44 protein-coding genes, 1 tRNA gene and 1 pseudogene (1 of these 46 running past the window's edge) are annotated in these 57,671 nt (G+C 65.1%); 16 read left to right on the top strand and 30 right to left on the bottom strand.

Going from position 1 to position 57,671, the window contains the following annotated elements:
• The 9 genes from HL671_RS16705 to tcuA form a co-directional block, all read right to left on the bottom strand.
• A protein-coding gene (locus HL671_RS16705) for a sensor histidine kinase (RefSeq protein WP_172237050.1) crosses the window boundary here: on the bottom strand, positions 1-973 show its 5' portion. It extends 116 nt beyond the left edge of the window; only the first 973 of its 1,089 coding nucleotides appear in the window; it begins with the start codon at positions 971-973; its stop codon lies beyond the left edge, outside the window.
• On the bottom strand, positions 970-1,407 hold the full coding sequence (locus HL671_RS16700; protein WP_172237049.1) for a response regulator: 438 nt from the start codon (positions 1,405-1,407) through the stop codon (positions 970-972). Before HL671_RS16700 ends, HL671_RS16705 begins: the two co-directional genes overlap by 4 nt.
• On the bottom strand, positions 1,404-2,924 hold the full coding sequence (locus HL671_RS16695; RefSeq protein WP_172237048.1) for a sensor histidine kinase: 1,521 nt from the start codon (positions 2,922-2,924) through the stop codon (positions 1,404-1,406). The genes HL671_RS16700 and HL671_RS16695 overlap by 4 nt, the downstream gene beginning before the upstream one ends.
• Before the next feature lie 118 nt (positions 2,925-3,042).
• On the bottom strand, positions 3,043-4,392 hold the full coding sequence (gene accC, locus HL671_RS16690) for an acetyl-CoA carboxylase biotin carboxylase subunit (protein ID WP_012044271.1): 1,350 nt from the start codon (positions 4,390-4,392) through the stop codon (positions 3,043-3,045).
• A gap of 84 nt (positions 4,393-4,476) precedes the next feature.
• Positions 4,477-4,962, bottom strand: coding sequence for an acetyl-CoA carboxylase biotin carboxyl carrier protein (accB, locus tag HL671_RS16685; protein ID WP_172237047.1), 486 nt, complete (start codon positions 4,960-4,962; stop codon positions 4,477-4,479).
• Positions 4,963-5,004: 42 nt separating this feature from the next.
• The gene (gene aroQ, locus HL671_RS16680; protein ID WP_172237046.1) at positions 5,005-5,496 is read right to left on the bottom strand and encodes a type II 3-dehydroquinate dehydratase; all 492 of its coding nucleotides are present in this window, start codon (positions 5,494-5,496) and stop codon (positions 5,005-5,007) included.
• Between the two features lie 248 nt (positions 5,497-5,744).
• Complete coding sequence (locus HL671_RS16675) at positions 5,745-6,488, bottom strand: DUF1236 domain-containing protein (protein WP_172237045.1); 744 nt, start codon at positions 6,486-6,488, stop codon at positions 5,745-5,747.
• Between the two features lie 189 nt (positions 6,489-6,677).
• On the bottom strand, positions 6,678-7,796 hold the full coding sequence (gene tcuB / locus HL671_RS16670; protein ID WP_172237044.1) for a tricarballylate utilization 4Fe-4S protein TcuB: 1,119 nt from the start codon (positions 7,794-7,796) through the stop codon (positions 6,678-6,680).
• Positions 7,786-9,198, bottom strand: coding sequence for an FAD-dependent tricarballylate dehydrogenase TcuA (tcuA, locus tag HL671_RS16665; protein ID WP_172237043.1), 1,413 nt, complete (start codon positions 9,196-9,198; stop codon positions 7,786-7,788). The genes tcuB and tcuA overlap by 11 nt, the downstream gene beginning before the upstream one ends.
• Positions 9,199-9,370: 172 nt before the next feature.
• Here tcuA and HL671_RS16660 point away from each other — a divergent pair, with 172 nt between their 5' ends.
• Positions 9,371-10,060: a GntR family transcriptional regulator gene (locus tag HL671_RS16660; RefSeq protein WP_172237042.1), complete on the top strand. Its 690-nt coding sequence runs from the start codon at positions 9,371-9,373 to the stop codon at positions 10,058-10,060.
• Between the two features lie 86 nt (positions 10,061-10,146).
• On the opposite strand, the gene HL671_RS16655 is transcribed toward HL671_RS16660, so the two are convergent.
• On the bottom strand, positions 10,147-10,911 hold the full coding sequence (locus HL671_RS16655) for a DsbA family protein (RefSeq protein WP_012044264.1): 765 nt from the start codon (positions 10,909-10,911) through the stop codon (positions 10,147-10,149).
• Positions 10,912-11,007: 96 nt separating this feature from the next.
• On the bottom strand, positions 11,008-12,405 hold the full coding sequence (locus HL671_RS16650; RefSeq protein WP_172237041.1) for a M48 family metalloprotease: 1,398 nt from the start codon (positions 12,403-12,405) through the stop codon (positions 11,008-11,010).
• 152 nt (positions 12,406-12,557) lie between these two features.
• On the opposite strand from HL671_RS16650, the gene HL671_RS16645 reads away from it, so the two are divergent.
• Positions 12,558-13,757: a pyridoxal phosphate-dependent aminotransferase gene (locus HL671_RS16645; protein WP_172237040.1), complete on the top strand. Its 1,200-nt coding sequence runs from the start codon at positions 12,558-12,560 to the stop codon at positions 13,755-13,757.
• Positions 13,758-13,893: 136 nt separating this feature from the next.
• A complete protein-coding gene (gene dctA / locus HL671_RS16640) occupies positions 13,894-15,231 on the top strand; it encodes a C4-dicarboxylate transporter DctA (RefSeq protein ID WP_012044261.1) in 1,338 nt (445 codons plus the stop codon).
• A gap of 110 nt (positions 15,232-15,341) precedes the next feature.
• On the opposite strand, the gene HL671_RS16635 is transcribed toward dctA, so the two are convergent.
• Complete coding sequence (locus tag HL671_RS16635; RefSeq protein WP_172237039.1) at positions 15,342-18,551, bottom strand: Rne/Rng family ribonuclease; 3,210 nt, start codon at positions 18,549-18,551, stop codon at positions 15,342-15,344.
• Positions 18,552-18,715: 164 nt separating this feature from the next.
• Between HL671_RS16635 and HL671_RS16630 the strand changes: the two genes are divergently transcribed.
• From HL671_RS16630 to HL671_RS16605, 6 genes are all read left to right on the top strand, one after another.
• Complete coding sequence (locus HL671_RS16630; RefSeq protein ID WP_172237038.1) at positions 18,716-18,940, top strand: hypothetical protein; 225 nt, start codon at positions 18,716-18,718, stop codon at positions 18,938-18,940.
• Between the two features lie 387 nt (positions 18,941-19,327).
• Positions 19,328-20,668: an N-acetylmuramoyl-L-alanine amidase gene (locus tag HL671_RS16625; RefSeq protein ID WP_371260211.1), complete on the top strand. Its 1,341-nt coding sequence runs from the start codon at positions 19,328-19,330 to the stop codon at positions 20,666-20,668.
• Positions 20,669-20,898: 230 nt separating this feature from the next.
• On the top strand, positions 20,899-23,406 hold the full coding sequence (locus HL671_RS16620) for a penicillin-binding protein 1A (protein ID WP_012044257.1): 2,508 nt from the start codon (positions 20,899-20,901) through the stop codon (positions 23,404-23,406).
• A gap of 130 nt (positions 23,407-23,536) precedes the next feature.
• Positions 23,537-24,671, top strand: a protein-coding gene (gene prfB / locus HL671_RS16615) for a peptide chain release factor 2 (RefSeq protein ID WP_172237037.1) whose coding sequence is annotated in 2 segments (ribosomal slippage) — positions 23,537-23,605 and positions 23,607-24,671 — 1,134 coding nt in all. Because the reading frame shifts where the segments join, the coding sequence is not laid out codon by codon here.
• A 3-nt stretch (positions 24,672-24,674) separates the two neighbouring features.
• Entirely contained in the window at positions 24,675-25,556 is an 882-nt protein-coding gene (locus HL671_RS16610) for an NAD(P)-dependent oxidoreductase (RefSeq protein WP_172237036.1), read from the top strand.
• Between the two features lie 86 nt (positions 25,557-25,642).
• Positions 25,643-26,566, top strand: a complete 924-nt coding sequence (locus HL671_RS16605) for a DMT family transporter (RefSeq protein ID WP_172237035.1) — start codon at positions 25,643-25,645, stop codon at positions 26,564-26,566.
• Between the two features lie 15 nt (positions 26,567-26,581).
• Here HL671_RS16605 and upp read toward each other — a convergent pair whose 3' ends face one another.
• From upp to HL671_RS16575, 6 genes are all read right to left on the bottom strand, one after another.
• Positions 26,582-27,217: a uracil phosphoribosyltransferase gene (gene upp, locus HL671_RS16600; RefSeq protein WP_012044253.1), complete on the bottom strand. Its 636-nt coding sequence runs from the start codon at positions 27,215-27,217 to the stop codon at positions 26,582-26,584.
• 53 nt (positions 27,218-27,270) lie between these two features.
• A complete protein-coding gene (locus HL671_RS16595; protein WP_172237034.1) occupies positions 27,271-28,998 on the bottom strand; it encodes a cation:proton antiporter in 1,728 nt (575 codons plus the stop codon).
• 407 nt (positions 28,999-29,405) lie between these two features.
• Positions 29,406-29,786, bottom strand: coding sequence for a hypothetical protein (locus tag HL671_RS16590; RefSeq protein ID WP_172237127.1), 381 nt, complete (start codon positions 29,784-29,786; stop codon positions 29,406-29,408).
• 479 nt (positions 29,787-30,265) lie between these two features.
• Positions 30,266-30,388, bottom strand: coding sequence for a hypothetical protein (locus HL671_RS38785; protein WP_256374661.1), 123 nt, complete (start codon positions 30,386-30,388; stop codon positions 30,266-30,268).
• A gap of 208 nt (positions 30,389-30,596) precedes the next feature.
• Positions 30,597-31,208: a LysE family translocator gene (locus HL671_RS16580; protein ID WP_172237033.1), complete on the bottom strand. Its 612-nt coding sequence runs from the start codon at positions 31,206-31,208 to the stop codon at positions 30,597-30,599.
• Between the two features lie 43 nt (positions 31,209-31,251).
• The gene (locus HL671_RS16575; RefSeq protein ID WP_172237032.1) at positions 31,252-32,724 is read right to left on the bottom strand and encodes a helix-turn-helix domain-containing protein; all 1,473 of its coding nucleotides are present in this window, start codon (positions 32,722-32,724) and stop codon (positions 31,252-31,254) included.
• Between the two features lie 146 nt (positions 32,725-32,870).
• Here HL671_RS16575 and HL671_RS16570 point away from each other — a divergent pair, with 146 nt between their 5' ends.
• A complete protein-coding gene (locus HL671_RS16570; protein ID WP_012044246.1) occupies positions 32,871-34,508 on the top strand; it encodes an isocitrate lyase in 1,638 nt (545 codons plus the stop codon).
• An 89-nt stretch (positions 34,509-34,597) separates the two neighbouring features.
• On the opposite strand, the gene HL671_RS16565 is transcribed toward HL671_RS16570, so the two are convergent.
• From HL671_RS16565 to HL671_RS16535, 7 genes and pseudogenes are all read right to left on the bottom strand, one after another.
• On the bottom strand, positions 34,598-36,118 hold the full coding sequence (locus tag HL671_RS16565) for an FG-GAP repeat domain-containing protein (protein ID WP_172237031.1): 1,521 nt from the start codon (positions 36,116-36,118) through the stop codon (positions 34,598-34,600).
• Positions 36,119-36,297: 179 nt separating this feature from the next.
• A complete protein-coding gene (locus HL671_RS38780; protein ID WP_172237030.1) occupies positions 36,298-38,580 on the bottom strand; it encodes an FG-GAP-like repeat-containing protein in 2,283 nt (760 codons plus the stop codon).
• Between the two features lie 904 nt (positions 38,581-39,484).
• The gene (locus HL671_RS16555; protein WP_172237029.1) at positions 39,485-40,573 is read right to left on the bottom strand and encodes an acyltransferase family protein; all 1,089 of its coding nucleotides are present in this window, start codon (positions 40,571-40,573) and stop codon (positions 39,485-39,487) included.
• Positions 40,527-41,111, bottom strand: coding sequence for a hypothetical protein (locus HL671_RS16550; protein WP_172237028.1), 585 nt, complete (start codon positions 41,109-41,111; stop codon positions 40,527-40,529). Before HL671_RS16550 ends, HL671_RS16555 begins: the two co-directional genes overlap by 47 nt.
• A gap of 3 nt (positions 41,112-41,114) precedes the next feature.
• On the bottom strand, positions 41,115-41,687 hold the full coding sequence (locus HL671_RS16545) for a PEPxxWA-CTERM sorting domain-containing protein (RefSeq protein WP_172237027.1): 573 nt from the start codon (positions 41,685-41,687) through the stop codon (positions 41,115-41,117).
• Positions 41,688-42,627: 940 nt separating this feature from the next.
• Positions 42,628-43,049, bottom strand: a pseudogene (locus HL671_RS16540) (hypothetical protein).
• Between the two features lie 1,081 nt (positions 43,050-44,130).
• Positions 44,131-44,206, bottom strand: a tRNA-Lys gene (locus HL671_RS16535).
• A 659-nt stretch (positions 44,207-44,865) separates the two neighbouring features.
• Here HL671_RS16535 and HL671_RS16530 point away from each other — a divergent pair.
• On the top strand, positions 44,866-45,837 hold the full coding sequence (locus HL671_RS16530; protein WP_307769004.1) for an acyltransferase family protein: 972 nt from the start codon (positions 44,866-44,868) through the stop codon (positions 45,835-45,837).
• Positions 45,838-45,880: 43 nt separating this feature from the next.
• Here HL671_RS16530 and HL671_RS16525 read toward each other — a convergent pair whose 3' ends face one another.
• A complete protein-coding gene (locus HL671_RS16525) occupies positions 45,881-48,568 on the bottom strand; it encodes a glycosyltransferase (RefSeq protein WP_172237026.1) in 2,688 nt (895 codons plus the stop codon).
• A 352-nt stretch (positions 48,569-48,920) separates the two neighbouring features.
• Complete coding sequence (locus tag HL671_RS16520) at positions 48,921-49,493, bottom strand: hypothetical protein (protein ID WP_012044233.1); 573 nt, start codon at positions 49,491-49,493, stop codon at positions 48,921-48,923.
• Between the two features lie 153 nt (positions 49,494-49,646).
• Here HL671_RS16520 and HL671_RS16515 point away from each other — a divergent pair, with 153 nt between their 5' ends.
• Both HL671_RS16515 and HL671_RS16510 read left to right on the top strand, forming a co-directional pair.
• Entirely contained in the window at positions 49,647-49,829 is a 183-nt protein-coding gene (locus HL671_RS16515) for a hypothetical protein (RefSeq protein WP_148221476.1), read from the top strand.
• Positions 49,830-49,885: 56 nt separating this feature from the next.
• A complete protein-coding gene (locus tag HL671_RS16510) occupies positions 49,886-51,442 on the top strand; it encodes a glycoside hydrolase family 17 protein (protein ID WP_172237126.1) in 1,557 nt (518 codons plus the stop codon).
• On the opposite strand, the gene HL671_RS16505 is transcribed toward HL671_RS16510, so the two are convergent.
• Complete coding sequence (locus HL671_RS16505) at positions 51,402-51,782, bottom strand: hypothetical protein (RefSeq protein ID WP_008963041.1); 381 nt, start codon at positions 51,780-51,782, stop codon at positions 51,402-51,404. The genes HL671_RS16510 and HL671_RS16505 overlap by 41 nt on opposite strands.
• A 103-nt stretch (positions 51,783-51,885) precedes the next feature.
• Complete coding sequence (locus HL671_RS16500) at positions 51,886-53,142, bottom strand: hypothetical protein (protein ID WP_172237025.1); 1,257 nt, start codon at positions 53,140-53,142, stop codon at positions 51,886-51,888.
• A gap of 146 nt (positions 53,143-53,288) precedes the next feature.
• Here HL671_RS16500 and glmU point away from each other — a divergent pair, with 146 nt between their 5' ends.
• Entirely contained in the window at positions 53,289-54,635 is a 1,347-nt protein-coding gene (gene glmU / locus HL671_RS16495; RefSeq protein ID WP_041750769.1) for a bifunctional UDP-N-acetylglucosamine diphosphorylase/glucosamine-1-phosphate N-acetyltransferase GlmU, read from the top strand.
• A gap of 15 nt (positions 54,636-54,650) precedes the next feature.
• On the opposite strand, the gene HL671_RS16490 is transcribed toward glmU, so the two are convergent.
• Entirely contained in the window at positions 54,651-54,878 is a 228-nt protein-coding gene (locus tag HL671_RS16490; RefSeq protein WP_012044229.1) for a hypothetical protein, read from the bottom strand.
• A gap of 232 nt (positions 54,879-55,110) precedes the next feature.
• On the opposite strand from HL671_RS16490, the gene glmS reads away from it, so the two are divergent.
• The gene (glmS, locus tag HL671_RS16485) at positions 55,111-56,937 is read left to right on the top strand and encodes a glutamine--fructose-6-phosphate transaminase (isomerizing) (RefSeq protein ID WP_172237024.1); all 1,827 of its coding nucleotides are present in this window, start codon (positions 55,111-55,113) and stop codon (positions 56,935-56,937) included.
• An 87-nt stretch (positions 56,938-57,024) separates the two neighbouring features.
• Complete coding sequence (locus tag HL671_RS16480) at positions 57,025-57,636, top strand: LysE family translocator (RefSeq protein ID WP_172237023.1); 612 nt, start codon at positions 57,025-57,027, stop codon at positions 57,634-57,636.
• Positions 57,637-57,671 lie beyond the last annotated feature (35 nt).

Genomic DNA, 57,671 nt, shown 5'->3' with positions numbered 1-57,671 from the left:
CCATCGCGCTGACGATGCGCTGGCCCATGCCGGTCGAACGCGGATCGCTGGTGGCGTTGAGGCCGACGCCATTGTCGGCGATCGAGAGCAGAACGTCGTCGTTCGCGAGCTTCAACTCGACGTGGATCGGGCCGGGCCCGTCGGGATAGGCGTATTTGACCGCGTTCATCACCAGCTCGTTGACGACGATGCCGATGGCGACCGCCCGATCCGAGTCGATCTCGACCGGCTCCGCCTTCAACGTCAGGCGCGACATGCGATTGCCCTCGGCCGAGCGGCGGAGGTCGTCGAGCAAGGCGTCCAGATACTGGTTGAGCAGCACGCTCTTGAGATCGTGCGAGGTGTAGAGCCGGCGGTGGACCTGGGCGACCGCGGCGACACGGCCCATGGCATTGGTGAGCGCGGCCTTCACGTCCTCCTGCGAGCTCGAATTGGCCTGCAGGTGCAACAGCGAGGCGATGATCTGCAGGGAGTTGCCGACGCGGTGGTTGACCTCGGGCAGCAGCACCTCGCGCTCGGCGGCCAAGGCCGCGTAGCGGTCGCGCGAGGCGCGCACTTCGGCCTCGGCCTCGTCGCGGGCCTTCTGCAGCCGCGCCTGCCGCAGCGCGCCTTCGGCAGCGACCTGGAGCAGGGGAACGAATTCGCCCTGGAGATCCTTGACGAGGTAGTCGGCGGCCCCGGCCTTGAGCGCGGTCACGGCGATCTTGGAATCCTGGGAGGCCGTGACGAACACCACGGGAGGCGCTTCGGGCAGCGCCATGATCCGCTCCAGCGTCTCCAGGCCATCGAGGCCCGGCATGTACTGGTCCAGCGCGACGACGTCGATCCCACCGTGCTGGATCCGTTCGAGGCCCGCGGCGCCATCAGGCGCGTGCTCGACCGTGAACCCCAGCCGCTTGAGCCCGCGCTCCACCAGCCGCGCCAGGGTGGCGTCGTCGTCGATATAGAGCAGCGTGGGTGCGGCGGAGCTCATACGGCGGGCGGAACCTGGATGACGGAGAAGAACAGACCGAGCTGGCGGATGGCGTTGGCGAAACTCTCGTAATTGACCGGCTTGGTGATGTAGACGTTGCAACCGAGCTCGTAGCAGCGCTTGATCTCCTGCGAGTCGTCTGTGGTGGTGAGGATCACCACGGGAGCGCTCTTCAGGAAGCTATTCTGCTTGACCATCCTGAGGATGTCGATGCCGGTCATGTCCGGCAGGTTCAGATCCAGCAGAATTAACAGGGCCCGGCCCTTATGATCGAGCCCGGTGCCGTCAGCACCAAGCAGATATTTCACGGCGTCTGTACCGTTGGTGAACGGCATGATCTCGTTGTTGACGCCGGAGCGGCGAATGTTCCGCTCGATCAGGCGGGCGTGTCCTTCGTCGTCCTCGATCATGATGATCGTTACGGGCATGGTCATCGGTCTGAGTTCCGGTTTGAGGCATTCCATTTGATCGGAAGCGTGATGGTGAAGGTGCTGCCCTGGTCGAGTTCCGAGGCAACCGACATGGTTCCACCGAGCCGCCGCACCAGCGCGCGCACATGGGCGAGCCCGATTCCCTGGCCCGGACGATCCTGCGTCCCGGCGCGGCGGAACAGGTCAAAGATACGTTGGTGATCCCGGGGATCAATCCCCCGGCCATTGTCGGTGATTTCGAAGATCGCGAAGCCCAGCTTGGTGCGGGCGCGGATGGCGATATCCCCTGGCACTCCCGGCTTCAGATATTTGATCGCGTTGTCGATCAGGTTGGAGAAGATCTGTTCCAGCGCCAAGCGGTCGCTGATGATCGCGGGCAGCGGCTCGATGCGGATGGTCGCCTGCGCTTCTTCTGCCTGATGCGCGAGCGTGGAGACGATCGCCTCGATCAGCTCGCGCGTTTCGATCCGCACCGGAACGAACTCACGTCGTCCTTCGCGGGTCAAATTGAGGATGGCTGAGATCAGCCGGTCCATCTTCGCAATCGAGGATTTGATGAAGCCCAGCGCCTCCGAGAAATCCTCGGAGAGCTGCTTGTCGGCGCCTTCCAGCTCCGGCTCGGCGCCCTCGGCGGGAGGCGGCGAGTCGGATACCGCGCGCGCCAGCGCCGCGATGCGGCGGAAGATGTCGTTGCGCAGCTCGTCGAGCTCGCTGGTGAAGCCCATGATGTTGACCAGCGGCGAGCGCAGATCGTGGCTGACGATGTAGGCGAAACGCTGGATCTCCTCGTTGGCTTCGCGCAGATCCGCGGTGCGCTCGTCGACGGTCGCCTCCAGGTTCAGGTTGCTCTCGCGCAGCTGCGTCTCGGCATCATCGCGGGCGCGGGTGGAGCGGCGCACCAGCAGCACCGAGATGACCGCAAGCACCACAACGAGGGCTGACCCCGTGATGGTGACGATGGCCGCCAATTGCTGGCTGGCATCGGCATTGGCGGTCCGCAAAGCCAGCAGGCGTTCCTCCTCGAGGCGCATCGTCTCGGCGGTGTTGCGCATCATGTTGCTGCTGTCAGTCGATCCGGCATCGCGCACCAGCGCGACGGCGCCGGGGAGGTCGCCGGATGCAACCAGCGCCTTCTCGCGATCGAATTGGGCCAGCCGGCCTTCGATCACGCTGCGCAGTCGGGCGAGATTTTCAACCTGCTTCTGGTTGTCGGCGACGAGCGTGCCCAGCTTGTCGAGCAGCGGCCGGAGCGCCTTCACGGCGGCTTCGTGGTCTTTGAGAAATTCCGGGTTCTGCGTCAGCAGATAGGCGCGCACGCCACTCTCGGCGCGCCGGACCTCGAGCAACAAGGCGTTGATCTGGTTCTCGGCCTCGACGGTGTGCACCACCCAGGCGCTATCCCTGCGGGCCTTGTTGACCAGCAGAACCGACGCCGTGCTGACGGCAACCAGCACCACAAAGCCCGCCGACAACAGCAGGATCTGTCCCAGCGTGCGCCTTCGTCTCACCTCAGGCGCCAATGCCCACTCGCACGTCGTTGGTAATCACTGCCCCCTGGCGGAAAAGTTCCGACCAAGCAGAACGCAACTGCAACGGCTTGGTTCCGCCCTGGACGACAGTTTTTCTGAGCGAAGCCGCTCAGTCCGTCTGCTGGCCGGCCAGGTACTGCTCGAGCCAGTGGATGTGATAATCGCCGTCGATGATGGCGGGCTCCCGAACCAGGGCGCGGAACAGCGGCAGGGTCGTCTCGATACCGTCGACCACCATCTCGTCCAGCGCGCGGCGCAGCCGCATCAGGCACTCGACCCGGCTCTTGCCGTGCACGATCAGCTTGCCGACCAGCGAGTCGTAATAAGGCGGGATCACATAGCCCTGGTAGACGGCGGAATCGATCCGGACGCCGAGACCGCCGGGCGGATGGTATTGCAGGATCTTGCCGGGCGAGGGTCGGAAGGTGACGGGGTTTTCCGCATTGACGCGGCACTCGATGGAGTGGCCGTTGATGACGACCTGATCCTGGGTCATCGGCAGGTCGCCGCCGGCGGCGATGCGGATCTGCTCGAGCACGAGGTCGATCCCGGTGATCATCTCGGTCACGGGATGCTCGACCTGGATGCGGGTGTTCATTTCGATGAAGTAGAACTCGCCATCCTCGTAGAGGAATTCAATGGTGCCGACGCCGATATATTTCAGCTCTTGCATCGCCTTGGCGACGGTGTTGCCGATCTTGGCGCGGGCGGCGGCGTCGAGCACCGGCGAGGGGCCTTCCTCCCAGACCTTCTGGTGGCGGCGCTGCAGCGAGCAGTCGCGCTCGCCGAGATGGATGGCGCCGCCGCGGCCGTCGCCGAGCACCTGGATCTCGATGTGACGCGGCTTCTGCAGATATTTCTCGAGATAGACCGAGGCGTCGCCGAATGCCGATTTGGCCTCATTGGCCGCGGTGGTCAGCGCCAGCTGCAGGTCGGCCTCGGTATGTGCGACCTTCATGCCGCGACCGCCACCGCCGGCGGCGGCCTTGACCAGCACCGGGAAGCCGATCTCCTTGGCGATCGCCATCGCGTCCTGGTCGGGCGTCACGGCTCCGTCGGAGCCCGGCACGACGGGAATGCCGAGCCGCTTCGCGGTCTTCTTGGCCTCGATCTTGTCGCCCATCAGGCGGATGTGCTCCGCCTTCGGCCCGATGAAATGCAGGTTGTGATCGGCCAGAATCTCGGCGAAGCGCGCGTTCTCGGACAGGAAGCCGTAGCCGGGGTGGACGGCGTCGGCGCCCGTGATCTCGCAGGCGGCGAGCAAAGCAGGGATATTGAGATAGCTGTCCTTCGACGGCGGCGGACCGATGCAGACGCTCTCGTCGGCGAGACGGACATGCATGGCATCGGCATCCGCGGTGGAATGCACCGCGACGGTGGAGATGCCGAGCTCCTTGCAGGCCCTGAGGATGCGAAGGGCGATTTCGCCGCGATTGGCGATGAGGATCTTGTCGAACATGGTGTCCTACGAAGCGAATGGCGAATAGCGAGTGGCGAGCAGGGAAGCAGCGACCATTCGCTGCTCGCCATTCGCCACTCGCGCCTACTCGATGATCACCAGCGGCTCGCCGAACTCGACCGGCTGGCCGTCCTCAACCAGAATCTGCGTCACCGTGCCGGCGCGCGGCGACGGGATCTGGTTCATCGTCTTCATGGCTTCGATGATCATCAGCGTCTGACCGACCGAAACCTTGCTGCCGACCTCGACGAACGGCTTGGCGCCGGGTTCCGGCGCCCAATAGGCGGTGCCGACCATCGGCGAGGGCACGACGCCCGGATGCTTGGAGAGATCGGCGCCGGCCGAGGCTGCGCTCGCGGCGGCGGCCACGGGAATGCCGGCCGCGGCGGACGGGACGGCCGATGGAACGGCGGCGGCAATCGTGACGTTGCGGGCGACGCGGATGCGCAGGCCCGCCCGCTCCAGCTCGATCTCGGTCAGGCTGGTTTCATCCAGCAGCGCGGCAAGCTCGCGGATGAGCTGGCTGTCCTGGGATTGAGCGGAGGTCTTGTCGTCGGGCTGGGGCGCCATGATCGTGATCCAGAAACGTTGTGTGACGTGAGGGCGAGGACGTCAGGCTTGCGCCGTGATGTCGGTCTTCGTGTCGGTCGTGGCACCAATCTTTGTAGCCAGGCCAGTGATCGCGAGTCGGTAGCCGTCGATTCCAAAGCCACAAATTGACGCAAACGCGGCCTTGGCCGTGAAAGAATGGTGCCTGAAGCTCTCGCGGGCGTGGATGTTGCTGATATGCACCTCGACCGTCGGGATCTTCACGCCCATGAGCGCGTCATGCAGAGCAATCGAGGTATGGGAATACGCGCCGGCGTTGAGAATGATACCGGCCACGCCCTTGACGCGGGCCTCATGGATGCAATCCACCAGTACGCCTTCGTGGTTCGACTGACGGCACTCGGCCACCAGTCCGAACCGCGTCGCCGTTTCCACGCACAGACGCTCGACATCGGCCAGTGTCGCGTGGCCGTAGGTCTCCGGCTCGCGGGTGCCCAGCAGATTGAGGTTGGGTCCATTGAGGACGTAAATTGTCTTGTGCGGGTCGTCGGCCATTCCCATCCCGGCGGTGTGGCGGCGGTGGCCGGCGTTATAGGTAACAAAGCTGCCAAGGGGAAGCCTTTCGGCGGCCGGGGTGCCCCGGCTCCGGGACTTGCCCGCCCCGCGAAAAAACGGGGATGTCCTGGAAACGGCGCGTTAACCATCGCCGGGCGCCTGCCGCACGTGCCGATTGTGATTGCGCAGCACAAAGGGGCGGGCATTGCTGCCCGCCCCTTTTTTCTCGCCACCTGCCTGGTCGGGGATCAGGTGTCGAGGACTGCAACGATCTCGTGGGTCCGCGGATCGAGCACGATGATCTGCTCACGAACCAGGATGTAGTCATATCCGCGCCATTCCGGATAGATCGTGACCACTTCGGCCGGGAGCGGGTAGAAGTGGACATCCCGCGGCACCCGGGTGCCGACCGAGATGTTGAAGTTGACGTTGGTCACAGGCTCGACCCGCTGGCTGCGGATCACGCTGGTGATCTTGGTGCGCTGCTCGGTCGAGAGCTTGGCACTGGCGCCGGCCTGACCGGTGGTGGTCTGCGAGCGATCGCCGCCCGTCTTGGTCTCGGCATTGGTGCCGGTCTTGCTGTCGCGTCCTTCCGCCTTCATGTTGTTGTCGCGGCCTTCGCGCCCCTCGGCCTTCATGTTCTTGGCGCCGCCTTTATCGCTCTCGGAGCTCGCGCCCTTGGTGGCCGGGCCCTTCATGCCGTCCTCGGCGTGCTGACCCTTGGTCGCGCCGGACTTCTGGTCCGACTGGCTGGAGCGCATGTCAGAGGAGCCGCCGGCCGACGGAGACGCGCTGTCACGGTTCATGGCGCCGCCGCTCGCACCGCCACTGGTTGCGCCACCGGAAGCGCCACCCGTCGCGCCGCCCTGCATCGCCGCGCCGCCGGACTGACCGCCCGCGCCGCCCGCACCACCGGCGCCTTGAGCGTGAGCGAAACTTGCACCGGCCAGAAGCGCAATTGCAGCAACTGATACCATCAAGCGACTAGTCATCCTCAATCCTCCTCAATCATTGGCACTGCCCGCGCCGACAACTGCAGGACATTGGAGTCGTTCCGTGCGTCGCTGATGGTTCCTCAAATTTGTCGCCGCTCGCGACGATATGAATGAATGCTCATCGTCATGAACGTCGCATGACGATGCAAGCGACCTGTGCCGCGCTTGTCCGAGAGTCGTTTGCGATCAGGTCGCGTGTTCGCCGCGCTCAGCGCTATGGCGTTCCCGTGCGTAGCGCACCAGCGCCATGAAGCGATACAGCCCGTGCACGAACTTGCCATAGGGCAGGGTGATGAACAGCGCGAACACGGCGCCGAGATGCAGCGCCAGGAGCACGCCCATGGCGCTCGTCTCGCGCAGCAGAAGCACAGCCAGGCCCGTCACGCCGGTCAGCACGAGCATCGCGAGGAAGGCCACGTCCATGCCACGACTTGCAGGGTCCATCAGCGCAGCGTCACGCTTGCGCTTCGCGGCATAGAGGCCGATCGGTCCGATCATGATCCCCAGGCCGCCGAGCGTGCCGAGCACGACCGGCAGATCCCAGAACGGGTAGGGCGCTTCGCGATGCAGGAGGTAGTGATAGAGCGTTGCGACGCTGGTCGAGGCGAAGCAGAGCAGAAAGCCGTAGAACGTCAGATGGTGATAGAGGCGCCTGTTGTCGTTCGGCCGCTCGTCCTCATTGTAGCAGCCGACACCGCCGCCATCGAGATAGCGCAGGCTGGCCGCGTCGCGCACCGCCTGCAGCAACGGGCGCGGCCGCGCGAGCGTCGAGGCCGGCTCTCCGATGTCGTTCCAGAACGCGCGGGCGCCGTTGACGAATGCGACGACGGACCACAGGAAAGCCGCGCCGAACAGCAGCGCCATCATATTGTGCGGCATCAGTGCGTAGAACGATCCCGGGCCGTGCCGACGGGCAAACAGGGCTGCCGAATCGTTGAGGGCCACGAAGCCGAGGATGAACGCTGCGATGCTGAGCACGGTGATCAGGGCGATCGCGAGGCCGTTGCTTCTGAACAGCGGCGCGAGCGCGCGCGGCCAAGCATAGTCGGCATAGCTCTCGCGCCGCGCCTTGGCGAGCACCGCGGGGACACGGACGTCGAATTCATGCGGCGGCGAGAACTGGCAGTCGACGTAGCAGGCACCGCAGGAATGACAGAGATTGGCGAAATAGTTGAGGTCGCCGCTCGTGAAGGCGCGGCGAATTTCCATTGCGGGAAAAACGGCGCACAGACCCTCGCAATAGCGGCAGGAGTTGCAGATCGTCATCAGGCGATCCGCCTCGGTCAATGTCGCGCTACGCTGCATGTCGTGCTGCTCCCCGCCCGGCGATGCGTCCGAACACGCTGCCGATGGTCATGCCGATTCCGGCGGCATAGCCGCGGCCGAGCACGTTGCCGGCCATCATCTCGCCCGCGGCGTACATGTTGTCGGCCGGACCGCCGCCCTTCATCATCATCCTGGCCTCGTGATCGACGCGCACGCCGAGATAGGTGAAGGTGATGCCGGGGCGCACGGGATAGGCGTAATAGGGCCCGGTATCGATGCGCCGCGCCCAATGCGACTTCGTCGGCGTCAGCCCTTCGGTATGGCAATCATCGAGGATGTCGGGGTTGAACGTGCCGTCGCGCACCGCTGCATTGAATTGCGCGACGGTGGCCGACAGCCTGTCGGGATCAAGGCCGAGCTGGCCGGCGAGCTCGCCGATGCTCGCCGCCGCGACGGCCGGGTAAAGCGAGGGCATGAACAGGTCCGCGGATTTCGAATCGAAGATGATGTACGCGATCTGGTCCGGCTGCGCCGCGACCAGCCGTCCCCAGATCGCGTAGCGCTTCGGCCAGACGTCCTCGCCCTCGTCGTAGAAGCGCTCGGCCTTGTTGTTGACGACGATTCCGAACACGATGCAGTCGAGCCGGGTGATGATGCCGCCATCATATTTCGGCGCCCGTGCATCGATCGCCACGGCGTGGCACTGGGTCGGATCGCCGATGCTGTCGACGCCGGCGCCGAGCAGCAGGTCCAGCACGGTGCCGCGGTTGTTGGGGGTGCCGCGGATCAGGAAGTTGCGGGCGATCTCGCCCCAGCCTTCGACCAGCTTGTCGATGTTGGACTCGAAGCCGCCGGCCGCCGCCACCAGCGCCTTGCCGCGGATCCGGATGCGCCGATCACCGCGCCGGACGATTGCGGCGCAAAAGCGAGCCTGGTCGATGTCGAGCGCGACGACCTCCGACTCGTAGTGCACCTCGACGCCCAGCCGTTCGGCGGTGAGATAGAGGGCGTTGAGCATCGCGCGGCCGCCGCCGAGGAAGAACGAGTTGGTGCGGCCGAGGCTCAGCGTGCCGCCGAGCGAGGGCTGGAAGCGGACACCCTGCTCGACGATCCAGGTGAGCATCTCCTTGGACTCGCGGATCATCATCCGCGCCAATTGCTCGTTGGTCTGGCCTTCGGTGACGCGCAACAGATCGTCCCAGAACTCGTCTTCGGTGTAGGGACCGCTCAATGTCGCCGTCGCGGCATCGTGGGCGCAGCGCATGTTGCGGGTATGGCGGGTGTTTCCGCCGCGATAGAATTTGGATGCCGCCTCGAGCACGATGACGGATGCCCCCGCGCGCCGCGCCGCAATGGCGGCGCAGAGGGCCGCATTGCCGCCGCCTACGACCACGACGTCGTAGACCAGAGAATGGTCGGCGATGTCGCCGTTGCCCGTCATGACGCGATCTCTCTCTGCACCAACTCAACCGGCTCCCATGCGTGCATCGGCAGCAATGACCAAGCGGACCGGTTTGGCCGGTGTCTGGATCAATCCATTTTTCGTATACTATTGTATACAAAGTTATGCAACAGTCTTTCGCTTTCGGCGGGGCTGTGAGACAGTGGTAGCCATGTCTTCAGATGCGCCTGTGCTCACCATCGATCGCGACAATGTTTCGCTCGGAGAGGCGGTGTTCCGCGCGCTGTGCCGGGCGCTCGAACACGGCGTCTACCGCTCCGGCGACCGTCTCCGCGAGGACGAGGTCGCCCAGAAGCTGAATGTCAGCCGCACGCCGGTGCGCGAGGCGTTCGGCAAGCTCGTCGCCAAGGGCTGGGTGCAGCCGGCCGGCGGCCGCGGCCTGATTGTGCGCAGCCTCGACCAGAGCGACATTCTCGAGCTGTACGCGATGCGCGAAATATTGGAGGGCGCGGCGGCGCGGCTCGCCGCGCAATATGCCGCGCCGGCCGAGATTGCGGCGCTGCGCGACATCCATGCGCGGTTTGCGAGTGGGGAAGGGGGCGCAGCCGGGCTCGCCCGGCTGAACCGGCTGCTGCACGGCGCAATCCAGCGTGCCGCCCGCAACCGCTATCTCGACGCCGCGCTCGAGGACATGCACGTCGCCACCGCGCTGTTGGGGACGACGACGTTCGCGGCGGATGGACGGCCGGTGACGGCCGCCGCGGAGCACGGCGCATTGATCGACGCGATCGCTGCGCGCGATTCCGACCGGGCCGAGGCGATCGCGCGTGCCCATATCCGCGAGGCGCTGCAGACGCGGCTGCACATGACGCTGACGGAAGCGGCCAAGGCCCGGCCTTGAGCGGCTCTCCGCACAATGAATCCGCACAATGAAAAAGGCCGGCTGATCAGCCGGCCTTTCGGAGAGAATGTCGCCGAGCGGTGGGCTCAGCAGGTGGCCTTGCCACAACGCGCGGTGCTGATCTTCTCGCGCAGCCCCTCGACGCCGACCGCGCCGATCACGACCTGCTTGCCGATCACGTAGCTCGGCGTGCCGTTCATGCCCATCTCTTCGGCGAGCTTGAAATTTTCCTCGATCGTCGCCTTGGCTTCCGGGCTCGCCATGTCCTTCTCGACGCGGGCCATGTCGAGGCCTAGCTCCTTGGCCACCGCGAGCGCGTGGGCCTTGTCGGCCTGGCCGCGGCCGCCCAGCAGCTTCTGGTGGAAGTCGAGATATTTCTGCGGCGCCTGCATGCGCACGGCGACGGCAACCTGCGCGGCCTCGACCGAGCCCTGGCTCAGCACCGGGAATTCCTTGAGCACGACCTTCAGCTTCGGGTCGCTCTTCATCAATTCCATCATGTCGTTCATCGCGCGCTTGCAGTAGCCGCAATTGTAATCGAAGAACTCGACGAAGGTGACGTCGCCGTCCTTGTTGCCGAGCACGACGCCGCGCGGCGAGTTGAAGATCGTGTCGGCGTTCTTGGCGATGCCCGCCTCATGCTTGGCTGCTTCCGCCGCGGTCTGGCGCTTCTGCAGCTCGGCCATCGCCTCCTCGAGCACCTCGGGATGCGAGATCAGGTAGTTCCTGACGATCGTCTCGATCTCGCCGCGCTGGCTGTCGGAGATGCTCTCTGCCGACGCGACCAGCGGGGCGGCGCAGAACGAGAGCGCGAGCAGCGCCGCGGGAACGAGCGTGCGGAATGATGGCATGAAGGTGGTCCTCTTGGTCAAATGATCGGGTCCTTGTCGATGGCTGTGAGCGGTATCTCGATAATCTGGTCCGATGATAGCAGTAATCTCTTCGTTCTACTGGCCCGACAGCGGCTTTGCCGTGACGATGTCGTCGGCCTTGACCCAGCCCGGCGAGCCCACCGCAAACCGCGTCTTGGCCCGTGACGCGAGTTCGCGCGCCGTCTTGTTGTCGCCTCGCAGGAACGCCGCCTGGGCCGAGGCCAGGTCAGCCTCGGCATAGTCGCCCTTGCGGCCATAGGCCATCGCAAGCTGGGAGTAGCCGAGCGGCGCCTCGGATTCACGCGCGACGGCCGCGCGCAGGATCGAAATCGCCTCGTCAGTGTAGGCCTTGTTCTCGGATGCCACCAAGGCTTGGCCAAGTAACATCTCGATGAGCGGGCCGTTATTGGAGAGCTGAACGGCTTTGCGCAACGGCGCGATCGCCTCGGCCGGGCGGCCGCCTTCGAGCAGAGCCTGGCCGCGCACCTCGTAGAAATAGGGATTGTTCGGCTGGGCCTGGATCAAGGCGTCGATCTGGCTCAATGCGCTGCGCAGGTCGCCATGGAGGTAGGTCGAGATCGCCCTCGCATAGCGCGCGGGCAGGCTGTTGTCCGACAGCGGATAGCGCCGCGCGACGGTGTCCGGCCGCTCCATGAACGCCGAGATCTTGGCGCGGACCATGTCGTGGCGCAACTGCAGCGCAGGATCGTCCTTCTTGTCCCAATAGGGGCTCTGCCGCGCCAGCCCCTCCAGCGCCTCGACACGATCGGCGGGCATCGGATGCGACTGCAGATAGGGGTCGGAGCCGCGCGCCGCGAACAGGCTCTCATTGGTGAAGCGCTTGAAGGTGTCGTACATGCCCTTCGGCGACTGGCCGGTGGCGCTGAGGAACTTCACGCCGGCGCGGTCGGCGTTCTCCTCCTGCTGCCGCTGATAGGACAGCAGCGAGCGGCGGATGACCTCGCCCGGGCCCGACAGCGCGGCGGCCCCGGCATTGGCCAGGCCGCTGTTGCCTCCGCCACGGGCGCCGACGGCGAGCGCGCCGGCACCGAGAATCGTGGCGATGATCATCTGGGTCTGGGCCGTCGCGAGCTGCTGGCGCAGCTTGGCGAGGTGGCCGCCGGCGAGATGGCCGGTCTCGTGGGCGAGCACGCCGATCAGCTGGTTCGGATTTTCCGACTGCATGATCGCGCCGTAATTGACGAAGATGCGGCGGCCGTCCGCGACGAACGCGTTGAAGGATGCGTCGTTGATGATGACCATCTGGATGTTCTGCTTCTCAAGGCCAGCGGCACGCAGGATCGGCCGCGTATATTCACGGAGCAGCACCTCGGTCTCGGTGTCGCGCAGGATCGGCGGTCCCTTGCCCTGCTGCGCCGAGGCAGACTCGAACGGTGCCAGCGCGACGGCAAACGCGACGAGCGCGGCGAATCCACCGGACAATCTCTTATGGAGCGCGATACGGAGCGACATCAGGCGATCTTTGCAATTGGCGCGAGGCTCGATAAGGGCTATTGCCCACCAAACTGCGGAATGCGGCTCATCTGCGGCGAGCGATGTCCGCGACGCAGGCTCGTGCCGGCTCAGAGAGCGGGTCCGAACAGCCGGGTCAATAGCAGATATCGATGGTGGACGCGACAGTGATACCGACAATGGAACAGCGGATCGCAAGCCTGACCGCACCATCCGCGCGCAGCAACGTGCCGCCGTTCATGGTGATGGACGTCATGGCGGCCGCGGAGCGGATCGAGGCCAGCGGCGGTCACGTCATTCACATGGAGGTCGGCCAGCCGGCGGCGCCGGCGCCGCGGACCGCGCTGGCGGCCGCGCATGCCGCGCTCGATCAGGCCCGGATCGATTACACCTCGGCGCTCGGTCTTCCGTCGCTGCGCGGACGCATCGCGCGGCACTATCGCGAGACCTATGGCTGCGACATCGATCCGGGCCGCATCGTGATCACGACGGGGTCCTCAGCCGGCTTCATCCTCGCGTTTCTGGCCATGTTCGAGCCGGGCGATCGCGTGGCCGTCACGGTGCCGGGCTATCCGCCGTATCGTCACATCCTGACCGCGCTCGGCTGCGAGCCGGTTCTGATCGAAACCACCGCCGAGACCCGGCACGCTCTCACCGGCGAGGCGCTGCTGGCGGCCCATCGCAAGACGCCCCTCAAGGGCGTCCTGGTGGCGAGCCCCGCCAACCCGACGGGAACCATGATGTCGCGCGCGGCGCTGGGCGACGTGATCGCGGCTGCGCGCGACGCCGGCATCCGCTTCATATCCGACGAGATCTACCATGGTCTCGACTACGCTTTTCCTGCTGTGACTGCGGCGCAACTGACTGCGGATGCGCTGATCATCAACTCGTTCTCCAAGTACTTCTGCATGACCGGCTGGAGGGTCGGCTGGATGGTGGTGCCGGATGCGCTCGTCCGTCCGATCGAGCGGTTGCAGCAAAATCTCGCGATCTCGGTCCCGACCCTGTCACAGATCGCAGCGGAAGCGGCGTTCGATGGTCGACCCGAGATGGACGGGATCAAGCATGGCTACCAGGAGAACCGTCGGATCCTGATCGAGGGCTTCCCCAAGGCGGGGCTGAGCCGTTTTCTGCCCGCCGATGGCGCGTTCTACCTCTATGCCGACGTCTCCGACTTCACCAAGGACAGCCTGGATTTCGCCAAGCGCATGCTCGAGGAGACCCATGTCGCGGCCACCCCGGGCATCGATTTCGACCCGATCCACGGCCGCAACTTCGTGCGCTTTTCCTATGCACGTTCGGCTGAGGATATGCGGGAGGCTGTGGCCCGGATCGCACGCTGGCTCGGATAGGGCCGGGCTGGACCGGGCACGACGGGGTATCGGCCGTCGCCCCCATTGACTCCCGTGTCACAATTTGCCTGAGGTGGCGGCTCGCGTGGGCTGGGACACAACGCCCGACGCGGCAAAGGTGGATGAGGAAAGCCCGATGGTGGCAGCAACTGATGCCGGGACGCAGGGTGCCCGGCTGCAAGCAGCGAAGAAGCCCTGGTATGGAATCCTTTATATTCAGGTGCTGATCGCCATTGTGATCGGCGTGCTGGTCGGGTGGCTGTTTCCGAACCTGGCCACCAACGACTGGATCAAGGCGCTCGGCGACGGCTTCATCAAGCTGATCAAGATGGTGATCGCGCCGATCATCTTCTGCACCGTCGTGTCCGGCATCGCGCATATTGAGAGCGCCAGCAAGGTCGGCCGGGTTGGCATCAAGGCGCTGATCTATTTCGAGATCGTATCCACCTTCGCGCTGCTGATCGGCCTGATCGTGGGCAATCTGGCGCCGATCGGACACGGTCTCGCCGAGAAGCAGGATGCGGCTGCCGTCGCCGGCTATGTCAAACAGGCTCAGGCGCAGAAGTCGGTCGACTTCGTCCTCAACATCATCCCGGACAGTGTGGTGGGTGCGCTCGCGCGTGGCGACATTTTGCAAGTGCTGCTGTTCGCGATCCTGTTCGGCTTCGCACTGATGGCGCTGGGCGAACGGGGCCATCGGCTGCGTGACGTCATCGACGACACCGCCCACGCCGTGTTCGGCGTGATCGCCATCGTCATGAAGGCGGCCCCGGTCGGCGCCTTCGGCGCGATGGCCTATACGATCGGCAAATACGGCCCCTCGGCCCTTGGCGACCTGATCGGCCTGATCGTCGTGTTCTACGTCTCGGCTGCCCTGTTCGTGGTCATCGTGCTCGGCCTGATCGCGCGCTTCGTCGGTTTCAGCATCTTCAAGTTCATCTCCTACATCAAGGATGAGCTGCTGATCGTGCTCGGCACCAGCTCCTCGGAGAGCGCGCTGCCGCAGCTGATGGAGAAGCTGGAGCGGCTCGGCTGCTCCAAGCCTGTGGTCGGTCTGGTCGTGCCCACCGGCTACTCGTTCAATCTCGACGGCACCAACATCTACATGACCTTGGCGACGCTCTTCATCGCGCACGCGCTCGGTGTCGAGCTCACATGGGGGCAGCAGCTGACCATCCTGCTGGTCGCGATGCTGACATCGAAGGGCGCCAGCGGCGTGACCGGCGCGGGGTTCATTACCCTGGCCGCGACCCTGTCGGTGGTCAACCCGGCGCTGGTGCCGGGCATGGCGATCGTGTTCTCGATCGACAAGTTCATGAGCGAGGTGCGCGCGCTGACGAACATCACCGGCAATGGCATCGCCGCCGTGTTCGTGTCGTGGTGGGAGGGCGAGCTCGACCATGACCTTCTGCAGAAGCGGCTCAACCGGGAGATCGATCCCTCCGACGTCGAGACCGCGATCACGACCGGCTGAGGCGCCGCCACCGGCGGTGGCCGCGCCCCTTCGACAGCTCTCAGCGAAATGAAAAACGCCCGGCCATCTGGCCGGGCGTTTGCACTTGTGGATGAGTCTGGTGGCGGGGTTTATTGGCCGCCGCCGAAACGGCGCGACCACCAGCCGGCCTTGCGGGGGGCCGCGGGCGCGGCCTCCGGAGCGGGCTCGGTCGCGGTCGGCTCGGTCGTTACCGCCTCCGGCGCCGCAGCAGCCACGGTGGGAGTGCTCTCGGCAACGTTGACCGAGACAACCGCGCTGTCCGGCTTGAGCTCGGTGGATTTGGGCTCGGTGAACAAGCTGACCTTCTCGCGCACGGTCGAGCGACGCGGGGTCTTCTCGGGCTCGGCCTTCGCAGGCTCGGCCGGCTGCGTCTCGGGCTGGATTGCAGCAGGAGCTGCCGGTGCGACGGGCTGCTCGGCCAAGGCGACTTCCGCTGCGGGGGCAGCCTCGACCGGGGCTTCCGGCTCGTCACCATGGGGGACGCCGTTGCCGTCGAAATCGGCGACGGCGGCCTCGGCCTCGGACGCAGAGGCCGGTGCAAGATCGTCGCTGATCGATGCGGCCAGACCGTCATCGATGCCGCCGCGCCGACGGCGACCGCCACGGCGGCCGCGCCGCCGCGGGCGCCGCTCACCATTGGCCTGGTCGCTCGGCTGGTCGCCTGACGCGAAGGCCGGCTGCTCGTCGCTGTCCTCGTCCTCTGTCTCGGCATCCTCGGCCGGCAGTTCGGCCGCGGTGCCCACCTCGAGGGACTCTGCCGCTGTAGCTCCTTCAGGAGTCGCTTCGCGCGCCTCGTTACCGCCCCGGCCGCGGCGGCGCCGACGCCGCTTGCGGCGGGCGCCGTCACGCTCGGTTTCGCTGGCCTCGGCGGCCTCCTCAGACAGGCCCTCGGTTTCCTCGGTTTCGACCTCGGATTCCGTTTCGATGTCGAACGGCTCGTCCTCGTCATAGACCTCGTCGGCCACCAAAGGCGGAGCAGAGGCCTGCGCAGCCAGCAGCGCCTTGGCGGCCTCGAGCGTGTGCACCTGCTCACCGCGATCGATGATGAAGGATTGCTGACCGCTGACGTTCGGATCGGCGATCACGGCCAGCGAGACCTTGAAGCTGTTCTCGAGGTCGCGCAGATGGCCGCGCTTGTGATTGAGCACGTAGAGCGCCACCTCGGTCCGCGTGCGGACCACGAGGTTGTGGGTCGCCCCCTTCATCAGCGTCTCTTCGAGGCTGCGCAACAGCTGCAGCGCCACCGAGGACACCGAGCGCACATGGCCGGTGCCGCCGCAATGCGCGCAGGGCTCGGTCGAGCTCTCCAGCACGCTGGCGCGGATGCGCTGGCGCGACATCTCCAGCAGGCCGAAATGCGAGATGCGGCCGACCTGGATGCGCGCGCGATCCTGCCGCAGACAGTCCGACAGCTTGCGCTCGACGGAGCGGTTGTTGCGCTTCTCGTCCATGTCGATGAAGTCGATGACGATCAGCCCGGCGAGGTCGCGCAGCCGGAGCTGCCGCGCCACTTCCTCGGCTGCTTCCATATTGGTCTTGAGCGCGGTGTCCTCGATGTGATGCTCGCGGGTGGCGCGGCCGGAGTTCACGTCGATCGAGACGAGCGCCTCGGTCTGATTGATCACGATGTAGCCGCCCGAACGCAGCTGCACGGTCGGCGAGAACATCGCATCGAGCTGACTCTCGACACCCATCCGCGAAAACAGCGGCTGGCCATCGCGATACTGCTTCACCGCCCGGACGTTGGTCGGCATCAGCATCTTCATGAAGTCGTGCGCCTCACGGTAGCCGGCTTCGCCGGCAACCAGGATCTCATCGATCTCCTTGTTGTAGAGGTCGCGCAGCGAGCGCTTGATCAGCGAACCTTCCTCGTAGACGAGGGTGGGGGCCTGCGACTTCAAGGTCATGTCGCGGACCGTTTCCCACAGCCGCAGCAAATATTCGAAGTCGCGCTTGATCTCGGGCTTGGTGCGGTTGGCGCCGGCGGTGCGCAGGATGACGCCCATGCCCTCGGGCACGTCGAGGTCCTGCACCACTTCCTTCAGGCGCGAGCGATCCTGCGCCGAGGTGATCTTGCGGCTGATGCCGCCGCCACGCGCGGTGTTCGGCATCAGCACGGCATAGCGGCCGGCGAGCGACAGATAGGTCGTCAGCGCGGCGCCCTTGTTGCCGCGCTCTTCCTTGACGACCTGCACCAGCATCACCTGGCGGCGCTTGATGACCTCCTGGATCTTGTACTGGCGACGCGGACGGAAGGTGCGCTCGGGCACTTCCTCGAGCACGTCGTCGCCTCCGACGGATTCGACGACCTCTTCCTCGATCTCCTCGCCGTCCTCGTCGTCGTCGTCGTGATCCGCGACGGCCGGCTCGACACCATTGTCGTCGCCCGGAACGATCGTGACCTCGCCATCATCATCGTGCTCGGCGACGGGCGAGAGATCGGCGGAGTCCTCATGCCCATGCTCGTCATGATCTTCGTGATGATCATCGTCGTGATGGTCATCCTCATCGTGATCATGATCATGATCGTGGTGGTCGTGATCGTGCGCCTCGGCGGCGTCGTCGGCCTCGGACGAGGCAACCTCGCCGCTCGACGCGGCCGCTGCGACCGCAGAAGGGGACACCGGGAGGTCGGTGCCGCCCTGCGCGGGCTCGGAATCCGCAACCGCCGGCGCATCCGAACCGTGATGCGGCTGCGCGTCGTGGGTCCCTTCGTCATGGGCGGCGTGCGTTGGAGCCTCAAGCGGCGCCTCGGCGAAGCCTGCTGTCTGTGCAGGGGTCTCCGCGCCCGCATCATCGGCGGGGTGGTTGTCCTGCGCGTAGGCGGCGTCCGGCGCCTCGAATGCGCCGTGATCGCCCTCATGCGTCTCGCCGTGAGGCGCCTGGCTGGCGTCGGCGGCCTCGATGATCTCGCTCTGAACGCGCTCGCCGCTGCCGCGGCGCCGCGAGCTGCGGTGCCGGTTGCGCCGGCGATTGGACCGGTTCTCGCTCTCTTCCTCGGCCTCGCGGTGGGCGCGCTCTTCCGCCTCGATCAGCGCCTGACGATCGGCGACCGGGATCTGGTAATAATCAGGGTGGATTTCGCTGAACGCCAGGAAGCCGTGGCGATTGCCGCCATATTCAACGAAGGCCGCCTGGAGCGACGGCTCTACCCGGGTGACCTTGGCGAGGTAGATGTTGCCGCGGAGTTGCTTGCGCTGGGCAGTTTCAAAATCAAATTCCTCGACGCGGTTGCCGCGGACGACAACGACCCGGGTCTCTTCCGGGTGGGTAGCATCGATCAACATCTTGTTCGGCATATTGGAACTCTTGGAGGCGACGGACGCGATTGGCCGCGAGCGCGTGGCGCGCTGTCGGATGACGCGACGGTCCACCTGATTCGGGGGTGAGGGGAAGGCCTAAACACGTAGGGTTGCGCCGTACCGGCCGTGGCCCCGGCGGTACGATGTGCCGAGCGAGGGTCTTGCCCCGCATCGGCGCGGTTCGTCCGCTGGTCATGGCTGGCAGTTTCGTTTGGCGCATCAAGCGTCGGCCCGTCTGGAACACGTGGGCGGCTGAGGAGGCCACCTTGTCTCTTGCTGAAGACCAGATTGCGCCGGAACGCTCGCCTTGGTCGCATACCGCACCCATCAAGGATGTGGTATCAGGCTATGCCGTGCGTGACTGGTGCCCGGGCGGCCTCAGCTGAGGAGGCGCCCTGAAACCGGCGCCACTCGGCTCGTGACCGCAACTCCATTGCGCCGCGCGGGAGCGCGCAGGTTCGATGGAGCGTCGGAAAGGCGCAGGAGTCTCCGAAAAGATCGAGTATTCGATCACGGAAATTCCGGCGTTTCACCGGGAGGTTGAACGCGACACAACCGGCAGTAAGTAACAGCCTTCAGCCCTTCGTACATACGAGGATTGGGCTGGCCGTGCAAGGGAAGCGTCGCGGAACCGCAACAATCGGCGGCCTTTAACGAAAATGCCCAAATTTGGCGATTAACCCCGTCGATTGGTTGCGGTAAGAGGGTCCCGCGGAGACACGGATTTGGCAGCTGGCCGGGCAAAACACCTAACTTTGCTGGGATGCGCGTGGCTGTGCGTCACGCAATTGTTATGGACGACCGTGCTTCCGGCGCAGGCTCAGGGCGTGCCGGCGGCGCAGACTCCCGCGGTAAGCGTCACGCCAGGGTTTCCGATTGCGTCCGACGCGCGTCTGGCGGGCGATTCTCGACAGACGCGATTCGTGCTCGACCTCGACAAGGCGGTTCCGTTCCGCGCCTTTCTGCTCAGCGAGCCCTATCGCGTCGTGGTCGACCTGCCGCAGGTTAGCTTCCACCTTCCTGCGGGGGCCGGAACCAGCGGCCGTGGCCTGGTGAAGGCATTCAGGTACGGCATGGTCATGCCCGGCGGCTCCCGGATCGTGTTCGATCTGACGGGGCCGGCGCGAATCGCCAACTCTTCGGTGCTGGATGCCGCCAACGGGCAGCCGCCCCGGCTCGTGCTGGAACTCGAGGAGGTCGACGAAGCGACCTTCGCGCGGGCGATCGGCACCGACAACCGTCCGACGCTCAAGCCCAGCTTGGCCGATTCGAGCCCTTCGGCGGCGCTGGCGGCGGCGTCTCCCAATCCGTTGGCGGTGCGCCCCCCGCCGACCACGCCTGCAGGAGCTCCGGCGGCGCCAAATGCGCCCGCGGACACGCGGCCGGTGGTGGTGATCGATCCGGGACATGGCGGTATCGACTATGGAACCCAGGGCGGCGAGATCCCGGAAAAGAATCTGGTGCTGGCGTTCGGACAGGCGCTGCGCGATCGCCTCGAGCGCGCGGGCAAGTTCCGCGTCGTCATGACCAGGGATGATGACACCTTCATTCCGCTCGGCGACCGGGTCCGCATCGCCCAGAAACAGGGCGCGGCCCTGTTCGTGTCGATCCATGCCGACGCGTTACCGCGCGGCGAGGGCGATGCGCAGGGCGCGACGATCTACACGCTGTCGGACAAGGCCTCCGACGTCGAAGCGGAGCGGCTCGCCGAGGCCGAGAACCGCGCCGACCTGATCGGTGGCGTCAACCTGACCGAGGAGCCAGCCGACGTGGCGGATATTCTGATCGATCTGGCCCGGCGCGAAACCCGCACCTTTTCCAACAGGTTCGCCCGCGTCTTGATGAACGACATGAAGACGGCGGTGCATATGCATAAGCGGCCGTTGAAATCGGCCGGGTTCCGCGTGCTGAAGGCGCCCGACGTGCCCTCGGTGCTGGTCGAGCTCGGCTATGTCTCGAACAAGGGCGACATGGGGAACCTGGTGTCGGAAGCCTGGCGGTCGCGCACGGCCGACGCGATGGCCCGCGCGATCGATGTCTTCCTGACCAAACGCGTTGCAAATGCTGGTGCCGAGCGGCCGGAGAAGCCGGCGCCCGCCCGTGCAAAGCCCTAGTTTGGCCACAGCAACATCCGTATAAACCTGCTGCGAGGCACCTGGAATCGGGAGATGATTCCTTCTCGGCGGACTTGTGGTAAGCTCGGCCGTCGACAGGTTGGACCGTGCGGTTCTCCGGCATGGGTCATGTGGCATCACGGCCGACCGCATGATTTTGGCGGCAGCGTCTTCGGGATGTGCCGCGTCCAAGCCGAGAGATGAACAGAAGTGGGAACGGATATTCGCCGATGCGCTTTGTAGTGCGGTTTTTGGGCTTCCTGTTCGCAGCCGGCACCGTCGTCTTCCTCGTCGGTGTGGCGGCGGCGGCCGGCCTGATCTGGCATTTTTCCAAGGACCTGCCCGACTATTCTCAGCTGCAGGATTACGAGCCGCCGGTCATGACCCGCGTCCATGCCGTCGATGGCTCGCTGGTCGGCGAGTACGCCCGGGAGCGCCGGCTCTATCTGCCGATCCAGGCGGTGCCCAAGCTCGTGATCAACGCGTTCCTCGCCGCCGAGGACAAGAACTTCTATGAGCATGGCGGCATCGATTTCACCGGCATGGCCCGCGCCGCGGTGGTCTACGCTCAGAACTTCGGCTCGAATCGCCGTCCGCAGGGCGCCTCGACGATCACCCAGCAGGTCGCCAAGAACTTCCTGCTGACCAACGAGGTCTCGTTCGCGCGCAAGATCAAGGAAGCGCTGCTGGCGATGCGCATCGAGCGCACCTATTCGAAAGACAAGATTCTCGAACTCTATCTGAACGAGATCTATCTCGGCTCCGGCGCCTATGGCATCGCCGCGGCGTCGCTGGTGTATTTCGACAAGTCGGTCAACGAGCTCACGGTGGCCGAGGCCGCCTATCTGGCGGCATTGCCGAAGATGCCGGGCAGCCTGCATCCGATCCGCAACCGCGATCGCGCCATCGAGCGCCGCAACTACGTCGTCGACCGTCTGCTGGAGAACGGCTGGATCAAGCAGGCCGACGCCGAGAAGGCGCGCAAGGACCCGCTGACGATCGCAAGCCGCAATACGGGCGCGCACATTTTCGCAGGCGAGTATTTCGCCGAGGAAGTCCGCCGCGACATTTTCGAACGTTATGGCGAGAAGAAGCTCTATGAGGGCGGGCTGTCCGTCCGCACGACGCTCGATCCCAAGATCCAGGTCATGGCGCGCAAGGCGATGGTCGCCGGTCTGGTGCGGTATGATCAGGAGCAGGGCTATCGCGGACCGGTCTCAAAGCTCGACATTTCCGGCGATTGGGGCCTGAAGCTCGCCGAGATCAAATCGCTCTCCGACATCTCGCCGTGGCGGATGGCGGTGGTGCTGGAGACCAGCGATCAATCCGCTCGCATCGGCTTCCAGCCGCCGCGTGAGCTCGGCGGTGCCGTGAGCAAGGAGCGTCAGACCGGCCTGATCACGCTCGACGGCGTCAGATGGGCGCGCGCAGCGACGGGCAATGGCCGCGGCAAGACGCCGACCTCGGTCGCGCAGGTGCTGCAGCCGGGCGACGTGATCTATGCCGATCCGCTGTTCAAGGAAGGCAATCCGGTCGAAGGCCAGTATCGTCTCGAGCAGCTGCCTGAAGTCTCGGGCGCGATGGTCGCGATGGACCCGAACACCGGGCGCGTGCTCGCGATGGTCGGCGGCTTCTCCTTCGACCAGAGCCAGTTCAACCGGGCGACGCAGGCGTACCGGCAACCCGGCTCGTCATTCAAGCCGATCGTCTATTCGTCGGCGCTCGATAATGGCTATACGCCGTCGACCCAGGTCGTCGATGCGCCGATCGAAATCGATCAGGGGCAGGGCGGTCAGGTCTGGCGCCCCGACAACTTCTCCAACGGCAAATATCTCGGTCCCACGACGCTGCGCAACGCGCTGCGGCTGTCGCTGAATACGGTGACCGTGCGGTTGGCGCAGGACGTCGGCATGCCCTTGATCTCCGAATATGCACGCCGGTTCGGTGTCTATGACGAGCTGCCGAATTACCTCTCTTACGCACTCGGCGCCGGCGAGACCACGGCCATGCGCATGGTCACGGCCTATTCGATGATCGCCAATGGCGGCCGCCGGGTGAAGCCGACCTTGATCGACCGGATCCAGGACCGCTACGGCCACACCATCTTCAAGCATGATGCCCGCGAGTGCCGCGGCTGCGACGCGCCTGAGGGCTGGAAGAACCAGACCGAACCGCAGCTGGTCGATCGCCGCGAGCAGGTGCTCGATACGATGACCGCCTATCAGATCACCTCGATGCTCGAGGGCGTCGTGCAGGCCGGTACGGCGACCGTGCTCAAGGAGGTCGGCAAGCCGATCGCCGGCAAGACCGGCACCACCAATGAGGCCAAGGACGCTTGGTTCGTCGGCTTCTCGCCGGATCTCGCGGTCGCGATCTATATGGGCTACGACAAGCCGCGGCCGCTCGGTAAGGGCAATGCCGCGACCGGCGGCCATCTGGCCGCGCCGATCGCCAAGGACTTCATGAAGCTCGCGCTGGCCGACAAGCCCGCGACCCCGTTCAAGATCCCCGCGGGAATCAAGCTCGTGCGCGTCGATGCCAAGACCGGGCTGCGCGCAGGTCCTGGCGATACCGGCCGCACCATCATGGAAGCCTTCAAGCCGGGCACTGCGCCGCCGGACAACTACTCGGTCATCGGCGTGGCCGATGCCGATGGTCGGATGATGCCGTCGCAGAGCGGCGGACAGCCTGATGCCGGCAGCTTCATCATTCGTCCGGGGACTGGCAGTCTCTATTGAAGCTGGCGAAATTGAGCTGGCGAAACTCGCCACCTCCCGGTGCAGGCGATTGCGCTTTGCGCCGCGCGCCGCTACATCCCTGACGGACATCATGCTGCGGCCCCCTAGGCCGCGGCCGGAAGAGAGCGATATGCGCGCCGAAATCGAAAAAATCGTAGAAGAGATTAAGCAGTCGGTCGGGCTGCTGAGGAGGCATCTTTGACGTCGATGCATCGACGGCAAGGCTGGCCGAGCTGAACAAGCTCGCCGAAGATCCAAATCTCTGGAACGATCCCCAGAAAGCTCAAAGGCTGATGCAGGAGCGGACCTCGCTGGAGGATTCGCTGACGGGCATCGGCAAGGTCGAGCGTGAGCTCAGCGACAATATCGAGATGATCGAGCTCGGCGAGGCCGAGAACGATGCCGGCGTTGTCACCGAGGCCGAGAACGCGCTCAAGGCCTTGAAGAAGGATGTCGCTCGCCGCGAGCTCGAGGCGCTGCTGTCCGGCGAGGCCGACAAGTTCGACACCTATCTCGAGGTGCATGCCGGCGCCGGCGGCACTGAGAGCCAGGACTGGGCGCAGATGCTCTTGCGCATGTACACGCGCTGGGCCGAAAAGCACGGCTTCAAGATCGAATATCTCGAAGAGACCCAGGGCGAAGAAGCGGGCATCAAGTCGGCGACCATCCAGATCTCCGGCCACAACGCCTATGGCTGGCTGAAGACCGAGGCGGGCGTGCACCGCCTTGTCCGCATCTCGCCGTTCGATTCGAATGCGCGTCGGCACACCTCGTTCTCGTCGGTCGCGATCTTTCCGGTGGTCGACGACAGCATCAAGATCGATATCAAGGAATCCGACGTCCGCACTGACACGATGCGCTCGGGCGGGGCCGGCGGTCAGCACGTTAACAAGACCGAATCGGCGGTGCGCCTCACGCACATTCCGACCGGCGTGGCGGTGGTCTGCCAGGCCGGCCGCTCGCAGCACAAGAACCGCGCCCAGGCCTGGGACATGCTGCGCGCGCGGCTCTACGAGATCGAGCTGAAGAAGCGCGAGGAGAAGGCCGCCGCCGACCAGGCTGCCAAGACCGAGATCGGTTGGGGCCACCAGATCCGATCCTATGTGCTGCAGCCGTATCAGATGGTGAAGGATCTGCGCACGGGCGTGCAGACCTCCGACACCGCCGGCGTGCTCGACGGCGATCTCGACGAGTTCATGGCGGCGACCTTGGCGCAGCGCGCCTTCGGCACCACGCCAGGGGCTGCGATTGAGGACGTGGACTGACCGGTGACGCGCGTCGCCTTCATCGGCCTCGGCCGCATGGGCCATGGCATGGCCGGGCGTTATCTCGACGCCGGCTATTCCGTGGCGGTCTGGAATCGCAGCGAGGCCAAGGCCGAGGACCTGCTCGCGCGCGGTGCGCGCTGGTCGACCTCGCCGGCTGACGCTGCGATCGATGCCGATGCGGTCGTCACCATGGTCGCCGATGACGATGCCTCGCGCGCGGTGTGGCTCGGGCCCGACGGCGCTGCCGCCACCATGCGGGTCGGAACCATCGCGATCGAATGCTCGACGATCTCGCGCGATCATGCGCTGCGCGTGTCGCGCGAGCTGAATGCGCGTGGCGTGACCTATATCGATTGCCCGGTGACAGGCCTGCCTGACGCCGCGGCAGCCGGCAAGCTCACCTTGCTGGTCGGCGCCGACGCCGCCGACCTCGCGCGGGCGCGACCGTTTCTTGCGCCGATCGGCTCGACCATCCGCCATTTCGGCGCCGTCGGCACCGGAACGGTCTACAAGCTGATCAACAATCTGTTGGGCGCGATGCAGATCGCAGGTCTCGCCGAAGGCCTTGCGATCGCCGAGCAGGCCGGGCTCGACATGAACCTCGTGTTGGAGGCGATCCAGGGCGGCGTCGCGGCGAGCCCGCAAGTTCTGCGTCACGCGCCGCGCATGGTCGCGCGCAACTTCGCCGACGCGAGCTTTACCGCCGCGCTCCGCCACAAGGATGCAGCCTATGCGCTGCAACTCGCAGAGCAACTACTTGGTGAGCGTCCCGTGATGGCCCAGGCGGCCGTGGATTCATATGCGCGGGCGAAGGCGGCGATGCCGGATGAGGACGAAGGCCGCATGATCGAGCTGGTATCGCGGCCGAAGGATCCGTCCTAGGCGGGCGTCAGCGCGAACGGAAAGCGGGTGGACCTTGCTCCGCTTCATCTGCAACGTTCACGCGCACATTGAACACGGTTGCGGTGATGACATCCCCGAACGACAGCGTGGACACACGGGATTGGTGGCTGCTCGGCCTGCTGTCAGTGCTATGGAGCGGATCTTTCATCTTCAACGGGCTTGCCTTGAAGGAATTGCCGCCGCTGACCCTGGTGCTGCTGCGCATCGTGCTGGCGGCCGCAATCCTGCTGCCGGTGGCGCGACTGCGCGGGCTCGGCTTTCCCAAGGGCATTGCCGGCTGGCGACCGTTCTTTGCGGTGGCGCTATTCAACAACGTCGTGCCGTTCTGCCTGATCGTGATAGGCCAGACGTTCATCACCTCGGGCCTTGCTGCCGTCCTCAATGCGACGACGCCGCTGTTCACGATCGTGGTGATGGCCGCCGCGGCTGAGGAAAGGCTGTCGGCCCGGCGGGCTGCGGGACTGATCCTTGGCCTCGTCGGCGTCGTGATCCTGCGGGGCGGGCCGGGGCTCGATGGCTCGGCAGGCGGCTACGGCATTCTGTTCGGTCTCGGCGCGTCGCTCAGCTACGGCGTCGCCGCGCTGCTGGTGCGCCGCCATCTTGCCCATTCGCCGCCGCTCGCGACCGCCACCTTCCAGCTCTCGGCGTCCAGCGTGATGATGCTCGCCGTCGCCGCTGTCGTTGACCAGCCATGGCGTCTTCCACTTCCCGGACTGCACACCTGGCTCGCGGTCATCGGGCTTGCGGCGCTGTCGACGGCGTTCGCCTACATCGTGTTCTTTCAAATCCTGCGTCGCTCCGGCGCAACCAATGTGACGTTGGTGACACTGTTGATCCCGTTGACTACGATCCTGCTCGGGTCGCTGGTGCTCGGTGAAAGCATCTCGTTGCTGGAGGCCGCCGGTGCGCTGGTGATCGGGAGTGCGCTGCTGGTGATCGACGGCCGCATCTTCAACGTCATTCGTCCGTTCCCGCGACCGTCCCGCTGAACCGTTCGCGCACGCTCATTTCGTGCCGAACATGCGGTCGCCGGCATCGCCGAGACCCGGCACAATATAGGCGTGGTCGTTCAGCTTCTCGTCGATCGCCGCGGTCCAGATCGGAATGTCCGGATGTTCCTTTCCGAACTGCGCGATGCCTTCCGGCGCGGCCAGCAGGCAGACGAAACGGATGTCCCGGGCACCGCGCGCCTTGAGCAGTTCGGCCGCGGCGCAGGCCGAGTTGCCGGTCGCCAGCATCGGGTCCATCAGGATCACGGTGCGGTCGGTTAGGTCCTGCGGCGCCTTGAAATAGTATTCGACCGCCTGGAGCGTCGTGGGGTCGCGATAGAGCCCGATATGAGCGATGCGCGCCGATGGCATCAGCGCCAGCATGCCGTCCAGGAAGCCGACCCCCGCGCGCAGGATGGGGGCGAGGGTCAACTTCTTGCCCGCGATCTTCGGCGCCTTCATCGGCGCGATCGGTGTTTCGATGTCGACCAGTTCGAGCGGCAGGTCCCGTGTGACCTCATAGGCCAGGAGCATGCCGATCTCGTTCAACAGCTCACGGAAGCCCTTGGTCGAGCGGTCGCGCTCGCGCATCAGGGAAAGCTTGTGCTGGACCAGCGGGTGATCGACGACGTGGACGTGGCTGCTTGTCATGAGACTGCTTTAGCGGGATCTCGGCGGTAGTTCCAGTTGGGAAGGGGGGAGGTTCACGGGAGAACCTCGCGGCGGTCGGCCAGCAACGCCTCGGCTTCCTGGCGGCGGTCGGACAACAGGCCGGCGCTGGCGTCCTGGATCAAATTGAGCAGCACCTGGGCATCGCTGAGCCGCGGCACGGTCACATAGTCCGCGCCGGCATTGTAGAGATCGTTGACGTCGGCAAGCAGGTCGGCGGTCGCGACGATCTTGGCGGTCGCGTTGATGCTGCGGACGTGCCGCACCAGCTTCTCGTTGTTGGCGCCCTTGAGGAGCGAGTCCGGGATGCTCAGGATGATCAACTCGGCCTGGCCGACCCCGGCATGGACCAGCGTATCGACATTGCTGATATCGCCATAGGTCACCTGGATGCCACGATCGGACAATGTCCGAAAAACCACAGGATTGAAATCAACGACCCCGATGCGCTCCAGGAGCTCAGGCTGGTTGCGCTCGATCTCGCTCAGCAGAGCGCTGGCGGTTCTAAAAAAGCCGAGCAGCACGATCGGGCGTGCGGCACCATGGCCTCCGTCGTGGCCGGCCTCGCCGTCCTTGGTCGCGTCGAGATCCCGCAGGCCGAGCCGCTTCAGGAGCGGGATGCCGCGCCGTACGATCGGGTCGGAGCGCACGATCACGAAGGTGGAGAGCACCGCAAGCAATACAAAGGCGAAGGATGCCGCGCTCGACGTGCCGGTCTTGAGATGGCCGGCGGCGGCGCCGGTCTGGATGACGACCAGCGAGAACTCGCTGATCTGGGCGAGGTTGAGCGCCGGCAGAAGGCTCGCACGCAGGCCCTGCCGCATCATGTAGAGAGGCGTGAAGGTGGTGAGCAGCCGGCTCGCCACCGTGAACAGGGCGATGACCAGCGCCAGCCCCACCACCGACATCGTCGGGATCGGGATGGTCATGCCGAGCGCGACAAAGAACAGCGTGATGAAGAAATCGCGCAAGGTCGTCACCTTGGCGGTGACGTCAAGCGCATAGGGGAAGGTCGAGAGCGACACGCCGGCGATCAGGGAACCCATTTCGCGCGAAAGATGCAGCCGCTCCGCAATCTCACCGATCAGGAAGCACCAGGCCAGCGCGCCCAGCAGGATCAGCTCGGGGGTGCGCGCGATGCGGTGGAACACCGGCGGCAGCACATAGCGGCTGAGCAACAGAGCGATCGCGACCAGCGCACCGGCGCGGGCGAAGGACAGCAGGATGACGCCAAAATGCAGGTCGTCGAGGCTCGGCTGCACCGCGAGGAAAAGGATCGCGAACACATCCTGCAACACCAGCACGCCGAGGGTGATGCGGCCGGGCAGGGTGTCGAGCTCGCGCTTTTCATACAGCACCTTGACGATGATCACGGTGGACGACAGCGCGCAGGCGACGCAGAGATAAAGCGCATCGTAGCTCTCGGCCCCCATTCGCATGCCGATGGCGACGAAAAACAGGATACCGAGCGCAGCCCCACCAAGCAGCTGGACGCCGCCAGCGATCAGAATCACCGGGCCGGCACGGATGATCTTCTTCAGGTCGATCTCGAGTCCGATCATGAACAGCATGAAGATCAGGCCGAGTTCCGAAATCACCGAAATCGATTCCTGGGATTTGACCCAGCCGGTGCCGAAGGGGCCGATGGCGAAGCCCGCGACCAGATAGGCGAGAATCGAGGGCTGGCGCCAGTAATGCGCCGCCAGTCCAAGCACCCACGCAAACAGGATGCAGAGCGTGATGTCGCCGATCAGTTCATGCATGAAGCAACCCCCGGGGCGGCAACTTATGTCGCTGCGCCCGGCAAGGAAACCCGCAATCTGTCACATCGTGTGATCGTGGCTATCGGCTTGCTCGCGGCGCGATGGTGCCGGTGCGCACGATCTGCTGTTGCAGTCGCACGCCAATGATCCAAGGTGCAGTCGGTGGACGCCCAGCACGTAGCTGTCGACCGGCACGATCCGGCTGCAGCCGCCGATGACCGAGCAGTCGTGGTGATAGTCGCCGCCGGCAGGGGCCACGAGCCCAGGCCTGCGCGATCGCATTCCAACGCGACCACGAACGGATCGCCGGCTCACGCGCTCGGACGACAATGATGTCGGTGATTGGCCCTTACCAAATGGAGGATGCGAGCCGAGTCCGCATAGCCAGCGCCGGCGGCGGGGCGGGTTCAGAGTGGCCGGCGGTTGGGGAGGACTGTGGACGAATTCTGTAACGTCTTGATCGCGGACGGGGGCTGGACGCGCGGGCCGGACTGCTGCCATTGCCTGACGTTGACGAGGATTCCGGCGAGCAACAGCGGCGCGACGGCGGCGATGGCCATCAAGGACGATAGCGGCTTGGGAGTGATCATCTCCAGAACCATCTCGGAGACCATCCATAACGTCCCGAACACCACCGCGTAATCGAGCGGAGGGATGCGCAGCCAATAGAGAAAGCCCGCGACGATCACGGCCGGGGCAATCGCCGGGCCGATCATGTAGAAGGTCAGCTCCGGTGGCGTCAGGGCGTCGAGAAGCATGGACGCCAGCAGCCAGAGGCTGAAGAACATCACCGCGCCGTCGACATATCGCATGGATCACCTCCGCCGCGACATTTTGGCGCAATGTTTGGCCGGTTTGTGGCTGGTTCGTCAAGTGGGGAACTTCTCGGACCCTCACTCGAGGGCTGCGGCAGGGCGCCGGACGACGCGGATACCGTCGACGTTCGCCAGGGCCAGCACCGCCTGCTGCAGGTCGAGATGGCCGGCCCGCCAGCGCTGCGCCATCGCCGCGCTTACTGCGGCGGTGATCAGTGACTGTCGCAGCGCCGAGTCCAGGCCGGGCTGGCGCGACGACGTTTAGGAGCAGGTTCTGCGATTCAAGCGCCGCGTTGCGAGCTGATGAGCTTCCCCCGTCTCGGCGGCTTGGCGGGGCTTCCTATACGCGTCGCCAGTTCGATGCGCGGCTTGCTCGATGGGGCCGATCGCGCGCGCAAGACGCGGCGATAGCCCGGCGGTGCGACCAGGATCAGGCGCCGAATGGTCTGATCTCAGGGCTCGCTGCAGCCCGCGATCCAGATATGACCGCCGATGGCGACGTGTGGGCTGTTCGCGCAGCGCGACGGAAAAGCGATGATGACGGCGATGTTGCCGAGCAAGAGGGTGGCGAGCATCACCACAGCGGCGCGGCGCAGGGCTGGTGTCGGAGATGGCATGGGGAGGCCTCGGGATCCTTTTCGGGTCGTCGAGGCCGCGGGCGGGGAGTTCGCAAACCGCGCGCGGCCACGCCTGTGAGGACACGCTGGCGGCGGGGCGGTTTTGCGAAGCTTTCATTTCAGGCTGTGAGATGTTGTTGCGTTGTCCTTTACCGGCATGGAGGTCTCAACGCTCCGCCAGCGCCAGCCGGGCGCCGAGCAGCGCAAATCCGGCGGCGAAGCTGCGGCGCAGCCAGGCCAGGACGCGGGGACGGCTGACCACGCGGTCGCGCACCGCCGCGGCGAACAGGCCGTACAGCACGAACACCGTAAAGGTCATCGCCATGAACGTTGCCGACAGCTCGATCATGGTTGCGAGCGGATGCGCGTCGCCGGCCGCGATGAACTGCGGCAAGAACGCGAGGAAGAAGATCGACAGTTTCGGATTGAGGATGTTGATCAGGAAGCCGGTCAGCACCACGCGGCCGGCCGATCGCGCATCCCCCTGGGCTTCGACCGCGAGCGCGCCGCGCTCACCGAGCGTCTGCCAGGCCATGTAGAGCAGATAAGCGACGCCGCAATATTTCAGCGCGGCAAACGCCAGCGCGCTGGTGTGCAGCACCGCCGCAAGGCCAACGATGGCAGCGAGCATCGCCGGAATGATTCCGAGCGTGCAGCCGAACGCGGCCGCAATGCTCATGCGGGATCCGCGCGTCAGCGCGACGGCGAGCGTGTAGAGCACACCGGTGCCGGGGGAGGCCACCACGATCAGGGAGGTCAGGAGGAAGGCTGCGGACATCGACACATTCCTTGCTTCGCGCTGCGCCCAGCATCGCTCATTCTCAATCCGCCGAGAAGCCGAACGGGATCGACGAGGTGCGGAAATCGTCGGGCAGGATCTCGCGGCCGATCGGCGGCGCCGAACGTGCCGCGCATTTCGGCCGGTGGCAGACCCGGCAGGCGGTGCCGATCGGGGTCGGTTCGTCGGCGCGCGGGCCGTGGCCGTCGCGGGTGTAGATCAACTGGCCGGCATGCTCGGCCGCGCAGCCCACCGCAATCGCGCGCTCGACGCGGACGGCGCCATAGGAGCCGCCGCCGGCGGTCACCGTGCGCGCGATCGAGAAGAAGCGGCGGCCGTCCGGCAGTTCCAGCCATTGCGTCACGATCTGGCGCGGCGTCTTGAAGATGCCGTGCACGGACCACAGCGGGCAGGCGCCGCCATGACGTGCGAATGGAAAGCCGGCGCCGTCGAGCAGTTTCGAGACGTTGCCGGCGGGATCGACGCGGATCAGGAAGAACGGGATCTTTTCGGCGCCCGGCTTCTGCAAGGTCGTGACGCGGTGCGCGGTCTGTTCGAAGCTGGTGCCGAACTGCCGCGCCAGCGCCTCCAGATCGTAGGCCCTGGCATCGACGGCTTTGGCGAAGATCGAGTAGGGCATGATGATCGCTGCCGCGGCGTAGGCCGCGAGCGCACGGCGCGCCAGCAGCTCCGCGGTCTTGCTGGCGAACTTGCCGTCCTCTAGCGCTGTGCCGATCTCGTTGTCGAGCTCGAGATAAGCGAGCTGCCGTGCCAGCTCGAACTTCAGGCTCGCGCTGTCGAGCGAGTCCTCGATCAGCAATTGCCGCCGGTGCAGATCGAGCCGCCTGAGCGAGCCGAGCATCACGTTCGGCGGCATGTAGCGGACCTGCAGATTATGCCGCGTGCGAAACCGCTCGATGAAGCCCGAAGGGCTGGCCGAGACCTGCGCCGAGCCGGTCGCCAAGCCCTGGACCATCGTCTGCGCCAGCCGCTCGGCGGCGTCGTCGAGCTGGGCGAAATTGTTGCGGCGTGCCGCCAGGAACCGTCGCACCTCGGCGACGGGATCGTTGGCGTCGAAACCATCCACTCCCGGCCCGGATGCGCTGCCGGCGGGCACCGGCGCGCGCTGCTCGGCCAGCGCCAACTGCTCCTCGCGATAGGCCGTATAGAGCCGCAGGAAGGCCTCGGTCATGCCGGGATAGCTGACGGCGAGGTCGGAGATCTCCAGGGCGGGGATGTCGATGTCCGAAAACATCGGGTCCTTGAGGATCGACTGCATCCGCGCGGTATGGTCGGCGCCGCCGTCGCCAGCGAGATCGGCGAGGTCGATCTTGTAGGTCCGGGCGAGCCGCAGCAGCATGTCGGCGGTCACCGGCCTCTGGTTCCGCTCCAGGAGCGCCACGTAAGGTGCTGATATTTCAAGGTCCGCGGCCATATCGGCCTGGGTGAGGCCAAGCTCGCGCCGGAGGCGGCGCAGGCGCGGGCCCATGAAGATCGAGCGGGCAGTGGTGGTCATGGCCTGTCGTCTCGTGTCTGTAATCTCCTTACAGCTATACACGAGAGATTTGTAAAGTGTGACAAGTTTTCCGCGCAATGTCTGGTCCGCTCGCGGCGAGCGCTTACAACAGGTCCCAGGTTGTCCTTAACCAAGGGATCACGGACATGAACTTTCAACCGCGTGGATTGAACGACCAAGCTCTCCAGGGCCCCGCGTCCTACCAGGCCGAGGTCGAGGCGGCGCGCGCGCTGCTCGAAACCCACCCGACCTGGAACGGCGTCACCGCCGAGGCCGTGGCGCGCATGCGCCTGCAGAACCGCTTCAAGACCGGTCTCGACGTGGCCCGCTACACCGCGGCGGTGATGCGCGCCGACATGGCCGCCTATGACGAGGACAGCACCAAATACACCCAGTCGCTCGGCTGCTGGCACGGCTTCATCGCGCAGCAGAAGCTGATCTCGATCAAGAAGCATTTCGGCAAGACCGACCGCCGCTACCTCTATCTCTCGGGCTGGATGATCGCGGCGCTGCGCTCGGAATTCGGCCCGCTGCCGGACCAGTCGATGCACGAGAAGACCTCGGTGCCCGCGCTGATCGAGGAACTCTACACCTTCCTGCGCCAGGCCGACTCGCGCGAGCTCAATGATCTGTTCCGCAGCCTCGACGCGGCCCGCAAGGCCGGCGACAAGGCGAAGGAGACGGAGATCATCGCCAGGATCGACGGTTTCCAGACCCATGTCGTCCCGGTGATCGCCGACATCGACGCCGGCTTCGGCAATGCCGAGGCGACCTATCTCTTGGCCAAGAAGATGATCGAGGCGGGCGCCTGCGCGCTGCAGATCGAGAACCAGGTCTCGGACGAGAAGCAGTGCGGCCACCAGGACGGCAAGGTCACCGTGCCGCATGACGTGTTCCTGGCCAAGATCCGCGCCTGCCGCCACGCCTTCCTGGAGCTCGGCGTCGAGGACGGCATCATCGTCACCCGCACCGACTCGCTCGGCGCCGGCCTCACGCAGCAGATCGCCTTTTCGAGCCAGCCGGGCGATCTCGGCGACCAGTACAACAGCTTCCTCGATTGCGAGGAAGTGACGCCCGGGAACGCCCGCAACGGCGATGTGATCATCAACCGCGACGGCAAGATGCTGCGTCCGAAGCGGCTGCCCTCCAACCTCTACCAGTTCCGTCCCGGCACCGGTGAGGACCGTTGCGTGCTCGACTGCATCACCTCGCTGCAGAATGGCGCCGATCTCCTGTGGATCGAGACCGAGAAGCCGCATATCGAGCAGATCGCCAAGATGGTCGACCGTATCCGCAAGGTGATCCCGAACGCCAAGCTCGCCTACAACAACTCGCCGTCGTTCAACTGGACCCTCAACTTCCGCTGGCAGGTCTATGACGCGATGAAGGAGGCGGGCCAGGACGTCAGCCGCTACAACCGCGCCGAGCTGATGAAGGCGGAGTATGACGACACCCCGCTGGCGAAGGAAGCCGACGAGCGCATCCGCACCTTCCAGGCGGACTCGGCCAAGCGCGCCGGCATCTTCCACCACCTCATCACCCTGCCGACCTACCACACCGCGGCGCTCTCGACCGATAACCTCGCCCGCGAATATTTCGGCGAGCAGGGCATGCTGGGCTACGTCAAGAACGTCCAGCGCGCCGAGATCCGCCAGGGCATCGCCTGCGTCAAGCATCAGAACATGGCCGGCTCCGACATCGGCGACGACCACAAGGAATATTTCGCCGGCGAGAAGGCGCTGAAGGCCGGCGGCGCGCACAACACGATGAACCAGTTCAGCTGAGATCGGCCTGGTCGATCGCAATTTCAAGAGACCCGCCTGGTGCAGACCGCGCCAGGCGGGTTTCGCTTATTGCGGCATGGCCTCCACGCTCAGGCCAGCAGGATGTCATGGCTCGACAAGGTCGGGTGGTTCTGTAGCGTGGCGATCAGCTCATATTGGTTGGCGACCGAGCCGAACGGCTCGGCATACCAGAGTTGGCCGGTCGTGGCCTGGTAATAGAACTGGTAGCGCGCATCGCCCACCTCGGGGCCCGCGGTGCCTGACGTGAACGACACCACGCCGGGATCGTAGACCGGCGCGCCGACGGCATTGATGAAGGCGGTGTGATCCAGCACCAGCTGATCGGCATTGGGCTTGAAGTCGGTGATCGTCGCGCCCCAATTGAAGCCGGAGACGTGAAACAGGTTGTCGCCGGCGCCGCCGGTCACCGTCGCGCCGCCGGACTGGATCACGAATGTGTCGCTGCCGTCGGTTCCATAATAGGCGTGAGACTGGTCCGCGTTGATGACCACCCCCGAGCCGGCGCCATTGGCGACCGTGCTGTTCGGGCCGGCATTGATGGTGGTGACGTTCGTTGCCGTCGGTCCCAGCATGGACAGGACCTGCGCGGTGCCGGAGCTGGTGTCGCGGATCACGAGGCTGCTGCGGCCGCTGCCGTCGAAGGTGTCGACGGCATCTTCCACGATCTGCGTGGCGCCGAGCAGCACCTGATTGCCATTGCTGTCGTGAACATAGTCGACCGAGAAGATGCCGCCCTGGATGTTCATCGTCCACGTCACGAGATTGCCGCCGACATTCCACAGCAGGTCGGAGATCCCGTCGCCATTATAGTCGCCGTCGGCGCTGATCAGGGTCGCATGGGCGGAGGGGGACACGTTGCCGATGATACTGACCGTCGGATGGCCGTCATGCATCAGCCATTCGACGACGTTGCCGCTGTCGTGATCGTACCAGAGGAGGTCGTGGGTGCCGTCGGCGTTGAGATCGGCCTTGGTATCGAGCAGGCTCACGGAGGTCGGGATCTTGCCGAAGTCGATGCGCTGGGCGATCTCGCTGCCGTTCATCGCCCACAGCGTGGTCTGGCCGTCATCCATGCCGCGGAACAGGATGTCCGACTTGCCGTCGCCGGTGAAATCGCTGGCGCCGTCGACGATACTGTAGCTGGTGGGGATTTGTCCCAGCGACGTGTAGGCCTTGATGTAGGAGCTGTTCATCTGCCACATCATCAGCTGGCCGTCGGTCTCCCCGCGCCATAGCAGATCGGATTTTCCATCGGCGGAATAGTCGCCGGTGCCGACGACGTCATAGCCGGCCCGCATCCAATTATAACTTGGGTTGCCCACGACGACGCCATTCGCGCCGGTCAGCCAATCGATCGCGATGTCGTTGCTGAGGCTGTGGAACAGCACATCGGTGGTGCCTGAACCGTCGAAATCGCCGAAGCCCGTGATCTTGTAGGTCGAGGGATAAGTCTCCGCGACATGATAGGTGATCGTGCTGACCGGCGCGCCGTTCTGCATCAGCAGCGTCGTCACGTCGCCGGTGGTCTCGTCCTGCAGGATCAGGTCGGAAATCCCGTCGCCGTTCAAATCCACCTTGCGTATCGACATGCAGCCCCTCCACGTCTGCGGTCCTGAACCGATATGGCCGACCTGACATCAGCGGACCGCGCGATCAGCAGCTTAGCGGGCCACTCATCAGAAGGCCACCTCCTGTGAGATGTTTGCGTGGCTTCGCGATGCTTGCTCCGGTTGCGGAAGGGACGAGCCCTGTCCAACACGATCGGCCATCAGACGAAATCATAATGGTGGGCGACCGTCTTCCATGTGGCGTCAGGGATCGAGCCGATCTGCGGGCCGGCCAGCACCTGGGCGCCGTCCATGGTCCATTCCGCCAAGGTGCCGCTGTCGTTGCGCCAGAGAATGTCGGTCTTGTGGTCGCCGTTGAAATCGCCGGTGCCGATGACATGCCAGGACAGGTCGGGGGTGGAGGCGATCTGCGGGCCGGCCAGGATCTGGCCATTGTTCATTTGCCATTCGGCCAGCGTGCCGCTGTCATTGCGCCAGAGAATGTCAGCCTTGCCGTCGCCGTTGAAATCGCCGGTGGCGACGACGTGCCAGGACAGGTCGGGCACCGAGCCGATCGCAGGCCCGGCCAGGATCTGCGATCCGTTCATCGACCATTCCGCGAGCGTGCCATTGTCGTTGCGCCAGAGGATATCGGCCTTGCCGTCGCCGCCGAAATCATCGACGCCGACGATGTGCCAGCTCGGATCGGGTGACGAGCCGATGTTCGGCCCGGACAGCACCTGCGCGCCGTTCATCGTCCACAGCGCCAGCCCGCCGCTGTCGTTGCGCCAGAGGATGTCGGCCTTGCCGTCGCCGTCGAAATCAGCGGTGCCGGCGACGTCCCAGCTCTTGTCGGGCGAGGAGGCGATGCCTGGTCCGGAGACGATCTGCGATCCGTTCATCATCCATTCGGCGAGCGCGCCGCTGTCGTTGCGCCACAACAGGTCGCTCTTGCCGTCGCCATTGAAGTCGGCGACGCCGACGACGTGCCAGCTGTTGTCCGGGACGGAGCCGAGCTGCGGGCCGGCCATCACCTGGGCGGCGTTCATTTGCCATTGCGCCAGGGTGCCGCTGTCGTTGCGCCAGAGGATATCGGCCTTGCCGTCGCCGTCGAAATCGCCGGTCAGGCCATAATCGCCCTGGACGCCGGTGCTGGCGCTCACGCCGGCGTCGAGCAGGAAGCGGAATGTCTCGGATTGGTGCGTGCCGGCGACATGGGCGATGGTGGTCCAGTGCACGCCGCCATTCAGGCCGTCGCTGTCCATCTGGACGTCGGCGAAGGCGCCGCTCTGGTCCTCGACGACGCGAACGAGATGATCGGCGGTCTGGCCGGCATGGACGCCCCAGGAGAGCAGGGCGCTCAGGTCCATCGTGTCGCCCTCGGCGGCACTGTAGACGCCGGCATTGCCGCGATTGAAATCCTGGATCAGGTCGGAATTGACGCCGGTGTTGGATGCCAGGATCGCCTGGTCGAACACGAAGCGGTCGCCGCCTTGATTGCCGAACAGGGTGTCGATGCCGTCGCCGCCATTGATGACGTCGGCGCCTTCGCCGCCGCGGAGGATGTCGTTGCCGGCCTGGCCGTTGAGAATGTCGTTGCCGACGCCGCCATAGATGGTGTCATTGCCGGCGCCGCCATCGATGGCATCGTTCTTGACGCTGCCGATCAAGAGGTCGTCATTCACCGTTCCCGAGAGGTGATAATACTGGTCGGTGATGCGGTAGATCGTGACCGTTGAGGCATTGGCGAGCTGGCTGAAATCGGTCTGGTGCTCGCCGAGCGCGGCGTTCCAATTGTCGATCGTATCGACCTTGCCATTGGACACGCTCATCACCGTAAAGGTGTGCTGCGACTTGCTCGGATCGGCATAGTCGAAGCGGACGATGTCGCCCGGCTGCAGGCGGTTCTGCCAGTTCGGGTCGGGGGTGACGTCGCCCTTGAAGATCGCGCTCCACAGCCCGCCATCGAGATTCTGCGACGGGGTCAGCGACCCCGACATCGCCGGCAGCGGCGCGCCGGCGGCCGCAGCGTAGTCCGACGCGATCGAGTGGCAGCCATTGGGGCTGGCGGAGCCCTGGTAGAGCTGCAGATAGGTCCTGGCGGCGGCGACGACGTCGTCGCCGGTGATCGCGTTCGGCGTCGGGTCGTTGTACAGCGTCGGCACGATGCTGATCTTCATGTACGAGCCGTAGCCCGGGCCGAACGCCGCGTAGCAGTAGATGCTGGGCTCGATCTCGTTGCCGACGACGAGCTGAAGGTTGTTGAGCTGCGCCGCAGGGACGTAGAAAGCGGTGTCGACCGGCTCGGCCGTGCCGTTATAGGCGAAGCGGCTGTTGATCCGGGCGCTGCCCCAATAGCCGAACTGGCTTTCGTCGATCGAGCCGTCGTAGAAATAATATCCGGCGTAGCTCGCGCCCGAGAACAGCTGCGAGATGTAGTCCGCCATGTTGATCACAGAGCCAACCGGCGCACTGATCACGATCGGTGAGGCAATGTCGGCCATCGGGAATGTCCTAATGAATCAATCAAATACTCGTGAAGTCTAGCGATACTACGGATCGTCCGCAACAGGTGCGGTGCCGGCGGGACGGGGCCGGAGACGTCCGGCCGTCGATATCGTTAAAAGCCGCCCCCCCGGATTGCATGCGCGCCGCCCCACCGATGCGGCTGGCGCGGTCGCCCGGTTCGCAGACCGGTCGGTGTGTCCGTGAGGCGGGATCAAGCCGGGCCATCTCAAACCCATGACACTGCGATGGATCGCGCGGACGCGTTCATTCGTCACCGCGACGCCTCCCGCGCCCGAGCTTTGATCGCGTTCGCCCCCATCGGACAGAGGGCGCGGGGAATGCCGGGCTGCAGGCCGCAACCCATGGCCCGCCTGCAACAAGGAAAGCAGGCGGCAGTCACCACAGGTTCAGCCGGCCTCCGGCATTCCCCGCGCGATGGTCTTCACGCTTATACGCGATCTCCCCGGTGTCCGGCTTGGTAGCCACCGTCGCCCTCGGGGATCATCACCCCCAGGACTTGGCGCCAGCTTCGGGGCGCCAGGACCACGCGATTTCACGTCCGCGACCTGCCGTTCGTCCGCGCACATCAGCACGCTGCAACAGGCCCGCGGCCACCGCTCCCCGCACCCAACGTCCGTGACGATCGCGAAGCGCCCCTCTCGAGGAGCACGGGATGAGGGCAGTCAATCATAAAATTCGGAAAAATGGAAGCGGAATCTCAGTGGCGGCAAGGCTAGGTACGGTATCGCATTGAGGCGGCAGGACGAATGATGTTTTTGGCGCAGGGGCCGCTCGGTCCCGACGAGGCGACTCAAAGGCAGGCGAGACATTTCGAGTGCGCCGCTTAGCACAAGCTGCGTCGATCGCCGACATTGTGAGGATGGCTCGCGGTCCCCTCGGTTAATTGTCCAACTTGAGGCTAATCGACCTTATCGAAGCGATCCGATACAGCCGACGCAGTAGTCTTGCCAAAAAAATGGCCGCGCCGATCGACATTATGATGGCCAGAAGAAACTCGATTGTAAGAGGAACAGGCAGAAAAGCACCCAAGCGCTTTACCACGCCGCGAGCGACTAAGTAACAGGTCGGGTGAATCAAATAAATCGGATAGGAGATCTCGCCGAGAAGCCTGGATCCCGGAGGTGCTGGGACGTTTGCATCGTGCTGCCAGACAGCGAGGCTTACGGCGAGTGTACTTGCAAGGACTTGGACCGCTGCCATGGTGTAGTCCGACGGCCAGAGCAGTCTCAGCAGCGATACAAAGGCTGTCGCGACAACCAAGCTGATCAGCAGCGACGAATTACATTTCTTGCGGTGAGCGGCAGCAATTGCCATTCCGAAGAAGAAATAAAGGTTCAGATGGCTCGTTATGAAATTAGATGCAGGGCGCGGCCATTCCTCAACGAGGCCGTTCAGCGGAATTGATGCGACAATAATAGAAAGCCATACAAGGAACAAGAGGGCGCCGACGGTGCGGTTCAAGATCGCCACGAGGAAGATGCCATAAAAAAGAAGCTCGTGGCGCAGCGTCCAGGCGGTGTTCACCAAAAGCCCGCCTGGCAGGAGAAGTGCCTGTTGAAGAATGTAGGAGCTGTCAATATGCGGTGCGTACGAGGCGTCGCCGAGCCTCGTCCTGAGAAGAAGCAGGAGCAGAAAAACGCCCCAATACAAGGGAAAGAGCCTTAGGAATCTCCGCCACGCGAAGTGAGGGGCACGCCGGGGAGTGCCAATGTCTTGAGCATGGACATGGAAAATAATGAACCCGCTAAGAACAAAGAAGAACGCAACACCCCACCGGCCCAAATCGTGGATTGCGCGCAGGCCGTCAGGGAGTCGCCACATGTCGACGTGACTGAGCACGACCGCAAACGCAGCGAGCCCACGTCCTAACTCGATCCAGTCGAGTCGGTCGCCTCGCGAGACATGCATAGTCAGCGGTCGATCAGTCGGCACCAGATCGGCGTCGCGCCACTTGGACAGAATAAACAAGAGCAAGGCCTGTTAGCATCGTTAGCCAGGTGGATGGTTCCGGGACTGCGGCGATTTGTTGGGAGGCGAGCGAGAATCCCTCTGGCAAGTCCAGGAATAGCCGCACGTCGAGGATGCCGGCGTGTCCGTATTTGAGCCACCGCGTGTCCCATGAAATGGTGCGCTTGATTGACGGTTCGCCGTACCAGATGAGATCGCCTGTTGCCGAGCAGGTCTTGCATGCAATAACCGGGTAGTTCTGCCCGATCACCTCCAGGTTGCCGAGCGCTGCAATCCCGGAGGCATTGATAACGTCGCCGCTGGCGACGACGAAGCTGGTGTAAACGGCGTATGCGCCGATCGTGTTGGGGATGTTGGGATCCGCGAAGGGAGGCAGGCTCGCAACGGCCGTCAGACGGACGTGCCCGTAGTAAATTTGGTTCAGCTGCCACGGCCCAACGATCTCGTCCGTGCCGCTAAGCGGGATCGTGCTGGCCAGGGCCGGCCGAGGAAGCAGAGAAGTAAGGCTGACAACCAGTGCGACCGCCATTCGTCGCATGGGTCAGATTCCTAAGTGTTGCGGCCGTCGTCGGCTCAGCAGGCAGATGCTCGCGAGCCCAATGATCATCATCGCCCAGGTCGAGGGCTCTGGCACTCCTGGCGCCAATACAGAAAAGCCGTCCGGCAGTTCAGCCGCCAAGCTGAATGAGTAAGGTACGCCCCAATAGGTAACGCTATAAGTTGCCCTGTCCTCTTGCAGTGAGAGTCCAACGGAGGAGTGGGTCGTCAGCGTGTTAGTGGCGGCGTAAACTGGCAGATATCCGTGATTGCTTTCCCAAGGCGAAAGGCAAGGACCACCGAAGGACGATCCGCAGTTGACCAGCGTCAATGACGATTGACTCGTCGATATGTTCGAAAAAGTTCTCCAGCCAACCCAAGCATTGTCCGGTGTCGGTCCGTCGGGGCCTCCACTGAAGAAGAGCTGAATGTATATCGGGTTTGGTCCCCACAGAGGGTCCGTCGTGAAAGGCCCGACGATCTGAACGCTGCCGTTGGTTGGCAAGCCAAGAACTACATTGGCATGAGCTTGGTAGGAAAAGAAAATTGCAGCAATCGCTACGGCGAATCGAAACATGTTGGCCCCCGGAAATATTCCGACATCCCATCTTCACGTGTGGGTTGTGTCAACAAGATTTCAGGTTCCAAGGTGACGGTGACAGTGCACAACAGACTAGGACCGCGATGCTCTCGCTGACAGAGTGCGGCTGACGCGGTTCTCGCGCGCTTTTGAGCGGGACGATCACGCCCCCCGCGGGCGCCTCCGCTTCCTGATGGCGAACTGCGATCCCTCATGGTGAGGAGCGTCGCCGAACGGTCGTGCCAATTCGAACAGTCTTCATGGCGGCGCATCTCGAACCATGAGGCCACCGTCCGGGCCTCGCCCTTCGAGACGCCCGCCGATCGGCGGACTCCTCAAGGTGAGGGGAGGAGTCGAGTGGGGCTCGCCTGCAGCGGTGCACTTAACGTCAGTCGAGAACACTAGAAGATAAGTGCACCGTCACCTTAATCCAACACAAATGGAACCAAATCCCGCATCAACCGCACTCCGCGTCACCTAATCGCTTGCGGATCGCTCGCCAATAGCCTGATCCTACGCAGCGCAATCACCGCGCTCAGTTGCATTTGCCGTAATACTGAGTAGGCGCTAGTTGTCCGAGAACTATTGAGTGACGGCTGTGGACCGAACTCCCGTCTTTATGCGTGATAGTTGTCGTCTGTATTGCTCCGGTTGGGAGACGTTCCTGGAAGGTGACTCCTTGGTCACCGTTATAGAAATCCACGTCAGCTAGGCCTGCATTGCCGATAAGAACCGCCCTTCTCGTCGAAGTGTCGAGGGCAAACTCAAGCTGAAACTGCTCCTTTTGCAGCCCATCAAGAGATGCCACTAGGCTGTATGAGCACTTCCAGTGAAGCGATCCGGCACGTGCAGTTGAGGCCAAGCACGCCAACAAAAAGAGGACTAAGATCAAAATCCGTTTCATTTTTCTTCCCCAAGGCGACGTGAGAGCGTCGGCTTATTTCCTCGATTCGTCCTGATGCGGCGACCAGATAGGCGTCGCATCAGCCGCCAAAATCTTGGTGCCCCGCAACGCGATCAGCGCGGTCCGCTTGTAAGGGTAGCCCCGGAGCTGCGAGCAATCCTTGCAACGCATGTATCGCTCCAGCTCATATATCGGCGTGGCCTTCGGTCCCCTGACGACGTCGAGCGCCACCGTCTGGTTGGTGTCGCAGCCGAGGCATCGGACCTCAATATATCCAAATCCCGCGTTCAAGGCATCGCCGAGCGTCGGCGACGGCTGCGCCGGTCCGCCGGCTTCAAGCATGAGCTTGTTCCAGGCGATGCAGGCAAGGCGATCGGCGTCCTTGCGCGGGTAGCCTGCTCGGCTGCGATGCGAGTGGCGGAGCCGTAGAGGCGCTCGCGCGATCTGTTGCTCATGCCGCATGATTCCGTCGGTCGCTGCTTTCGGAAAGCCGCTAAGTATTGGCGCTGCGCACATAGGCTTGGTGCAAGCTGCCGGCGCTGGACAGGCCTATCGGCTGGCCTGGGCCGCTTGCCGTCGATAGTCCTCAATCATCTCCGGCTTGACGTCGCTCGGATAGCAAAGCGGCGACGCGCCTCCAGGCCTTGAATGAGCGCTGCGTGCGCCGCAAGCCCTGCCGTTTCTCATGACATCGTCCGGGCAGGCGCAGGGGTGTCCGGTGGCGTAGTACTGCTCTCGACTCGCCTTGATCAGGATCGCGACAATCGCGGCGGCCGTGAGCGCAGTTTCCACCTTACGCTTCGTATCGGGCTGGGCGGGCTTCTCCGGAGGCGCGAGCTTGGCCTGTGTTGGCGCGGGCTGGCGATCGCCCTCCGGCTGAGCAGGCCGGGTGAGGCTGGTTGGCGCCTGAATGACCGGACGATCAGTTGTCTCCGGTCTTGCGCTAGGCGGGCTTGCAGTTTCGGTTGGGACCGTTGCAAACGCGACCGGCTTGCTCGCGGCGACTTGCGCGTCGAGGGCAGGGGCGGGCGCAGCCGCGCCATGATCGGGCGCACCGTGCCGCCCGACCGAATAAGACACCAGGGCCGTAAGCCCCAGAAGAACGAAGACAACCCCAGATTTCATGGGGTCATTCAACCGGAAGAGGTAATTCCGTCAAGCTCACGCGATAGGCGGGGATGGATTTTGGATTGTCTTGGTAAAGGCGCCGATCGACGGTCTCATGGTCGTTGAATTCGTCCCACGCCGGAGCGCCGATGCAGGTGCCACCGCTTGATCCCGATGCCGCCGACCTGGCGCGGCGGGCTTATGACAGCCACCTTGAACGGCGCGGTGGATGTCAGAGGGGGATGTCAGGGGTCTTGGGGGCGTCGGGTTGATCGGGGCTGCCCGATGGCTGCGGTGGCTACCGATAGGTCGGAGCACGCGGCGGGACGCCATCTCACGTTGTCATGATCAGCTTGAGTACACGTCAACGTCTTGAGCATGAGGGCATTTCGGGTCGAACCGTAAGTGATCCATTTATCTCCCGGAGATTGGTGAGCGCGCTGGGGCTCGAACCCAGGACCCCGTGATTAAAAGTCACGTGCTCTACCGGCTGAGCTACGCGCTCGCTTCCAAGGAAGCGGTGTGGCGGCGTGGGCCGTCACTGTCCGGATCGTCGGCAGGATACCATGAGAACGCGGAGGACGTCGCCGTGGTTCACTGCGGCGCAAAATCGGGGCGTCGAAACCCCGGCCATGGGCCGCGTTGCTGTCGCACCGGCTGTGTAGGGGGCGCGCCGGTTTCGGTCAATAGGCGCGCGTGCCAACCCACAGGCGGACGGCCGGATTTGCTCGGCTTTGAAGGCGGTTAGCCGGCCGTCTTCGCATGCCCGCACGCTCTGACGGCGGCCGCCTCCAGCGGGACGCGGCGCGGCCGTCGGCGGCGAGCCGCCACCACACCGAGGCCTCACGCTGTGGCCTGCGCGCCACAGCGGGGTCAAAACAGGGGCGGGCCCTCCGAAACGGTGTGATGGCCCATCATGCTACCGCCGGTAGATGTGTTTCTGAAGGTTACTGTGTGTTTCCGAGTCCGGTGAACCGGCGCCCATTGCCGCCCGGCTGTCGGCGGAGGAAACGACATGAATATGCCCCCTCGCGGATTCTGGCCTGTGCTCGGGGCCCTCCGGTTCCTGCTGGCGATGTGGGTGCTGTTCGATCACACTTATAATTTCGGGCCGGCCGACCGCGCCATTCCCGTCCTGACGCGGAGCGGCCTGATGGCCGTGATGTGCTTCTTCGTCATCTCCGGCTCAGCATTCATCATTCGATCGCGACGCGGCCCGCCGGCTACTTCCGCCGGCGCCTGCTGCGCATCTTCCCGTTGAATGCGCTGGCGGTCCTGATCGGATGGTTCGGCTGGTCCGTGCTCGGCCTGTCCGGCGGGTATGGCACGCCGGCGGTGCCGCCAAGCGTGTGGCAGTTCATCGGCTGCATCTTCCTGCTCGAGGCGTTCTTTCCGATCATGATCGGGTTTCTTTACCCCGCATGGTCGCTCTCGATCGAGGCGGTGTACTATCTGCTCGCGCCGCTGTTCAGGAAGATCGAGGGACGGCGTTACATTCCGGGCATCATGATCATGTCCGGCCTGCTGTTCGTGGCATGGCCGCTGATCCGCGACGAATATGTCGCGGGCCGCAACTCCTATTGGCTGACGGGCATCGTGATGCTCTGGGCCTGGCTGGCGGGCTGGGTCGCCTATACGAACGCCGGCAACCGCCGCTATCTCGTCTCGCTCGGCATCGCCGGCCTGGCCTCGGTCGCGACCCAGGCCAGGTTCTTCGACGTGACCAATGTCAGCTCCGCGGCCGTGAATGGCGTCGCCTGGATCGGCACCTTGATGCTGGTCTTCTACCGCATCGGGGATGTCGGCGGCCGCGTCGCCGCTGTGTTCGACTATCTCGGCGAGATCAGCTTCCCGCTGTACATCCTGCATTACCCCGTGCTGTTCGTGGTCAGCAGCTCGCTGTTCAAGGCGCATCCGAACCTGAACTACGGCATCACCCAGGTCGCCATCTCGCTGGCCGCGGCGGCGCTGGCCTACCACCTCGTGGACAGGCCGTTGCGCGTGCCCGGGGCGAGCCTGGCGCAGGCTGCGCGCGCCTGGCGCGGCCTGGTCGCCGGCCGGCGCGCGTCGCCGGCTGTCGGCAATGGGCGCGGCGAGCTGCCCGAGGCCGCGCCGCGGCTCGGCACGACCTCCTGATCTTCAGCGCGTCCCGACGCAGGCGGCGGCGCGCGGAGGGGATTCAGACCTTCTCCGCCGCCTTGGTCGGCGCCGCGCTCAGCGCGGCCGGCTGCATGCCGGGGCCGGCCAGCTCGGGCACCCAGACCGGGCGCAGGCCGATCAGTTCGGCGGTGCGGACGGTGGCGTGGCGCCAGAACTCGAAGGAGTTGATGCGCGACATCTCCAGCACGGCGATCGCCACCGCCGAGAGGAAGGGCAGGCTCTCCAGGATCAGGACCGCGGCGAAGATGTAGAGCTCGGTGATCGCCAAATAGTTGGTCATGATCAGGATGGTGGCGCCGATCAGCAGCAGGGCGCCGATGACGGCCTCCCAGAACGCCTGGAACTCGATCGACATCCGCGACAGGCCGCCCTTGGACGTCCGGGCGAACGCCAGGTGCTCGGTGATCAGGCCCTGCGCCACGGCGCGGCTGACGGTCCATTGCACGCTCATCGCCGCGATCATCGCGCCCAGCATCTGCCACGGCTTCACCGCGACGCGCAGCCGGTAGAGGATCAAGAAGTGGGCGAGCGAGACCACGAAGGCGGCGATGATCGGGATGGTCAGGATCTTGTCGGGAATGGCGATGCCGGCAAAGGCGACGATCGGCACCCAGATCAGATTGAGGATCGCGACCACGACGCCGAGGCTCTCGGCGCCGAGCCAGTTGAGCCAGCCGAGCGAGAATTCGCGCTTCTGGTCCGCCGTGAGCCGGCTGCGGCCGGGCAGGAAGCGGCGCCAATGCTTCTTGACGATCTGGAAGCCACCATAGGCCCAGCGATGGCGCTGCTTCTTGAACGCCTCATAGGTGTCGGGCAGCAGCCCGGCGCCGTAGCGGGTGGCGGTGTAGTGGGTCTGCCAGCCGAGCTCCTGGATCGCGAGGCCGAGATCGGTGTCCTCGCAGATCGTGTCGCTCGACCAGCCGCCGGCCATGTCCATCGCCGCGCGGCGGATCAGGCACATCGTGCCGTGCACGATGATCGCGTTCTCCTCGTTGCGCTGGACCATGCCGATGTCGAAGAAGCCGGCATATTCGCCGTTCATGATGTAGTGCATCAGCGACAGATCCTCGTCGCGATGCTCCTGCGGCGCCTGCACCAGGCCGACGGCGGGGTCGGCGAAGGCCGGCACGAGGTCCTTCAGCCAGTCCGGCGTCACCACATAGTCGGCGTCGATGATGCCGATGATCTCGGCATCGACCGCGGTGCGCTCCATGGCGATGCGCAGCGCGCCGGCCTTGAAGCCCTTGACCTTCTCGGCATTGATGAACTTGAAGCGCTCGCCGAGCATGCGGCAGTGATCCTGGATCGGCTGCCAGAACGCCGGATCCGGCGTGTTGTTGATGATGACGACGACCTCGTAGTTCGGGTAGTCGAGCCGGGCCAGCGCATCCAGGGTCTGCTTCATCATCTCGACCGGCTCGAAATAGGCCGGCACATGGATCGAGACCTTCGGGCAATAGTCCGGCGCGGCGGCGCGGGCGCGCGCGGCCTTGTCGCGGGTGAGCAGGCGGCGCGGCGCCCGGCCGAAGGCGATCGCGGCGATCTCCTCGATGCGGGCCATTGCGATCAGGATCAGCGGAACCAGCAGCGTCAGGCCCAGCGTCAGCGCGAAGGCGGAGCCCCAGACGAAATAATGCACGTTCCAATAGGCGAAGACGTTGGAGACCCAGGCGCCGACGCCATGCGCCGTGATCGCCAGCACCAGCGCCTGCAGCACCGTCGGCTGGCGCAGCCGCACCAGCGGCAGCGACAACAGCACGCCGACCAAAAGCGCGATGGCCGCGAGCTTCCAGTAGTCCGGGTTCACGATCGGGCCGGTCCAGGCGAACTTGACCTCGCGCGCGGCGTTCAGCACGCCCCAATACGGACCGACGCCGCCCTCGAAGAACTTCCAGGGCTGATCGATGCCCTCGACGATGTTGTACTCCATGCCGATGGCCTCGGCGCGGGTGACGAAATTGCGCAGCACCCAGGCCTGCTGGAACGGGCCGGGATCGGCAATGCCGCGGTTGTAGCCCTCGCTCGGCCAGCCGAATTCGGCGATGACGATGCGCTTGCCGGGGAATTTTTCGCGCAACAGTTGGTAGCGGTCGACCGCCTGGTCGACGGCCTGGGTGTGGTTGAAGAACTCCCAATAGGGCAGCACGTGCGCGGCGATGAAGTCGACATTGGAGGCGAGCTGCGGATAATCGCGCCACAGGTTCCAGATCTCGCCGGTGGTCACGGGCACGGTGACCGACTTCTTGACCATCTTGATGTAGCCGATCAGCTCGTCCGGCTTGAGCTCGCCGCGGTACAGCGTCTCGTTGCCGACGACGACGCCGATGACGTTGCTGTTGCGGCGGGCGAGCTGGATCGCGGCCGCGATCTCGCGCTTGTTGCGGTCCTCGTTCTTGTCGATCCAGACGCCGAGCGTGACCTTCAGGCCGACTTCGGCGGCGATCGGCGGCACCAGCTCGACGCCGCCGGTCGACGAATACAGCCGGATCGCGCGGGTGATGGTGGCGAGCTTCTTCAGGTCGCTGCGGATGCGCTCGGCATTGGGAATGTTGTCGACGTCGGGATGGTCGGTGCCCTCGAACGGCGCGTAGGACACGCTCGGCAGCATGCCGGTGAAGTCGGGCGCGCTCTGCTTCTGCTGCAACAGGCCCCACAGCGCGGCATGCGCGGCGGCGACGAACAGGATGACGGCTGCGATCACGCGCATCGGTCAGGACACCATGGCGGGCGGGAGAGGAGGGAGCAGCGACAGCGACGGCGCGATCGGCGGCCGGCGTCGCGCCGCGGCACCTCGCGGCGTGCTGCCCAGGCACGACAACGAAGCGCAGCTTCGAGCGGAGAACCGGCCATGGGTCTGCGATGGCACCACGCCGGGGTCACCATTTAGGCCCGTTCATCGCTGAACGAGGGCTGAACCGGGTGGCGGTCGGACTCACGCCGCTCGCGTCACGATAACGCTGCAGCGCCATTAGACAACTGCAGCGGTGATGCGGCGTTTGCGTGGCAGACCTGTTGCTGCGCCGCGACGGCGCAGGCGGGTCCGCTTCCGGATTGGCAGATTACGGCTTGGCAGGCTGCGGCGACGGCGAGGCCTGCGGCGCGGCCGGCTGGGCGGCCTGCGGCTGCGAGCCCGTCGGGGCCGGCGGCGCGGCCGGCGCCGGAGCGGCGGCCACCTGCGGCTTGGCGTCCGGGTTGATCCAGCAGGTGTGGACGTGGTTGTTCAGCGAATTCGCCACCTTGTCGTCGATCTGGGCGATGAACCGGGTCAGGCAGCGGAACGAGGCCTGGACGTGGCCGCCGGGGCAGCCGAACCGGTCATACAGGTCGAGGTGGCGGAAGGCGGTATCGAGGTCGTCGCGGTACATCAGCTGGACGACGCGGCGGCCGAGCCAGACGCATTCGGGGTTGCCGGCGGGGCCGCCGCTCAGCGCCTGGGCGGCCTCACCGAACTCGTCGGCCTTGCGCTGGTTCTCCTTGGCGTCGGCCGGATTGGCCGCCTGCGGCTTTTGGTCCTGGGGATGGTCGCTGCCGCTCTGGGCGAAGGCGCCGGGCAGGCCGGCAAGGACCGAGAGGCCCACCGCCGCAGACAAGCGCAAAACCGAAAACTTGGACTGGAGCACGCGTCGACCCATAAATTCCCCGAATGTTGCCTTCATGCCGTCCCGCGACGGACGCAGTGTTGATGCCGGTCAAATCGGCCCCGATTGCGGCGGGAGAGTGATTCCGAGTATCGCATTGCGTTCCTAAAATCCGGTTGCGGCGCTCGGAGCATCCGGGGAGTCCCAATGACCGGAATCTCGGATTTTGTCCAGCAAGGCCCCAACTTTCTCGCCGCACATCGTAAAGCACCGCTGATGCCACGCCGCCGTTGCCGCCGCACGCGGCCGATGACGCGTGTGCGGCAGAGCCCTTGGCAGATCGCCGCCGACCGGGTAATCGACACCACCCTGCCTGGAGAACGGAACTGAAATCCCTTCGTACACCGCTGGCGCTTCTGCTCATTTCCTTGGGTGTCATCGCCGCCATGTGGTGGTGGCTCGCCAAGCCCATTGTGCTCGCACGCGCCCCCATCGAGCTCGATTCCAAAGTTCAATGCGTCTCCTACGCGCCGTTCCGCGGTCAGCAGAGCCCGCTGGATCCGACCACGCATATCGAGGCCGACCAGATCGAGCAGGACCTGGTCCAGCTCGCCAAAATCTCGGATTGCGTGCGCACCTATTCGATCGAGAACGGGCTCGACCAGGTGCCGGGCATCGCGGCGCGCGTCGGCATCAAGGTCATCCAGGGCATCTGGCTCGGGTCCAACAAGCTGAAGAACCAGCAGCAGATCGGCATCGCCGTCGACCTGATCAAGCGCTATCCGGGCGTGATCACGTCGGCCGTGGTCGGCAATGAGGTGCTGCTGCGCGGCGAGATGACCACAGCCGATCTCGCCGCGACGATTCGCAGCGTCAAGGCGCAGGTCACGGTGCCCGTCACCTATGCCGACGTGTGGGAATACTGGCTGCGCAACCGCGAGCTCTATGACATCGTCGATTTCGTGACGGTTCACATCCTGCCGTATTGGGAGGACATGCCGGTGCGCGCGAAATTCGCCGCCGCCCATGTCGACACCATCCGCCAGCAGGTCGGCGTCGCGTTTCCCGGCAAGGAGATCCTGATCGGCGAGACCGGCTGGCCGAGCGAGGGCCGCATGCGCGAGGGCGCGCTGCCGTCGCGCGCCAACCAGGCCCGCGTGGTGTCGGACATCCTGACCTTGGCTAAGCGCGAGAATTTCCGCGTCAACCTGATCGAGGCCTATGACCAGCCCTGGAAGCGCAAGCTCGAAGGCACCGTCGGCGGCTATTGGGGCCTGATCAGCGACGACCAGCGCGCGCTGAAATATCCGCCGGGCCAGCCGGTCAGCAACTATCCGCAGTGGAAGCTGCAGATGGCGGCCGGCATGATCCTGTCCTTTGTGGTGTTCCTGTCGGGCTGGCTGACGGTGCGGCGCCGGCCCTGGCCGCCGCACCTCTCGGCCTGGATCGGGGTCGGACTCTCCGCGACCACGGCGGGCGTGCTGTTCGGCATGGCCGCGGACAAGATGTTTTATGAGAGCCTGGGCTTCGGCGGCTGGCTGCAATGGGGCGCGCTGCTTGCCGCCGGCGTGCTGGCGCCGATCCTGGGGGCCAATGCGGCGATGGCTGGCCGGCCTCTGCCGACCTTCCTCGACCTGCTCGGGCCGAATGACGGCCGCAAACAGCTCAAGATCACCTATGCGCTCGGCCTGGTGCTGATCGTGACCGTGCTGATCGCGGCCGAGACCGCGCTCGGCTTCGTGTTCGATCCGCGTTACCGCGACTTCCCGTTCGCCAGCCTGACCATGGCGGTGGTGCCGTTCGCGATGCTGCTGGCCAACCGCCCGGCGCAGGGCGGCCGGCCGATCGCGGAGGCGAGCTTCGCCGGCCTGCTCGCGATTTCCTCAGTCTATGTGATCTACAATGAGGGGCGCGACAATTGGCAGGCGCTGTGGACCTGCGCGATGTACCTGACGCTCGCCGTCACGCTGTGGCGGGCGCGGGCCGTGCAAATCCGAGGATGAGCAGGCCGATCGCCAGCCCCGACAGCACGATATTGTAGAGCACGATGCCGAGGCCGGCGGCGATCAGCCCGCCGGTCAAGAGCACGATCGACGGCCGCATCACATGCAGGACCGCGATCACCAGCGCGGTGGCGCCGAACACGGAATTCTTGAACAGCGTCGTCGCCACCGCCCGGCTCTTGCAGGCGAGGGTCTGCAGACCCGCGTCGCAGGCGAGCGCGACGCTCGACAGCTCGATCGCGAGATAGCGCAGATAGAGGGCGTAACCGACGGTGACGAAGCCAACGATCAGGAGCCATTGCACCTGATAGGGCGAGAGGCGGAACGGGGTCTTTTTCATGCGCCGGACTATGCTGCGGAACGGCCGTGCGGACAAGCCGCAAAGCGCTTCCGGGCTGCTTTCACAGACCGGTCCAAGCGCTTCGCGGAGCAGGTGAATTCGATCAGGAGCGGCGGAAGAAGGACGACAGCGCTGAGGGCTGCTCGGGCTTGGGCGCCTCGGGCGGAGGTGCCGGCGCGGCCGCCGCCGGGGGTGGAGGCGGTTCCTCGCGCTTGCCATGGCGTTGCTGCAGCGCCTGGGGCTGCAGCGTGCGGCGGCGTTGCACCGGCGGCTTCTGGGCGGCCGGCGCCGGTGTGGCCGATTTGGCTGCGTCGGAGCCGTCCGTCTCATCGCGCAGCGACAGCCGCTGGCCGTCATAGACCGTGGTTTCGCAGGTTCGCTGCAGCTCTGTCAGCGTCGCGCAGATCCGGGCCGCCGCGGCCGCATCGCTGAGCGGGCCGGCCCCGAGCCGCAGCTGCATGCCGGGGCCGGACTGGCCCTCTTTCAGGATGATGATCGGACGCAGCGCGGCGAGATCGGCGTTGGTCTTGCTCAGGCCGCGCCACATCGTTCGCAGACCGCCAATCGAATTCGCGCCGCCGAGATCGACGGCGAATTCGGTCTTCTGGACAGCCGTGGCGACGCTGTCCGAACTGTCGGTTGGGCCGGCGGAATCCGCTGGCTCGGCCTTGGCGATCTTGTCGGCGTCAGGTGGCTTGGCGGCGGCCGGCGCGGGCGAACTGGCTGTGGCGGGCGTTGCCGCGGGCGAGGGCGCCGGCGCCGGCGAAGCGGTCGTGCCCGCGCGTCCGACCCCGGCTCCCGGAACCGTGGTCGGCGCCGCCATGAAAGGCGACATGTTCGCATAGGCCGGCAGCGGGCTCGGCGATGCCGGACTGGGCGAGGGCGATGGCGGCTGCGACTCCACAGCGGCGACCGCCGGCGGCGGCGCGCTACGGCTGTTCGGGGCCGGGCTTGCCGTGGCCTGGGGCGGCGTCTGTTTGGCAAGCGCGCCGGTGACGGAGTCCAGGCCCTGCTCGAGCACGGTGACCCGGGCATAGAGCCGGTCGCGGTCGGTGTTGAGCGTCTCGATGGCCGCCGCAAGCTGGCGCGCTTCGCCTTGCGTCTCCTTGGCGAGTGACTGGATCAGCTGAGTCTGGCGCGACAGATCGGCCGCCGAAACCCGGTCGCGACGCCAGCCCTGCGCGGTCTGACTGGCGAAAATGGCCAGGCCGACGGCTCCCACGGCACCCGCACCCCACCAGCCGAGCCGCCACAGCGTCCGGCGGTCGAACTCGTTCTCGTCCGCGAACAACCCGGACAGCTTTCCGCCAGTTTTCTCAACTCCTCGAACTGCGGCTGAATTGTGGGAGTCCTTAGCCATGAACCTGCCTTAATCGAATCACGGGCGAACATTAACAGGAAAACCACTGCAGGCTTCAGTCGGTGGAGGTTTGCCGCGGGCAGAAAACGCATTATGACAACGCGGTGTGGCCGTGTGCTGATTTGCCTCTCAATTCAAGGTGTTGAATGACCGCTCGATCCAGTCTCACAATCGTGCTTGCCGCGGGTGAGGGCACGCGGATGCGCGCGAGCCTGCCGAAGGTGCTGCACCCGGTCGCCGGCGAATCGATGCTGGCCCACGTGCTGGCGGCGGCGCCGAGTGGAGACGGCGCCCGCCTCGCCGTGGTGCTCGGACCGGAGCACGCCGCGGTCGAGACGGAGGCCAAGCGCCTGCGGCCCGATGTCGACATTTTCATCCAGCGCGAGCGGCTGGGGACCGCGCATGCGGTCTTGGCCGCGCGCGAGGCGATTGCCCGCGGCGCCGACGATCTGTTGATTGCCTTTGGCGATACGCCATTGATCACGGCTGCGACCTTTGCGCGGCTGCGCGCGCAACTCGCCGAGGGCGCAGCGCTCGCCGTGCTCGGCTTTCGCGCCGCCGATCCGACCGGTTACGGACGGCTGCTGATGGACGGAAGCAAACTGGTCGCCATCCGCGAGCAGGCCGATGCGACCGAGGCGGAGCGGGCGATCACGCTGTGCAATGCCGGGGTGATGGCGATGGATGGCCGTCATGCGCTGGCCATTCTGGACAAGATCGGCAACGCCAACAGCAAGGGCGAGTATTATCTGGTCGACGCGGTGGCGATCGCACGCGCGCAGGGGCTGGATGCGGCGGTCATCGAGACCTCGGAGGACGAGGTGCGCGGCATCAACACCAAGGCGCAGCTTGCCGAGGCCGAGGCCGTGATGCAGAACCGTCTGCGGCAGGCGGCCATGGACGCGGGCGTGACCTTGATTGCGCCAGAGACCGTCTATCTCGCGGCCGACACCAAGTTCGGCAAGGACGTGACGATCGAGCCATTCGTCGTGATCGGTCCCGGCGTCTCCATCGGCGACGGTGCCGTCATCCATTCGTTCTCGCATCTCGTGCAGTCGACGCTCGGCCGCAACACCCTGCTGGGACCGTTCGCGCGGCTGCGGCCCGGCACATCAATGGGCGACGGCGCCAAGATCGGCAATTTCGTCGAGGCCAAGGCCGCAGTGCTGGAGGCGGGCGTCAAGGTCAACCATTTGTCCTATATCGGCGACGCCCATGTCGGTGCCCATTCGAACATCGGGGCCGGCACCATCACCTGCAATTATGACGGCTTCAACAAGCATAAGACCAGGATCGGCGAGGGCGCTTTCATCGGCACCAACACGTCGCTGGTCGCGCCGATCAATATCGGCGCGCGCGCTTATATCGGCTCGGGATCGGTGATCACGCGCGACGTGCCTGAGGACGCGCTGGCACTCGAGCGCAGCCCGCAGACGACACGCGAGGGAGCGGCCGCGCGCTTCCGGAGCGCGAAGTCGCGCCAAAAGAAGTGAACAGGACTCGGCGGCCTAACCTTCGTCGTCCTGGAACTCGGCGAACATCGCGCGTGTCAGCCGCCAGCCGCGGCGGGTGGCGTGCTTGACCGGTTCGCTGCTGCGATGCTTGACCGGCATCGGCTTGAGCTCGCGACTCATGGTCGGCGGCGGCCAATGCGCGAGATGACTGCCGGACTCGGGATGCGACAGGCTCAGCGAGCCGGTGCCTTTGGGATCAGATGGGCGACGCGTGGTGGTCATGAGATCATCTCCGACGCGACATTGTCTGCGCGAAAGCATTGACCGGACGTTAAGCTCGCTTGCATCGGGACCTCCGCGTGGAACCGGAGTTGCACGCCTATTCGCGCGCCGAAGTCCTCCACTTAACCGTGTCGCAATCCGCAATAATTATTGAATCCTGAAAGCGCACGGATTCCGTTAAGACAACGCCACGCATTTGAATCTGTTTGGACAATTTGGGGAATAGCTCGGCATGTGCGGAATTGTCGGCATTTTGGGACGCGGGCCGGTCGCCGAGCAGTTGGTGGATTCGCTCAAGCGGCTCGAATATCGCGGTTATGACTCGGCCGGCGTCGCCACGCTCGAAGGCGGTATCCTGGAGCGACGGCGCGCCGAGGGCAAGCTGAAGAATCTCGAAGCGCGGCTTCAGGCTCAACCTCTGAAGGGATTTACCGGCATCGGTCATACGCGCTGGGCGACGCATGGCAAGCCGACCGAGAACAATGCGCATCCGCACGCGACGGACCGCGTCGCCGTCGTCCACAACGGCATCATCGAGAATTTCCACGAATTGCGTGAAGCCCTGCAGAAGAAGGGCACGGTGTTCGCGACCGAGACCGACACCGAGATCGTGGTGCATCTGGTCGATGATCTCTTGAGCCAGGGCATGGCTCCGGTCGACGCCGTGCGCGAGACGCTGGCGAAACTGCGGGGCGCCTTCGCGCTCGGCTTCATCTTCGCGGGTCAGGACGATCTTCTGATCGGCGCGCGCAATGGTCCGCCGCTCGCGGTCGGATATGGCAATGGTGAGATGTATCTGGGGTCGGACGCGATCGCGCTCGGACCGCTCACCGACAACATCAGCTATCTCGAGGATGGCGACTGGGTGGTGCTGACCCACAAGGGCGCCACGGTCTACGATCGCAACAACGCGGTCGCCGATCGCGAGATCGTCAAGCATGGTCCATCGACGTCGCTGGTCGACAAGGCCAACTACCGCCACTTCATGGCCAAGGAGATCCACGAGCAGCCGGAGGTCGTCGGCCATACCCTGGCGCGCTATGTCGACATGGGCACCGAGCGCGTGATGCTGCCGGCGCGGCTGCCGTTCGACTTCAAGGACATTCAGCGCATTTCGATCACCGCTTGCGGCACCGCGAGCTATGCCGGCTTCGTCGCCAAATACTGGTTCGAGCGCTTCGCGCGGGTGCCGGTCGAGCTCGACGTCGCCTCCGAGTTCCGCTACCGCGAGGCGCCGCTGCGCAAGGGCGACCTCGCCATCTTCATCTCGCAATCGGGTGAGACGGCCGACACGCTCGCCGCGCTGCGCTACGCCAAGGCCCAGGGTGTTCACACCCTGTCCGTTGTCAACGTGCCGACCTCGACGATTGCGCGCGAGAGCGAAATCGTGATGCCGACCCTGGCGGGCCCCGAGATCGGCGTCGCGTCGACCAAGGCCTTCACCTGCCAGTTGATGGTGCTGGCCGCGCTGGCGATTGCCGCGGGCCGGGGCCGTGGCGAATTGTCCGAAGCCGACGAGACAAAGCTGGTGCATGGCCTCGTCGAGGTGCCGCGCCTGATCGCGGCGGCCCTCACCACCGAGCCGCAGATCGAGAAGCTCGCCCGCGAGATCGCCAAGTCGAAAGACGTGCTCTATCTCGGCCGCGGCACCTCCTATCCGCTGGCGCTGGAAGGCGCGCTGAAGCTGAAGGAGATTTCCTATATCCACGCCGAAGGCTACGCCGCCGGCGAGCTGAAGCATGGTCCGATCGCGCTGATCGACGAGACCATGCCGGTTGTGGTCATTGCGCCGTATGACCGCGTGTTCGAGAAGACGGTATCCAACATGCAGGAGGTCGCGGCGCGCGGCGGCAACATCATCCTGATGACCGATGCCAAGGGGGCCGAAGAGGCCACCGTGGACTCGCTGGTCACGATCATCTTGCCCGACATGGCTGCGACGTTCACGCCGATCGTCTACGCCATCCCGGTGCAGCTGCTGGCCTATCATACGGCCGTGGTGATGGGGACAGACGTCGACCAGCCGCGCAACCTCGCCAAATCGGTCACGGTGGAATAGCGACGACGTCGGCACGCAGCCCCGGGTGGTCGGCCCTTTACCCCATCTACGTTTCTACGATCCTGTTCATGGTCAATGTGCATCGCGATGGCGCTCAACACCTGGCTGCTGTTCCTGGTCACCTCGGTCGGAATCTCCCTCACCCCCGGCCCAAACGGCCTGCTGGCCTTGACGCATGGCGCGCTGCATGGCGGGCGCAAGACACTGTTCACGATCGCCGGCGGCCTGATCGGCTTCGTCCTGGTCATTGCGCTCTGCATGTTCGGTATCGGCGCGCTGGTGCAGGCGTCGATCATTTGGCTGGTGGTGCTGAAATGGGTCGGCGGGCTCTACCTCGCCTGGCTCGGCGTCAAGCTGTGGCGATCGCCGCCGGTGGCCGTCGAGGTCAGCAGCGACGGTGTCACCGTCAGCGCACCAGCGCTGTTCAGGGCCGGTTTGCTCACCGCGGCCACGAACCCAAAATGCCTGCTGTTCTTCAGTGCGCTGTTGCCGCAATTCATCGACCCCGACCGGAGCCTCCTGGTACAGTTCACCGTCGTTGCCATGACCTATACGGTCACCGAGTTCGTCACTGAGCTCGCCATCGCGAGCTTCGCCGCCCGCGTGCGCCCCTGGCTCGCCCGGGTCGGACGGCGCTTCAACCAGGTCTGTGGCGGCATCTTCGTGGCCGTGGGCCTCGCTCTGCCGCTGCGGGCCTAGGTCCTGTACCCAAACCCCTTGCGGGTGACGGGGCG

The organism is Bradyrhizobium denitrificans, from assembly GCF_013179005.1.
Taxonomy (GTDB): domain Bacteria; phylum Pseudomonadota; class Alphaproteobacteria; order Rhizobiales; family Xanthobacteraceae; genus Bradyrhizobium; species Bradyrhizobium denitrificans.
Note: the sequence above shows the minus strand (reverse complement) of the source record. Positions and strands in the feature narration are given on the sequence as shown.

What these genes read in the sequence shown, in the direction of transcription:
- HL671_RS16700 (WP_172237049.1), bottom strand. Translation starts at nt 1,407, where the DNA reads ATGACCATGCCCGTAACGATCATCATGATCGAGGACGACGAAGGACAC.
- accC (WP_012044271.1), bottom strand. Translation starts at nt 4,392, where the DNA reads ATGTTCGACAAGATCCTCATCGCCAATCGCGGCGAAATCGCCCTTCGC.
- accB (WP_172237047.1), bottom strand. Translation starts at nt 4,962, where the DNA reads ATGGCGCCCCAGCCCGACGACAAGACCTCCGCTCAATCCCAGGACAGC.
- aroQ (WP_172237046.1), bottom strand. Translation starts at nt 5,496, where the DNA reads ATGGCCGACGACCCGCACAAGACAATTTACGTCCTCAATGGACCCAAC.
- HL671_RS16675 (WP_172237045.1), bottom strand. Translation starts at nt 6,488, where the DNA reads ATGACTAGTCGCTTGATGGTATCAGTTGCTGCAATTGCGCTTCTGGCC.
- tcuB (WP_172237044.1), bottom strand. Translation starts at nt 7,796, where the DNA reads ATGCAGCGTAGCGCGACATTGACCGAGGCGGATCGCCTGATGACGATC.
- tcuA (WP_172237043.1), bottom strand. Translation starts at nt 9,198, where the DNA reads ATGACGGGCAACGGCGACATCGCCGACCATTCTCTGGTCTACGACGTC.
- HL671_RS16660 (WP_172237042.1), top strand. Translation starts at nt 9,371, where the DNA reads ATGTCTTCAGATGCGCCTGTGCTCACCATCGATCGCGACAATGTTTCG.
- HL671_RS16655 (WP_012044264.1), bottom strand. Translation starts at nt 10,911, where the DNA reads ATGCCATCATTCCGCACGCTCGTTCCCGCGGCGCTGCTCGCGCTCTCG.
- HL671_RS16650 (WP_172237041.1), bottom strand. Translation starts at nt 12,405, where the DNA reads ATGTCGCTCCGTATCGCGCTCCATAAGAGATTGTCCGGTGGATTCGCC.
- HL671_RS16645 (WP_172237040.1), top strand. Translation starts at nt 12,558, where the DNA reads ATGGTGGACGCGACAGTGATACCGACAATGGAACAGCGGATCGCAAGC.
- dctA (WP_012044261.1), top strand. Translation starts at nt 13,894, where the DNA reads ATGGTGGCAGCAACTGATGCCGGGACGCAGGGTGCCCGGCTGCAAGCA.
- HL671_RS16635 (WP_172237039.1), bottom strand. Translation starts at nt 18,551, where the DNA reads ATGCCGAACAAGATGTTGATCGATGCTACCCACCCGGAAGAGACCCGG.
- HL671_RS16620 (WP_012044257.1), top strand. Translation starts at nt 20,899, where the DNA reads ATGCGCTTTGTAGTGCGGTTTTTGGGCTTCCTGTTCGCAGCCGGCACC.
- HL671_RS16605 (WP_172237035.1), top strand. Translation starts at nt 25,643, where the DNA reads ATGACATCCCCGAACGACAGCGTGGACACACGGGATTGGTGGCTGCTC.
- upp (WP_012044253.1), bottom strand. Translation starts at nt 27,217, where the DNA reads ATGACAAGCAGCCACGTCCACGTCGTCGATCACCCGCTGGTCCAGCAC.
- HL671_RS16595 (WP_172237034.1), bottom strand. Translation starts at nt 28,998, where the DNA reads ATGCATGAACTGATCGGCGACATCACGCTCTGCATCCTGTTTGCGTGG.
- HL671_RS16590 (WP_172237127.1), bottom strand. Translation starts at nt 29,786, where the DNA reads ATGTTCTTCAGCCTCTGGCTGCTGGCGTCCATGCTTCTCGACGCCCTG.
- HL671_RS38785 (WP_256374661.1), bottom strand. Translation starts at nt 30,388, where the DNA reads ATGCTCGCCACCCTCTTGCTCGGCAACATCGCCGTCATCATCGCTTTT.
- HL671_RS16580 (WP_172237033.1), bottom strand. Translation starts at nt 31,208, where the DNA reads ATGTCCGCAGCCTTCCTCCTGACCTCCCTGATCGTGGTGGCCTCCCCC.
- HL671_RS16575 (WP_172237032.1), bottom strand. Translation starts at nt 32,724, where the DNA reads ATGACCACCACTGCCCGCTCGATCTTCATGGGCCCGCGCCTGCGCCGC.
- HL671_RS16570 (WP_012044246.1), top strand. Translation starts at nt 32,871, where the DNA reads ATGAACTTTCAACCGCGTGGATTGAACGACCAAGCTCTCCAGGGCCCC.
- HL671_RS16565 (WP_172237031.1), bottom strand. Translation starts at nt 36,118, where the DNA reads ATGTCGATACGCAAGGTGGATTTGAACGGCGACGGGATTTCCGACCTG.
- HL671_RS38780 (WP_172237030.1), bottom strand. Translation starts at nt 38,580, where the DNA reads ATGGCCGACATTGCCTCACCGATCGTGATCAGTGCGCCGGTTGGCTCT.
- HL671_RS16550 (WP_172237028.1), bottom strand. Translation starts at nt 41,111, where the DNA reads ATGCGACGAATGGCGGTCGCACTGGTTGTCAGCCTTACTTCTCTGCTT.
- HL671_RS16545 (WP_172237027.1), bottom strand. Translation starts at nt 41,687, where the DNA reads ATGTTTCGATTCGCCGTAGCGATTGCTGCAATTTTCTTTTCCTACCAA.
- HL671_RS16525 (WP_172237026.1), bottom strand. Translation starts at nt 48,568, where the DNA reads ATGCGCGTGATCGCAGCCGTCATCCTGTTCGTCGCCGCCGCGCATGCC.
- HL671_RS16520 (WP_012044233.1), bottom strand. Translation starts at nt 49,493, where the DNA reads ATGGGTCGACGCGTGCTCCAGTCCAAGTTTTCGGTTTTGCGCTTGTCT.
- HL671_RS16515 (WP_148221476.1), top strand. Translation starts at nt 49,647, where the DNA reads ATGACCGGAATCTCGGATTTTGTCCAGCAAGGCCCCAACTTTCTCGCC.
- HL671_RS16510 (WP_172237126.1), top strand. Translation starts at nt 49,886, where the DNA reads ATGTGGTGGTGGCTCGCCAAGCCCATTGTGCTCGCACGCGCCCCCATC.
- HL671_RS16505 (WP_008963041.1), bottom strand. Translation starts at nt 51,782, where the DNA reads ATGAAAAAGACCCCGTTCCGCCTCTCGCCCTATCAGGTGCAATGGCTC.
- HL671_RS16500 (WP_172237025.1), bottom strand. Translation starts at nt 53,142, where the DNA reads ATGGCTAAGGACTCCCACAATTCAGCCGCAGTTCGAGGAGTTGAGAAA.
- glmU (WP_041750769.1), top strand. Translation starts at nt 53,289, where the DNA reads ATGACCGCTCGATCCAGTCTCACAATCGTGCTTGCCGCGGGTGAGGGC.
- HL671_RS16490 (WP_012044229.1), bottom strand. Translation starts at nt 54,878, where the DNA reads ATGACCACCACGCGTCGCCCATCTGATCCCAAAGGCACCGGCTCGCTG.
- glmS (WP_172237024.1), top strand. Translation starts at nt 55,111, where the DNA reads ATGTGCGGAATTGTCGGCATTTTGGGACGCGGGCCGGTCGCCGAGCAG.
- HL671_RS16480 (WP_172237023.1), top strand. Translation starts at nt 57,025, where the DNA reads ATGGCGCTCAACACCTGGCTGCTGTTCCTGGTCACCTCGGTCGGAATC.